The following is a 57,119-nucleotide window of genomic DNA, read 5'->3' as shown; positions in this document are numbered from 1 at the left end:
CCGTCGGTGACGAGTTCGTCGTTCGCCCCGGGGAGAAGATCGCCACCGACGGTGTCGTCACCGACGGCTCTTCCGCGGTGGACGCGTCGATGCTCACCGGCGAATCCGTGCCCGTCGAGGTCGGACCCGACGACCAGGTCGTGGGCGCCACCGTCAACGTCGGCGGCCGGATCACCGTGCGCGCCAACCGCATCGGGTCCGACACCCAGCTCGCGCAGATGGCGAAACTCGTCGAAGACGCGCAGACCGGTAAGGCGCAGGCGCAACGGTTGGCCGACAAGATCTCTGGAATCTTCGTCCCGATCGTCATCGCCCTGTCCGTCGCCACGCTGGGTTTCTGGATCGGCACCGGCGGCGGCCTCGCGGCCGCGTTCACCGCCGCCGTCGCCGTACTGATCATCGCCTGCCCCTGCGCCCTCGGCCTGGCCACCCCGACCGCGCTGATGGTCGGCACCGGCCGCGGCGCCCAGCTCGGCATCCTGATCAAGGGGCCCGAGGTCCTCGAATCGACCCGCCGCGTCGACACCGTGGTGCTCGACAAGACCGGCACCGTCACCACCGGCAAGATGACCCTGCTCGATGTGATCACCGCCGACGGCGAAGACACCATGCAGGTGCTGCGCCTGGCCGGCGCCCTCGAGGATTCCTCCGAGCACCCCATCGCCGCGGCCATCGCCAAGGGCGCCCGCGACAAGGTCGGCGCCCTGCCGAAGGTGGAGCAGTTCACCAACATCGAAGGCCTCGGAGTGCAGGGCATGATCGACGAGCACGCGGTGGTCGTCGGCCGGGCCCGGCTCCTCGCGGACTGGGCACAGCACCTACCCGCCGATCTCGAAGCGGCCATGACCGCAGCCGAATCCGAGGGCAAGACCGCCGTCGCAGTCGGCTGGGACGGTAAGGCCCGCGCCGTGCTCGTCGTCGCCGACGCCGTCAAGGCCACCTCCGCCGAGGCGATCGGACAGCTGCGCAGGCTGGGCATGACGCCGATCATGCTCACCGGCGACAACACCGCCGCCGCCCGCGCGATCGCCGACCAGGTCGGTATCGACGAGGTGATCGCCGAAGTGCTGCCCGCCGACAAGGTGGACGTCGTCAAACGGCTGCAGGATCAGGGCAAGGTCGTCGCGATGGTCGGCGACGGTGTCAACGACGCAGCCGCCCTGGCGCAGGCCGACCTCGGTCTGGCGATGGGCACCGGCACCGACGTCGCGATCGAGGCCAGTGACCTGACGCTGGTGCGCGGGGACCTCCGCGCCGCCGCCGACGCGATCCGGTTGGCCCGCAAGACGTTGGGCACCATCAAGGGCAACCTGTTCTGGGCCTTCGCCTACAACGTCGCCGCCCTCCCCCTGGCCGCGGCCGGGCTGCTCAACCCGATGCTCGCCGGTGCGGCGATGGCGTTCTCGTCGGTGTTCGTGGTCAGCAACAGCCTGCGGCTGCGCCGATTCCGGTCCCTCACCGGATAACCGCAGGAAACACCGCCAGGAGGGGTCAAACGCGCCCAGGTCGGCACCGGGTGGGGCATGCAGCGCCCGCCCCACCCACACCTTTCATCGATGTGCAGTTCCGAAAGGACAAGATCATGGCAACGGTGGCAACGACGTTGGTGCGCCTCGCCCGGCACCCCGGGACCCGGGCGGCGGCCCGGTGCGCGGTGATGTGCGCCGCATCGGCGATCGGCCGCCGTGTCGAGGGCCCACACCCCGCCCCGGATACCCCGGGCGGGCATAATCGGGGGTGCTCGGCATGACACTCGGATTCCAGGAGGACACCATGGCCACCACTCCCGCGGCCACCCACGCACCTGCCGAGACCGACGGCCATGACCATGCCGCGCACGGCTACATCACCGAAAAAGACGCCTACCTCAAGCGCCTCAAGCGCATCGAAGGCCAGGCCCGCGGACTGCAGCGGATGGTCGAGGAAGACAAGTACTGCATCGACATCCTCACCCAGGTCTCCGCGATGACCAAGGCCCTGCAGGCCGTGGCCATGGGACTGCTCGAAGACCACATCAGTCACTGCGTCGTCGACGCCGCCGTCGCCGGCGGTCCCGAAGCGGAGGCGAAGATCAAAGAGGCCACCGACGCGATCGCCCGGCTCGTCCGCTCCTGAGGCACCGCCACCGGCACCGTCCGAGGGTCAGTCGTCGTCGTCCATCCCGGCGTTCTCGTCGGAGATCTCGACGAGGCGGCGCAGGCAATGCATCCGCAACGGTTCCGGAAACCCGTCCGCGAGACGGTAATAGACGGTGCGGCCCGCCTTGCGGCGGGTGACCATTCCGGCGGTGCGCAGGATCCGCAGGGCGTACCCGACGGCGTCCTCGCCGAGGTCGAGGGTCAGGGCGATGTCCCCGACACATAGTTCCTCGGCGAGGTCGAGGGCGTAGATCACCCGGGTCCGGGTGGGGTCGGCGAGCAGGCTCAGGATGCTGCTCAACCGGGCGGCGTCGTCGCGGCTGAGCAACCGCTCACGGGCATGCGCCACCCGCTCCGGGTCGACCGGGTGCCCCTCGGTGGTGGACGGGTGACTCATGCACCCATTCTGACCCACGAGACACCCGCCCCGCGGCCCGACCGACTGTTTACCCGTACGGGTTTACGGGTATAGGGTGACGTGGCCGACGTTGTGTCAGCGGCGTCCGCCGCCGACATGCCCCTTCACGAAAAGGGAGTCATCGTGAGCACAGCCGAGAGAATGCTCGAGAGCTATCCGAAGGATCTGCGGCATATCGACAAGGCGAAACTTCTGTCCTGTATCGAGGCGTGTGTCGCCTGCGCGCAGACGTGCACGGCCTGCGCGGATGCGTGTCTGAGTGAGCCGTCGGTGGCCGACCTGACCGCCTGCATTCGCACCAACCTCGACTGCGCCGACATCTGCGAGGCCACCGGGCGGGTGCTCTCCCGTCACACCGGCTTCGATCCCGATCTCACGGCGGCGGTCCTCGAAACGTGTGTCACCGCGTGCAAGTCGTGCGGAGATCGGTGCGCCGAGCACGCCTCGCTGCACGAGCACTGCTCGGTCTGCGCCGATGCGTGCCGGCGGTGTGAGAGCGCCGGCCGCGAGTTGTTCGCCGCACTCGACTGACCCCGTCTGCGTCACCGCATCCGCCGAAAAGACGAAAAGAAGAGAGAAGGTTGTTGTCGATGAACAAGTCCCTCGCCGCCTGCGCCGCATCGGCGGCGCTGCTGCTGGCCCTGACCGCGTGCGGTGATTCCGGCACCGAGGAGAGCACCGCGACCACCACCTCGGCCGCCAGCATCACCTCGGTGAGCGCGGAGAACGGTGCCGCCGAGCACAACGACGCCGATATTGCCTTCGCGGAGGGGATGGTTCCCCACCACAGCCAGGCGATCGAGATGAGTGACATGCTGCTCGCCAAGCAGGGGATCGACCCCCGGGTGGTCGACCTCGCGCAGCAGATCAAGGCCGCTCAGGGCCCGGAAATCGAGCAACTCAACGCCTGGCTGACCGCGTGGGGCGAAGGCACCGCGGCGACCACCACGACCGGCATGAACATGACCGAGTCCATGCCCATGGGCACCGGAATGCAGATGCCCGAGGCACCGGTGGTGATCCCGCCGGCGGGCACCAGTGAAATGGACATGCCCGGCATGGAGGGCGGCGAGGGCATGGAGGGGATGATGTCGGCCGAAGACATGGCTGCCCTGCGCGACGCCCAGGGCGTCGATGCCGCCAAACTCTTTCTCACCCAGATGATCGAGCACCACAAGGGTGCGATCACCATGGCCGAGACCGAGGTGGAGGACGGCCAGAACGCGCAGGCGAAGGCGATGGCGCAGAACATCATCACCACCCAGCAGCAGGAAATCATCACCATGGAACAGATCCTGTCGACCCTCTGAACCGATATGCGGCTGCCCCCACGACCCGTTCCCGTCCCGCGGTCGTGGGGCGGAAAGGACTTTTCGTGAGCACCACCAACACCTACGCGGTCACCGGGATGACCTGCGAGCACTGCGTCAAAGCGGTGCGTGAGGAAATCGAACAACTCGACGGGGTGAGCGCCGTCGACATCGACCTCACGGTCGGCGGCGAGTCCCGGGTCGCCGTCACCGCCGACACGCCGCTGCCGCTCGATCAGATCCGCGGCGCCGTCGAGGAAGCCGGTTACCACCTCGCCACCCCGGCGAGCTGACCCCCAGACCACGAAGGGTTGACGATGGCGCATCCGAGCGGGCATTCCGAGACCGGCGTCCACGCCGGTGATCACCGGCATCACGCTGAGCAGGCGGCCGAACACCACGGTGCCGGGCATGATCACGGCGGACACGATCACGGTAGTGGCCGGGACAAACACAAAGGCCACGGCGCCCACGGTGAGGTGTTCCGCCGCAAGTTCTGGGTGAGCCTGGCCTTGTCGATCCCGGTGGTGATCTTCAGCCACATGGTCGCCGACCTCCTCGGCTACTCCATGCCCGAGTTTCCCGGCGTGATGTGGATTGCCCCGGTCCTGGGCACGGTGATCTTCTTCTACGGCGGCATGCCCTTCCTCACCGGCGCCTGGAGCGAGCTGCAATCCCGTCAGCCCGGGATGATGCTGCTGATCGGCATGGCCATCTCGGTGGCCTTCATCGCCTCCTGGGTCACCACCCTCGAGCTCGGCGGGTTCAATCTCGACTTCTGGTGGGAGCTGGCCCTTCTCATCGTGATCATGCTGCTCGGGCACTGGCTCGAGATGCGCGCCCTCGGATCGGCCTCCGGGGCACTCGAGGCCCTCGCCGCGCTGCTGCCGGACACCGCCGACAAGATCACCGACGACGGGGTCACCGAGGTCCCGATCTCCGAACTGAGCACCGGTGATCTGGTCCTGGTCCGGGCCGGGGCCCGGATTCCGGCGGACGGCACCGTCACCGACGGCGTCGCCGAGGTCGACGAATCGATGATCACCGGCGAATCCAAGCCCGTCCCCCGGGCGGTGGGCGACACCGTGGTCGCCGGCACCGTGGCCACCGACAGCGCCCTGCGGGTGCAGGTGTCCGCAGTCGGCGAGGACACCGCCCTGGCCGGCATCCAGCGGATGGTGGCCGACGCGCAGGAATCCTCCTCCCGCGCCCAGGCTCTCGCCGACCGAGCCGCCGCCTTCCTGTTCTACTTCGCCACCCTCGCCGGCATCATCACCTTCGCGGTCTGGACGCTGATCGGCAACCTCGACGAGGCGGTGGTCCGCACCGTCACGGTCCTGGTCATCGCGTGCCCGCACGCCCTCGGCCTGGCCATCCCGTTGGTGATCGCCATCTCCACCGAACGCGCCGCCAAGGCAGGAGTTTTGGTCAAGGACCGGCTCTCCCTCGAACGGATGCGGACCGTCGATGTGGTCCTGTTCGACAAGACCGGCACCCTCACCCAGGGCAAGCATGCCGTCACCGGCCTCGCCGCGAGTGCGGCCCTCACCGAACAGGATCTCCTCGCCCTCGCCGCCGCCGTCGAAGCCGACAGCGAACACCCGGTCGCCAGGGCCATCGTCGCCGCCGCTGCGGCCACGGTCCCCGCTTCAGCGGGCAGCTCTGCCACCGACTTCCGGTCCCTGCCGGGCCGCGGCGTGCGCGCCACCATCGACGGCACCGACGTGTCGGTCGGTGGGCCGGCCATGCTCGCCGACCTGGGTGTCACCGTCCCGCCCGAGGTCGCCGCGGCAACCCAGCCGTGGGTGGGCCGCGGCGCGTCGGTGCTGCACGTGGTCCGCGGCGGCGAGGTGGTCGGCGCCCTGGCACTCGAGGACAAGGTGCGGGACGAGTCCCGCCAGGCAATCGACGCCCTGCACCAGCGGGGAATCAAGGTCGCCATGATCACCGGGGACGCCCGACAGGTCGCCGACGCCGTCGCCGCCGATCTGGGTATCGACGAGGTGTTCGCGGACGTGCTCCCGGAGAACAAGGACGCGAAGGTCGCCGAATTGCAGGCCCGCGGCCACAAAGTGGCGATGGTCGGCGACGGTGTCAACGACGCTCCCGCCTTGTCGCGGGCCGAGGTCGGTGTCGCGATCGGCGCGGGCACCGACGTCGCGATCGAATCGGCCGGGGTGGTCCTTGCCGCCGACGACCCCCGCGCGGTGCTCTCCATCATCGACCTCTCGCGGGCCAGTTACCGCAAGATGTGGCAGAACCTGGTGTGGGCCACCGGTTACAACATCATCGCCGTCCCGCTGGCCGCCGGGGTTCTGGCCTTCGCCGGCGTCGCCATCTCCCCGGCAGTGGCGGCGGTGCTGATGTCGGTCTCCACCATCGTCGTCGCGCTCAACGCGCAGCTTCTGCGGCGACTCGACCTCGACCCGGCCCGGCTCGTGCAGCACTGAGCTCTGAAGTGAAGCGCCCTGCTGCAGACCGGTTCACCCCGGCAGGTCGGGCCGGGCTCGGTCAGCGCGCCCGGCGCACCCCGTCCAAGGTGACCTGCACCAGCCGGTGGACCGCTTCCCGGGTGGGAAACCCGGTGGCGGCGGTCAGGGCGTGCAGGCAATACCGCGCCAGTTCGCCGGCGGCGATGTCGTCTCTGAGTTCGCCGGCGCGGGCACCCTCGGCGATCAGGTCCGTGACGAAGTCGGCGAGTTGGTGCTGCGCCCGGCCGACGTACTCACCGCGTTGCAGCGCGGCGGTGTCCACCGTGTGCTCGTGCTCGTGGAGGATCAGGGCGTAGGCCGCGAGCACTGCCCCCAGCCGGTCGGCGGCGCCGCCGACGGTGCGGTCCCGTACCTCGGCGAGCTGCTCGAGGTGACGGAGTATTTGACGTTCGTGCCAAGCGAGGACGATCGCTTGTACGTCGGGGAAGTATTTGTACAGCGTGGCCCGCCCGATACCGGTGTCCTCGGCGATCCGCGACATCGTCACCGCCGCGAGCCCATGGTGGGCGACGAGCGCCGCGGTGGCGTCCAGGACCGCCTCGCGGACGGCTTTGCGATGCTCCTCGATCGTCTCGTTCCACAGCTTCGGCACCCCGCAAGTGTACGCACCGACGCACACAGAACAGTGTGATTTAGACGTGACGTTGTGTATCGTAAAAATCATAGGGCGGCAATTCCTGCTGCTCGGATGGAGGACCCCTCGATGACCGACCCCGCTCCCGGCGCCGATTCCTCCCGACCCGACGGTGACGGTGGTGCCGGTCCTCGGCGTGAACCGACGTCGCGCTGGGTGAAAGTCGTCGGCATCGTCGTCGGAATCCTGCTCGTGCTGGCGATCCTGATGATGGTGTTCGGCGGCGGCAACCATGGCCCCGGTCGCCACCTGTCCGCCGGGACCACCGTCGGCTCTGCCGCGATCAGCGGGGACGTCGACGTCATGCAGGCCGGTGGCGGTTCTGTCGGTGATCGTCTCGGAGTGCGGACGGTCGCTGCGTGAGCATGTCGCCGGGGCTGCGTAAGCTCGCGCGGACCGTGCACATCTGCGCCTCGGTCGGCTGGCTCGGTGCGGTACTCACGTATCTGGCGTTGGCCATCGCCGCGCTGATGAATTTCGGAACGCCGACCGGGCGGGCCCTGTATCCCGCGATGGAACTTCTCGTCTGGACGGTGATCCTCCCGCTCAGTCTGGCATCGCTGGTCACCGGGCTCATCTCGTCGCTGGGCACCCCGTGGGGCCTGCTCCGGCACTATTGGGTGCTGTTCAAACTGGCGCTCAATGTCGGCGCCTCGGCCGTGTTGTGGCTGTACACGCAGACCATCGATTACTCCGCCGCCATCGCCGCGCAAACGACCCTGACCGATGCCGATGTACTCGTGCTGAGGAATCCGACCCACGTGGTCCACGCCGGTGGTGCGGTCCTGGTGTTGCTCGCCGCGACCGTGCTGGCGGTGTACAAGCCACGGGGAATCACCCCGTACGGGTATCGGAGCCGACGTGCGGCGGCGACCCGGTAGCTCACACCGACCTTGGGGCAGCCGGCTATAGAGCCGTCAGTCCAGGCCGATGATCGATGCCCCTCGTTTGGTGAGCCATGCGAGGGGGTCGGTCTTGTCCCCGTCGGGTGTTTCGACTTCGAAGTGCAGGTGCGGCCCGGTCGAATTGCCCCGGTTCCCGATGGTGGCGATCTTCTGGCCGGCTTTCACGCGCTGGCCGACCTCGACGAGGTTGTCGTTGTTGTGGCCGTAGGTGGTGATGGTGCCGTCGTCGTGCCGAATTCGCACCCACAGCCCGTACCCCTGGGCGGGTCCGGCGTTGATGACCTCCCCGTCGGCGACCGCGACGATCGGCGCGCCCAACGTGTTGGCGATATCGATGCCGCCGTGATCGCGCCCGTCCCCGAAGGGTGAGGTGATCGTGCCGGACGACGGTGCCACGAACGCGCGGCTCCCGGGCCGATTCCAGGTCTTCGGTTGCGGTGCCGGCGCCGGGTCTTCCTGCGCCGCGCCAGCTTCCTCGTCGTGCGGATCCGTCCCGTCACTGGGGTGAGTCTCATCAAGGGTTTCGGTGCCGTCAGGAGTTTCAGTTCCTTCGAGAGATTCGGTGCCGTCGAGAGATTCGGTGCCATCGAGCGTTTCGGTGCCATCGAGCGTTTCGGTGCCATCGAGAGACTCGGTGCCATCGAGCGTTTCGGTGCCATCGTGGACACCGGTCTCGTCGTGGCCCTCGGTCTCGGTCCCGATGCCCGCGCCGGTTTCGGGGGACACCTCCGCCGCCCCCTCGGCCAGTGCTTCCGTCGACGGCGTCATCGGCTCGACCGTGGTCTCTTGTGGTGCAGTGGTCGCGCCGGCCGGTGTGCTGGGCCCCTCCGGGGAGGTCTCGTACTGCGGTGCGGTGGAATCGGTTGCCGCGGGAGGCGCGCTGGCTGCTCCGGGCGCCTCGGGATCCTCCGCGGCCGTGGATTCATCGACCGCGGCGGCGGTCTCACCCGACGGTTCGGTGGAGGTTCCGGAGAGGTCCGGCGGCGCCGAGATCGGTGGCGACGCACCGGTGGGAGGGTCGTATTCGAGGGCAGCGAGCAATCTCGGGCCGATGCTCGCGTCGATGCTGTCGAGTTCATCGGTGCAGGCGCTCAGGGCACCGCCGATGCCGGGTTCGCCGTGCGCCGCCCACGCTCCCAGGCAACTCGTGAGCATCTGCTGGGTGGCCAGAGCGTCCTCGAGGGATCCGTTGGCCTGCGCGTTCTGCAGGCTGGTGGAGGCTATGTTCGCCACCTTCTGCCAGAGGCTGGGGTCGACGATGACCACGTCCGGGTCGGCGGTATCCGCGGTCATGGTCAGCGCATTGGCGACCGCGGCCGCGAACGACGACGGCGCGGACACGTGGGTGGCGGATGCGGTCGGCGCACCGGCGAGAAAGAGCGCGGCGGTGGCGGTCGATCCACCGACGACCAGCGCGGTAAGTCTCTTACGTGCGGCGAAAGCGCCTGTTGTGCCTCGCATCGCGGTCCCTTCTGAAATTCACGCTCCGACGATGAACGGGTCAACCGAACGAACGAGGCGGCGCGAGTAAGTCAAGACGACACGCCGTAACGTTAGTGCATTTCCTTCCCTTCAGTGCCGATAATGTTCTTCTTTCCCACGGCTTACATCAGACACATCAGTCAGATCGGTAGCACGACGTTGCTGACGAACTCGTCCCGGAGCCAGGCGATGAACAGATCCCACGCTCCGGTCAGCAGAGCGAGCCCGACCACGATGAGGGCGATCCCACCGACGATTTGGATGGTCCGCGAGTGCTGGCGCAACCAGGCCGCCCCGGCGATGGCCCTGGTCGAGCCGAAGGCGAGCAGGATGAAGGGCAATCCCAGGCCGGCGCAGTAGGCGATGATCAACACCACACCCCTCGCGGCCGTGGCGCCTTCGGTTCCGGCACTGACGGACAGGACGCCGGCGAGAGTCGGCCCGAGGCAGGGTGTCCAGCCCAGCGCGAAGACCGCCCCGAGCAGTGGTGCGCCGGCGAGGTGCCCTACCCGTCGGGGACGGGGCCAAACGGGGCCGGGTGTCCTTCTGTAGTGCCGGGATCAGTCCGATGAACGCCAACCCCATGACGATGGTGATGACGCCGCCGAGGCGTTGGAGCAGTTCCCGGTTCAGTTGCAGGACGCTGATCAGTCCGAAGACCGAGGCGGTGGCGAGGACGAAGACGACCGTGAAGCCGGTGACGAACAGAAGGGCGGCGCCGGTGACCCGGATCCTGGCCGCGGTTCTCACCCGGGTGTCGCCGGCCGGGTCGGTGGAGGTTTCGGCTCCGGCGATTCCGGCCAGGTAGGACAGGTATCCCGGAACGAGGGGAATGCAGCACGGCGAGGCGAAGGAGACCAGCCCGGCCAGGGCAGCAGCCCCGAGCGCCAGGAGCATGGGTCCGGTGGCGGCGGCGGTCTGAAAGCTGGTGCCGACTTCTTGAGCGAGCAGGTTCATGATTCGGCCGCTATTCGTTCGATCACCGGCTGCAGGTCCTCGGTGAGCAGGGCCCGCAGGTAGACGGCGGCGACCTTGTGATCGCGGTCCAGGATCAGGGTGGAGGGGATGACGCTGGTGGGGTAGCTTCCGCCGAGGGCGAGCAGGGTGCGCATAGGTGGGTCGTAGATGGAGGGATAGGACACGGCGTTGGCGGTAACGAAGTCCTGCGCCTTGTCGCGGTGCGGGTCGCGCACGTTGATGCCGAGGAACTGCACGCCGAGGTCCTTGGTCGCGGTGAACGCACGCTCGAGGTCGTCGGCCTCGCTGCGGCAGGGGGCGCACCATTGCCCCCACAGGTTGATCACCACGACCTTCCCGGCGTAATCGGCGAGCGAGACAGATTCGTCGGTCATCAACTCGGGGCCAGTCAGCGGGCCGATGGACCCGCGGACGTCGGGTGGGTCGTAGAAGATGTCCGTCTGGCCGCCGGGGGCGACGAAGTCGAAGGTGCCGCCCTGGGCGACGGCGTCCGCGCCGGTGGCGCATGCCGTCGCGGTGAGCAGGGCCGTGCAGGCTGCGGCGAGGACGGCTCTGCGGTGGACCGGCCGCCGCCGCGGCCTCGGGGTGCTCATGAGGACAACTCGCTGACGGCTCGGTGGATTTGGGTGGGATCGTCGAAGACCGCAGGCGTGGTGATGCGGTGAATCGAGCCGTCCGGGCGGAGCAGGAAACTCATCGGTAGTACCGGCGGTGCGGCGAGCGCGCCGCGCAGCGCGGCGGTGTCGGTGTCGCCGAAGGACGGGTAGTGCGCCCCCAGTTCGGTCAGCAGCGCGAGTGCGGCGGTGGCGCTGTCTTCGACATCGACGCCGACGACGCGGACCGCACCCGGGGTGTGGGCGTATGCCTCGAGGACGGGAATCTCCTCCCGGCACGGTCCACACCAGGAGGCCCACAGGTTGATCAGGGTCGGCTCCCCGTTCAGGACAGCACCGAGATCGACCTCGGCGGCCGAGCCGAGGCAACGGGCGCGGATACCGCCGAGCGGTCCGCTGGACGCCTCGGTGTCCGGCACCGCCTTGGCGGTCGGGCACGGCTGGAGCGCCGCCGTCGCGGCGAGCCGGTCCAGTTCGGCCTGATTACTTCCGCGGCCGGTCTCGGGAGAGGACAACCCGGTCGAGAGGTCCTGGTCCGCTTGTCGTGGCCAGAGGGCGACTATCAGCACGACGATCACGGCCAAGACCGGCACCAGCCAGCGAACACCGACCGGCATGGGACGGCTCATGTCGTGGTTCTCGAAAATCCGTAGGCTGCTACGAGGACATCATCCTCGAGCACATCTCGCACATCTGGCACATCTGCCCGTTCATCATCATCATCTGGCAGTCCCACCATGCTTGCAGGTTGCCCAACATCTCCAGCATCGCTTCCACTCCCATTCGTCGATCGATGACCGTTTCCGACACCAAAATACGTAGTACGTACGTAGATAGTAGATCAAGCGTGGTTTCGTCCGTTGCCGCAGGTGGGCGGACGCCGAGCCGACGCACCGGCACGGGGTCGGCGTCGTACTCTGGGACGACGAAGACGGCGGGAGACGGCAATGCGGGTGCGCGGGTTCGGGGAACTCGAAGCGGTGGTGATGGAACGGCTGTGGGATCGAGAGGAAGCGACCACGGTGCGTGAGGTGTTCGACGACATGAGCCGGGACCGGGAGATTGCGTACACCACGGTGATGTCGACGATGGACAACCTGCACCGCAAGGGCTGGCTCGAGCGCGAGCGCAGCGGCAAGGCGTTCCGGTACTGGCCCACCCTGACCCGGGAGGAGCACAGCGCCCGGTTGATGCGGGAGGCCTTCCACTCCGGCGGCAGGTCGGATGTGGTCTTGACCCACTTCTTCGAGCAGATGAGCGAGGAGGAGGCCGCCGGTCTTCGGGTGGCGTTGCAGCGGATGGCCGCCGACGAGGACGCCGCCCGATGATGAGCGCAGCGGCGTGTTTCCTGCTGTTCAGTGGGATCGTGGCCGTTGTCGGTCCCCCGGTGCTGCGGCGCCTGACCCATGGCGGCCTCGCCCCGCGACTGGGCGTGCTCGCCTGGACTGCGGCGATCGCCGCCGTGGTGCTCTCATGGGCGATGGCCGCACTGCTGGTTGTGTCCGATCTGCTCCGGTACCGGACTCTTCCCGGCGGCTCGATGATCGGGGCGTGCCTGGCCCGCCTGCAGGAGACGGTCGGTGGCGCCGACACCGTCTTCGAGATGGTGGGAGTCGCGGTCGCCGCGGCGGTAGTGTCGGCCACCGCGTGGATCGGTGGCCGACTCGTTGTGGGTCTGGTGCGTCTGCGGATGCACACCCACGGACACGCCCGCCGCGCCCGCCTGATCGGCCGCCGGGTGCCCGGCGTCGATGCGATGGTCATCGACAACGCCGAGCGCGTCGCCTACTGCGCCGCAGGACGCCCACACGCCGTGGTGATCACCACCGCCGCCCTCGCGGCCCTCGACGACCGGCAGGTCCAGGCCGTCCTCGCGCACGAACGGGCCCATCTGGCCGGACATCACGCGCAGATACTCGCCGTCCTGCGGGTACTGGCCGCCGCCCTGCCCGGCATCACCGTGTTCACCGCCGGCGCGATCGAGGTGGCTCGCCTGCTGGAGATGTGCGCCGACGACTCCGCCGCCCGCGGGCACGGCTCGCGGACCCTGCTCACCGGTCTGATCGCGTTGTCCGCTCCGGCGCAGGTCCCCGATGGTGCCCTCGGCGCCGGCAACATCGCCCTCCTGGACCGGGCCGGACGACTGGCCTCCCCACCGCCGCGGTCGGCGAAGATGCGGGTGCAGGTGTTGTCGGCGGCCGTGGCCGCCGCACTGAGCGCCGCCCCGATCGTTCTGGCCGTACTCGAGGTGACCGGAAACATGTGGTGCCTCCCGGCGGCTTGGTGACCAGCGGGGATCAACACCGCGCACCCACATCCCCGAGTTATCTGGACCAACGCCCAGGTCATGGCTGCTACAGTCGGGAAATTGTGACGGCTCTTGCGATACGCCCCCCGCGTATGCGGACGGTAGTTGCGGTCGCCGCTGTCCTATATCTGCTCGCGCACACGATCGCCCAGTGCGGCATCTTCCTCGCGCACGGTCACGAGGGCGAGGACGTCCACGTCTCCTCCTCGTCAGCCCTTCCGGCCGATGAACTCACGCCCGGGCACGCGCACGTCGACGACGGATCGACCCACGTGTCCCACGAGGCGCACACCGTCGTCGCGATGCCCCGGGCCGACAATCCGCTCCGCCCGCTGACCATCGCCGCGGTCGTCGCGATGGCACTGGCGGTGGTGCTGGTGGTGCTGTCGGCGCCGCGCACTCCGCGGGCCCCGCCGGACGTGCCCATCCCCATCCGGCCCGGCCGGACCGTCTTGAACGAACTCTGTATCAACAGGTGCTGATCAGCAGCCCGCAGGCCATCTGAGGACTTTCCCTCGTGGCCCAGCTCGCGCTGCCCATCACTCACCCACTGCTCTTGTCGCAGTCACATACAGGGATTTCTTTTCATCATGAACAGTGCTGTTCCTGCCACCCTCGTTCCACCCTCCTCCTCCGCCGCCCCGCTGCCGGCCGACGCTCACCGGTGCCCGCAACCGAGCACCATGGTCGGCAACACTCCCGTGCTGTGGATCGGTGAACCGTTCGCCGATTCCGGCCGCGGCTTCTGGGCGAAACTCGAAGGCAGCAATCCCGGCGGGATGAAAGACCGCCCCGCCCTACACATGGTCGAGAAGGCGAAGGCGCGCGGTGACCTCGCCCCCGGGGCAACGATCATCGAATCCACCAGCGGAACCCTCGGCCTGGGCCTGGCGTTGGCCGGGATCACCCATCACCATCCCGTCACCCTGGTCACCGACCCCGGTCTGGAACCGATCGTGCACCGGATGCTCGCCGCCTACGGCGCCCACGTCGAATTGGTCACCACCCCCCATCCCACCGGCGGCTGGCAGCAGGCCCGGCGCGAGAAGGTCGCCGAACTCCTCGCTGCCCATCCCGGGTCGTGGTGCCCGGATCAATACACCAACCCTGACAATGTCGAGGCGTACGAGTCGCTCGCGCACGAACTCATCGCCCAGCTCGGCCGCGTCGACACGCTGGTGTGCTCGGTGGGCACCGGCGGGCACTCCGCCGGTGTGGCCCGGGTGCTGCGCCAGTTCAACCCCGACCTGAAACTGGTCGGCGTCGACACCGTCGGATCGACCATCTTCGGGCAACCCGCCAGTACCCGGCTGATGCGCGGGCTCGGCTCGAGCATCTATCCCGACAACATCGACTATCCCGCGTTCGACGAGGTGCACTGGGTGGCCCCGCACGAGGCGGTGTGGTCGTGCCGCACCCTGGCCGCCACCCACCACGCCAGCGGCGGCTGGAGCGTCGGCGCCGTCGCGTTGACCGCCGGGTGGATCGCCCGCACCAGCCCACCGGACACCCGGGTCGCGGCGGTCTTCCCCGACGGTCCGCAACGCTACTTCGACACCATCTACAACGACGACTACTGCGCCGAGCACGGCCTGCTGAACGCGAACCCGCCGACCGAGCCGGCGACCATCGACCACCCGACCGACCAGATCGTGCAGTCCTGGACCCGGTGCGCCACCGTGGTCGATCCCACAGAGAGCGTTTCATGAACAACCTTCTGACCCAGTTCCGCAGCTTCGACCGGCCCGCCCAGGTGCTGATGGTCAACCAGTTCTCCATCAACGTGGGCTTTTACATGCTGATGCCGTATCTGGCCGGGTACCTGGCCGGACCCCTGGGTCTGGCGGCGTGGGCGGTCGGCCTGGTGCTGGGTATGCGGAACTTCTCCCAGCAGGGAATGTTCCTGCTCGGCGGCACCCTCGCCGACCGCCTCGGCTACAAACCGCTGATCGTCGCCGGCTGCCTGCTGCGGGTCGCCGGGTTCGTGCTGCTCGCGGCCGTGGAATCGCTGCCGGCGATCCTGCTCGCCTCGGTGGCCACCGGGTTCGCCGGGGCGCTGTTCAATCCGGCGGTGCGGGCGTATCTGGCCGCCGACGCGGGGCCACGGCGGGTCGAGGCGTTCGCGGTGTTCAACGTGTTCTATCAGGCCGGGATTCTGCTGGGCCCGTTGATCGGCCTCGCCCTGACCACCCTCGATTTCCGGGTCACCGCGCTGGCCGCGGCCGCGGTCTTCGCCGTGCTGACGATCGTGCAGATCTGGGCGCTGCCCGCGCACAAGGCCGCAACGCCCACGGCCAAGACGTCGGTCCTCGAGGACTGGCGGGTGGTGGTCGCCAACCGGCCCTTCGTGCTGTTCGCGCTGGCGATGATCGGGTCCTACGTGCTCTCGTTCCAGATCTATCTGGCGCTGCCCCTGCAGGCGGCGGTGGTGGTCGGCGACGGCCGGTCCGACACCGCCCTGGTGACCTCGCTGTTCGTGGTCTCGGGGGTGGTGGCGATCGCCGGGCAGCTGCGGATCACGTCCTGGTTCTCCCGCCGGTGGGGTTCGGGACGGTCCCTGGTGGTCGGCATGGCGATCATGGCGCTGGCGTTCCTGCCGCTGATCGCGCTACCGGGCCCGGCCACCCTCGGTGGGTGGGCCGCCGCCGGCGCCCTGGTACTGACCGCCGCCCTGTTGGCGGTCGGCACCGCCGCGGTGTTTCCGTTCGAGATGGACACCGTCGTCGCCCTCTCCGGCGGCCGGCTCGTGGCCACCCATTACGGCTTCTACAACACCGTCGTCGGCGTGGGGATCCTGCTCGGCAACCTGGGCACCGGTGCCGTCTTCGGGATCCTGCGCGATGCGGAACTGGGTGCGCTGATCTGGGTGGCGTTGACCGGTGTCGGGGCGGTGTGTGTGGTCGCCCTGTACCTGCTCGACCGCTCCGCCCGGCTCGACCCGCCACCGACCGAACCGGCTGTGACCGAGACCGACGAGGTACCGGCCGCGAGCTAGCAGCCGGGTTTACGACCTGGTCAGGCCCCCACGCCAACCCATCTACTATGCAACTACGTAGATTGGGTGGGGTGCTCGGCCGAGGTGTCCCGTGCCCTCCGCTGCGTCCGAACAGGAGTTGTGCATGATCGAACCGTTTCCCGGCGCCGCCCGCCTGTCGCGCCGGAACTTTCTGACGCTGGCCGGCCTGGGGGTAGCGGCGACGGCGGCCGCGTGCAGCAGGGGCGGCGGCGCCGCAGCGGTGTCCACCCCTGTCGGCCCCGACTCGGCGGCGGTGCGGGCGGCCGAGCAGGTCCGCCGAGCCAATATCGGGACCGGGAACACGGTCCGCGCCTCGCTGCAGGCCCGGCCGACCCGGATCGACCTGGGTGGTGTGCAGGTCGATACCTGGGCCTACGGCGACCGGATCCCCGGCCGGGAAATCCGGCTGCGACGCGGGGATCTGCTCCGCGCCGAGCTGAGCAACGACCTACCGGCCGAGTCGACCATCCACTGGCACGGCCTCGCGTTGCGCAACGACATGGACGGGGTGCCCGGGTTGACCCAGTCCGCCATCGCCCCGCACAGCCCGTTCACCTACGAGTTCCTCGCCCCGGACGCCGGCACCCACTGGCTTCACCCCCACGTCGGGATGCAGTTCGACCGGGGCCTCTACGCCCCGGTCATCGTGGAAGACCCCGCCGAAGGCGCCGATTACGACCTCGAGGCCGTTCTGGTGCTCGATGACTGGCTCGACGGGGTGGCCGGCGGCAGCCCGGACCAGCAACTCGACGCCCTGCGCCGGGGCGGGATGCCGATGAGCGGCATGGGCCACGGCGGCATGAGCGGGATGGGGATGGGGGCACCGGTCGATCCGGGGAACCCGCTCGGCGCCGACACCGGCGACGTGCAGTACCCCTACTACCTGATCAACGGCACCCTCGGCGCCGACCCGTTCACGGTGCGGGCCCGCCCCGGTCAGCGGGTGCGGCTGCGGATCATCAACGCCGGCGCGGACACCGCGTTCCGCCTCGCCGTCGGTGGCCATCAGCTGACCGTCACCCACAGCGACGGATATCCGGTGCAGCCGGTCACCGGGTCATCGCTGCTGATCGGTATGGGTGAGCGGTTCGATGCGATCGTCACCCTCGGTGACGGGGTTTTCCCCCTCGTCGCCTCCGCCGAGGGCAAGCAGGGGCAGGGGTTCGCGGTGATCCGCACCGGGGCCGGCGGGCGACTCGACCCGGGTGTGCGGCCTGCCGAGCTCGACGCACCCCCGATCACCGGCCTGGTGCTGCGCGCCCGCGAGGATGTTCGGCTCGACCGCCGGGCCCCGGACCGGGTGCACGAGCTGATGCTGGGGATGGACATGTCCGGGTATCGGTGGACGATCAACGGCGCCGCCTACGGCGAGCACACCCCGCTCGAGATCAGCCAAGGTCAGCGGGTGCGGCTGCGGTTCGTCAACCAGACCATGATGTTTCATCCCATGCACCTGCACGGGCACACCTTCCAGGTCGTCGACGGCCAGGGCGCCGGTCCCCGCAAGGACACCACCCTGGTGCTGCCGAACCAGAGCGTCGAGGTCGACCTCGATGCGGACAACCCCGGTCAGTGGCTGGTGCACTGCCACAACCTCTATCACGGTGAGGCCGGGATGATGACCACCCTGTCCTACACCGAATAACCCCCTGTCACACCGACATCCGAGATGCACTGTCGGTGCGCCCCTGATTTCCCCGTTCCTCTCCTCGCGTACAGAATGAGACCTGAAGATGCCTGCCCACCGGATCACCCGCACCCTGCTGCCCACCGCCGCCGCTGCCCTGCTCCTGCTCACCGGCTGCACCTCCGGGGCCGACGAGGCCACGAAACCCGACACCTCCGTGCCCACAGTCGATTTCAACCCCGAACTGTCCCATGTGCACGGGCTGCACGTGGGTAAGGACGGCACCGTGCTGGCCGGCACGCACACGGGTATCTTCGCCATCGACGCCTCCGGTTCCACCTCCCGAGTCGGCGCCTCCGATGACGACTTCATGGGGTTGACCGGCGTCCCGAACACCGACAACCTCTACGCCTCCGGTCACCCCGGGCCCGCCAGTTTCGCTGCCAACCCGCTGGGGCTGCGCAGCAGCACGGACCGGGGGGTGAGTTGGATGGACCGCTCCCTGGCCGGGGAGGTCGATTTCCACGTCCTGACCACGGACGGCCGGGTCCTGGTCGGCCACGACGGCACCGAGGGGCTGCTCGTCTCGACCGACGGCGGCACCACCTGGACCCCGGGCGCGACACTGGTCGCCGGCGCGCTGGCGATCAACGACAGCGGGGTGTGGGCGGTGACCCCGGCGGGTCTCGAACACAGCACCACCGCCGCCCGCACGTTCTCGCCCGTACCGAACGCCCCACGCCTGGTGATGCTCGCCGGCGCCGGGGATGCGCTGTGGGGGATCGACGAGGACGGATACGCCTGGCGCAGCCGCGAAGGACAGGACTGGGAAAAACGCTCTCAGGTCGGCACCGTCGATGCGTTGACCGCCGCCAACTACGACACCGCCTACGCCGCCACCTCGCAGGCGCTCTACACCCTGAACTGACCCGGCATGCCCACCGCCGCCCGACTTCTGCTTCGCGGCCTCGCCCTGGTGCTGGCCACGCTCGCGCTGACGGTCGCCGGGGCGGGGGTGGCCAGCGCCCATCCCACCCTGCTGTTCACCGACCCCGGGCCGGACACCGCGGTCGCCGCTCCCCCGCAGTCGATCACGTTGATGTTCAACGAGCCGGTCACTCCCGGGTCGCCGGCGATCGTCGTCACCGACAGCGGCGACCGAACGGTGCCGATGGGAGTCGCCGAGACCGCCCGGGACGGGCGTGTGCTGACCGCCCGCCCGGCCGAGGCGCTGGCACCGGGCACCTACACCGTGCGCTGGCAGGTGACCGGCGCCGACGGTGATCTGGTCGAGCAGGATTTCCGGTTCGCGGTCGGTCTCGCTCTGACCGGCGCCGCAAGCGCGGGCGACGGCGGGTCGACGTCCTGGCGTGATGCTGCGTTGCGGTGGTTGCTGTTCCTCGGGCTCGCCCTCGCGTTCGGTGGCCTGATCGCCGAACGCGTCACCATCACCGCCCGGCGAGAGGATCCGGCGCTGCCGGCGCTGCGGTCCCCGGTGCCGGCCGGCGCCCTCCTCGGGTTGGCCGGCGTCCTCGGACTCGGCGCGGCACTGGCCGCATCCGCGGGCACGGTGAGTGTGATGTGGCAGGAACGTGCGGGCCTGGTTTTGCTCACCGAGGCCGCCGGATTGGTGGTGGCCGCCGCGCTGGCCTCTACCGGGCGGCGGGGGTGGGCGGCGGTGCCGCTGGTCCTGGTGATCGCCGCGGAAGGGGTGCGCTCGCACGCCAATCTCGCCTCACCCGGGTGGGGTGGCGCGCTGACCGCGATTCATCTGGCGGCCGCCGCGATCTGGGTGGGCGCCCTGCTGCACACCGCCCGCGCGGTGCTGGCCTGGTGGAGTGAGCGGGCCGCGGTGCGGTGGGTGGTGGCGGGATACATCCGGGTGGCGGTGTGGTCCTTCCTGGTCGTCGTCGCTACCGGCACCGTCACCGCCCTGCAACTGATCCCGGTCTCCGCCCTGCTGTCCACCGCCTACGGTCAGGTGCTGGTGATCAAACTGGTGCTGGTCGCCGCCGCCTCCGCGGCCGCGCTGACCGCCCGGTGGTCGCTACGCGCCCCGGAGCGGCTCCCCGCCGTGCGGAATCGGATTCGTGCCGAAAGCGTGCTGTTGATCGCGGTCCTGGCGGCCAGCGCCGCCCTGGTCTCCACCACCCCGGCCGACAACTCCCAGCAACCCGGTCCCCCGCCGCCGGTAGGACCGGTCCTGCCTGAGCCTGCCCCCTTGGAGTGGACACCCCTGACAATGGTTCTAGTAGAGCCAGGAGGGATGTCGAAGTGGGACGCCAGTCTCTGTATACGGAGGAATTCCGGAAAGACGCGATTGCGCTGTACCGCGCGGCCGACGGCCAGCGCACATACGCGGCGGTCGCCGCGGACCTGGGCATCAGTGGCGAAACGCTACGGACGTGGGTCCGCAAGGACACCGCCCGCAATGGACGCCCGGAGGCCCGCAGCACCGCCGGTGGGGAAACCCAAGCGGACGAGCTCGCGCGGCTGCGGGCAGAGAACGCCCGGTTACGCGGTGCCGAGAAGGAATGGCAGCTCGAACGCGAGATCCTGCGCCGGGCAGCCGCGTATTTCGCGAAAGAGGTGAAGTGAAGACCCGCCGCTGGGACTTCATCTCCGACCATCGCGCCGAGTTCGGCGTGCAGCGGCTGTGCCGGGTGCTGGGAACCTCCCGCTCCGGTTACTACCGGCACCTGGCCACCGAGGATGCTCGCGCCGAGCACACGGCGGAGGAGGCTGCGACAGTCGCCGAGATCCGCGCCATCCATGGCGAGCACCGCAGCGCCTACGGTGCCCCGCGCGTTCACGCCGAACTCCGCTCCCGCGGACGCAAGATCAACCGCAAACGGGTGACCCGGCTGATGCGAATCCACCACGTGGTGGGCCGGCACCTGCGCCGCAGCAAGCGCACAACTATCGCCGACAAGTCGGCTCCGTCGGTGCCGGATCTGGTGATGCGGGACTTCACCGCTACGGCTGTAGATACCAAGTGGTGTGGGGACATCACTTACATTCCGGTGGGATCCTCGTGGTTGTTCTTGGCCACGGTGATCGACATCTGCTCACGCCGGGTGGTGGGCTGGTCCATCGCCGACCACATGCGCACCGATCTCGTCACGGACGCGATCGAGATGGCGGTGCGCACCCGCGGTGGTGACGTCGGTGGCGTCATCTTCCACAGTGACCGCGGAACGCAGTACACCGCAGCAGCTTTTGTCGATGTATGCCGCCGTCATGGGATCCGCCCGAGTCGAGGACGGGTCGGGTCAAGTTACGATAATGCTCTCGCCGAGTCGTTCTTCCAGGGACTCAAGAGGGAGTGGCTGCACGGACGGAGTTGGACGTCGAAATCGCAGGCACGGCTGGAGCTGTTCGAGTGGCTCTCGTACTTCAATCGGCGTCGCCGTCACTCCGCCCTCGGATACCTCACCCCGGTGGAGTTCGAACAACGACTGATCGTGTCGTCTACGCTGTCAGTCGCCGCATGAAATCCGGTGTCCACCTTCAAGGGGCAACCTCACCTGCCGCTGGGAACCCTCGCCGGGCAGGTCGGGGTGTCGGTCGCCGCCAGCGACGGGCAACTGGTGGTGCGGTTGTCCACTCCGCGGCGCGGCGACTACTACGCCCCCGAACCGGGCCAGGACTTCACCCTGACCGGGCGGATCGCCGCCGCGGGAGGCGACGACAGCGCCCTCGCCCTGCGGGGGTGCGGGCCGGGATGTTTCGTTGCGCCGGCCACCTGGCAGGGCGGGGACAACGTGCTCACCCTCGGCGTGGCCGCGGCGGGCTGGCGGGGCGACACGGTCAGTCTGCTCGTGCCCTGGCCGACCTCACCCGGCGGCGCCGACCTGGCCCGCGCCGTGGCCGCGACCCGCGCCGAGGGCGAGCTGACCGTGTACGAGTCGGTGACCAGCGACACCACCACCACTGCGCCCGAGCCGCAGCGACTCGACCTGCCCGCCGACTTCTTCCTGGCCCAGGAGCCGTACGCCGATGGCACCGCCCCGCTGGCCGTCCGGTTGCCGCACCAGGATGGGACCGTGCGGTTGGCGCTCGGCTATCCGGCCGCCGGGATGACTGTGCTGCTGACCCTCGATGGCGCCGGCCGGATCAGCGAGGAAACGCTCACCGACACCAAACATCTCGTCACCCGCAGATTCCTCTACCCGGAACCCGGCGGGCCATGAGCGGCGGGCGATCGCATCAGGTCGGGACACCACCCGGCCCGCAACCGGCCGGTGGCGCTGGCTCCGGCGGCACCGTGACCCGGTCGTGCCCTTCACCGCGTCGACCTCGACCCCGGGTCAGTAACATCATGGCTGTGAAAGCGCTGGGTACGACGCCGACGCCGCAGCACCTGCTGCGGCTGGCCGCTGTCGTCGCGGTGCTCTTCGGTGTCCTCCTCATGCATTCCTCCCCGCTGCTCGACCACTCGGGCATGCACCCCACCGCGTCGGGGCATCATTCCGGTGCGCCGGCACATGCGCACGACGGCGCCGCGGTGCCGGTGGCCCTCGGGGATATTCCCGTCGCACTGGCCGGGACCGGGTGTGAGGGCACCGACTGCAGCGACCACACGGGCCTGCATCTGTGCATGTCCGTGATGACGATCGCCGCGGCGCTGGTCCTCGCCCGCTGGTACGCCACCGCCACCACCGGGCAGACCGCGGTCCCCGGTCTGCGGGCCCTGCTGCGTCACCGCGCCGGCCGGGCGCCGCCGTGGACGACTCCCACCCTCGCGCAACTGTCGGTGTTGCGGGTGTGACAGGTGACCCACGTCAGGTGGGTCACCCATGCAGACGTCTCTCACGCACGCCTGCTTCACCTTTCACACACCGACTTTTCGAGGAGTCCTATTCATGTGGTCTTTGCGTTCCCCCCGTGCCCGTGTCGCCCTGTCCGCCGCCGCCGTGTCCGGAGTCCTGTTCCTCGCCGGCTGTAGCGACAACAGCGGCGGCGGCCACGACATGAGTCAAATGTCGAACAACGCCGCGAGTACCACGTCGAGCTCGTCCACCACCACGGGTGCGGTCGCCTTCAATGACGCCGACGTGATGTTCCTGCAGATGATGTATCCCCACCACGCGCAGGCCGTCGAGATGGCGAACATGGCCCTGGGCCGCACCACCAATCCGCAGGTACTCGACCTCGCCAAAAACATTGCCGCAGCCCAGGGACCGGAAATGGAGCAGATGACCGCCCTGCTCGCGCAGCGGGGCCTGACGGTTCCCTCCACCGACGCCAGCGGCGGCATGAGTGGGATGAACCACGGCGGCCCGAGCGGCGCGGCCGAGGGCGGCATGAGCGGGATGATGACACCGGAGCAGATGACCGATCTGGCCGGGAAGAGCGGCGCCGACTTCGACACCGCCTGGCTGAACATGATGATCGAACACCACACCGGGGCGATCGAGATGGCCCAGACCGAGCTGGCCGACGGCGAAAACGCCGAGGCCAAGAAGATGGCTACCGACATCATCGCCGCCCAGCAGGCGGAGATCACCACCATGCAGGCACTGCTGCAGAACTAGCCCGATGAGGGTGGGACCGCGGCCCTTCCCGGTCCCACCCTCCTCCCCTACGCACGCACAGCGTGCACCCCACCCTTTTTTTCGGCCCCCGCTTCGCCGCCGCCTCGCCGGTATGGAGGAACCCCATGAACACTCGCCCGCCACGTCGGACCCCGGTCCTGCTCGCCCTGGCGATCCTGATCGCAGTTCTGGCCGCCTGCGCCCCGTCCGGAACCGGATCATCCTCGCCGAGCGGCGACGCGAATCCGGCCGCCCCGCCAGCCCCCACGATCACCATCGATCCCGCCGATGGAGCCGACACCGTCAACCCCGCGGACCCGGTGTCGGTCGACACGACCGGTGGGACCCTCGAATCGGTCACGATGACCAACAACGAAGGCAGAGTCATCGAGGGCATCTTCACCCCCGACCGCATCGCCTGGAAACCCGGAATCCCCCTGGGATACGGCAAGACCTACACCATCACCGCCGCCGCACTCCACGACGACGGCACCCGCACCGAGCGGACCAGCACCTTCTCCACCGTGCGACCGGGCAACCTCACCAAACCGACCTTCGTGACCTCGGGCGGAAATCTCCTCACCGACGGCGGCACCTTCGGCATCGGAATCGTCATCGTCACCCACTTCGACGAGCCGATCACCGACCGCGCCGCCGCCGAGAAAACGCTGACCGTGGAAACCACCCCGCCGGTGCAGGGATCCTGGCACTGGGCCGACGATCAGAACGTGCACTGGCGGCCCCAGAACTACTACACCCCCGGCACCACGGTCACCGCCCGCGCCAACGTCTACGGCGTCGACCTCGGCGGCGGACTGTTCGGTCAGGAGGATGCCGCCACCTCGTTCACCATCGGCGACGCCCACATCTCCATCGCCGACGACATCACCAAACAGATCACCGTCACCAACAACGGGGAAGTCGTGCGCACCATGCCCACCTCGATGGGCATGGGCGGCAGCGAAACCATCAACGGGCAAACCCTGACGTTCTGGACCCAGCCCGGCATTTACACCGTCATCGACAAGGCCAACCCGGTCATCATGGATTCCTCGACCTATGGGCTACCGGTCAATTCGAGGCTCGGCTACAAGGAAACGATCAACTACGCCACCCGCATCAGCAACGACGGCATCTACCTCCACGAACTCGAGGACACCATCTGGGCGCAGGGCAACACCAACGTCTCCCACGGCTGCCTGAACCTCAGCCGAGCCCACGCCCAATGGTTCTACGACTTCTCCGTCCCCGGCGACATCGTCGAAGTCCGCAACACCGGTGGGGCACCGCTCGAGCTGTGGCAGAACGGCGACTGGAGTGTGCCCTGGGATCAATGGGTGGCCGGAAGCGCGCTGGCGTGACCCCACCGTCCTGGGTGCCGCGCACCTACACCGCCTACACCGCCGTAGTGGACGGCTCGGGCGGTGGGCCAGCCCAAGGCGACGGTGCCGGCCTGAGCCCCTCCGCCAGCGACACCTCCGCCAGAACCCCGCGCCGCGGGAACCGGTGGGTGCCAACGATCCTGCACGATCGCCGAGTCCTCGCCACCGTGGCGGTGCTGGCCGCGCTGGCAGTGGCCGCCGCCCTCGTACCCCGCCCCCCGATCTCCGTGGTGCGGGACTGGGCGGAGTCGATGGGCCCGGCGTTCGTGGTGGTGTTCTTCCTGACCCAGGCGGTGCTGACGATAGCCCCGGTGCCGCGCACGGTGTTCACTCTCAGCGCCGGGCTGTTGTTCGGCCCCGCCGCCGGGGTCGCCGTCACGATCGCCGCCACCACGGTCAGCGCCGTGCTGGCGCTACTGCTGGTGCGCACGCTCGGCCGCACCGCCGTACAGGCGCGGCTCACGCACCCCGCGGTCAAGGCCATCGATGCCCGGTTGGCCCGGCGGGGATGGCTCGCGGTCGGATCCCTGCGGCTCATCGCCCCGGCACCGTTCGCCCTGGTCAACTACTGCTCCGGGCTCTCCGCAGTGCGCCTGCTGCCCTACACCGCCGCCACCGTGGTCGGGATTCTGCCGGGCACGGTCGCGGTGGTGTTACTCGGGGACGCATTGACCGGACAAACGAATCCGGCACTGATGGCGGTGACCGCGGTCTGCGTGACGGCCGGGGTAGCGGGATTGCTGGTCGACACCCGCCTGCCCGTGTCACGCACCGCGGACTCCCAGTAGACGATCACGCCGCCGATACTCCGCGCGGTCGATCGCACCGCTGGCGGAGCGGTCAGGTTCTCCACGTCCCCACATGAACTGGGGTAACACCGAAAGCCGCCGACCTGCGGTGCGTCAGATTGCCTGAGTCGCACTGTTCGACTTCGACTCATTGAATCTGATTCGCGCGGAATCCGTATGCGTGCCGTCCGACCGATTGCACTCGGTCGGCAGGTCCGACGCAGAGGACGTCGCCCGCGACCAGGGTGACCTCGCATCAGATTCGCTGAGCCAGGCATCAGATAGACCGTCGGGCGCATCACATTTGCTGAGTATGAGTCGCCGCCGAAATGTCAGTGGTGGTTCGTCACGGCGATGTCAGTGGTCCAGTTCGCGAGTGGAGGGGGCCGGGAGGGCAGTGATGCAGGCTATTCACCACCCTGGCAGGTCCGGGAGTTCGCGCAGCTCAGCATCGAACGACTGACATCTAGCGACGAAACCTACTGACCTCGAGTGACGAAATCGCAGGTCGCGCTGTCCTTTGCCGTTCGATCTGAGGCAGAACAGGGCCCCTGACCATCGGTGCCTCAACAATGTGGCAAAGCGGCGCCGTGGCGCGTCTGCCACATTGTTGAGGCAAGTGGGCGTCGAGCATTGCGGGGAGTTGTCGGCGAGAACGTGCAGGTAGCGATTGCCTGCCTCAACTTTGTGGCAGAAACCTTGCACTTGCCTCGGGTGCTGTGGCAGTGCCTCAGATCCGATGGCACAGGACACGCGCTACTGACACTCCGATGACGAATCGCACTACAAGGCGGCCCGTACCGGCGTGCACACCGCTACTGCTCCGTGTCACTCATGATTTGTGAGCACTGGGCTGCGCTAATTTCAGTTATCGCAGCGTCGGGCCCGAAACCGCACGTCACCGCGTTTTTGCTCTGCAACGTGTCGGTACGCCGGTACACCGTGCGCCGGTGACGATCGAACCGGTGAACGAGGCCCTGCACGGCCTGTAACAGCATGCGCGGGGCCCGTGCTGCCCGGCGAGGTTGCCGACCCGGATCGCCGGCACCATCGGGCGCCGCGACGTGATCGTCTTCGTCTTCACGGACGACGAGTGGATTCACCCGCCGGCTGTGGTGAACTCCGATCGGATGCGGACCCCGCGCGGTCGGGCGGAGCGGTGTTGTTCTTCCTGCGCACCCGCACCGTGCCTCTCACTGACGCCGAGAAGGCGCTCGGCGACCTCGGGCACCCCGGCTCGCGGCTGCGGACGTCCGTTCCCCCAGCCTCAGGACCGCGCTCCTCGCACTATGGGGCCTCTGAGCGGACACGCCCACGAAATGAGTTGCGTACCACCACCGAGCCGCTCGGCCCCTCGAACTACTCGGGGTCTGCACGGAACCCAACGTTCGCGTCCGCGAGACTCGTACTCGACAATGCCTGGCGGGTAGCTGATCCTTTGGCCCTCATCGCCGAACGCAGTCTTCCGTCGGTGCTGTCGACCGGTTCCACCACTGCCCACTCGCCACGAGACGTGACTGCCGTGGACGATAGACACGGACCACACGACGGGGGCGGCACATTGCGCACGCGAATCATAGCGACGCTAGCTAGCCTCGCCGCGCTAGCTATACTCTCCGTGCAATCTTGGGCGCGGTCGCGGAGTTCTCGGCGCACAGTTGCTGACGATGCCATTTCCGCGCCCATCCGCTCGGGGGAACACGAATGGACAACCTGCTCACGCTCGGGCACTTCCGTCAGTGAAATGGCGTCGTGCTCTCTCCCGCCAACAGGGCCGATATGGGTTCGGGTTCGTCAACCGGTCAGCAACTCAACGCGTGTCGACACGCGCACTGATACGCCCGGCGCACGGCCTGATCCCCTGCGCGGCCGCGATGGCATCTGCCGACACCGTACTCGGCTGATGGCGCGATCAACCGCAGCCACCCCCGTCGTCAAGCCTGGCGACGGCAGCAAGGACGAAGGGGTGACCGGCGACCGCGAAGGCCGTACGGGCTGTCTGCACTCCGCATGCCGTCCGGGCTCTTGAACTGGTGACCGGAGTGTGCCGCGCCGACAGTGCTGACGGACGAGGACGCATCGGCGAGCACCGTCGAGGTGAAGCGCGACAGGGTCCGGCCGTCGCGGGGAGTCCGGGGCAACGGGGCCGGCGCCGACACCCGGCGCAGCCGCAGCAACGGTTTCGCACTGGATCTCGCCACCGGATCTACGTGCCCACTTCGGGTCGAGTGTTGGGATGTGCCCCCGCCACCGTTCTCGTGTGAGCTGAATGAGTCATCCGCATGGCATGCAACGCGGCGTCCGCCCGGCTGCACTGCGCAGGTGCTCGACGACGGTGCAATGGTGTTGCGTCTGCTACCCGGTTCACACGACCGATTGTGCGTTGCATCCGGACGCGCGCCGCGTTGCGTTGCACATCTCGTGGCCGTCGGTGTTGCGTTTGCCGCACCCAGCGGTGCATTGCCACTCTTCTGGTTGGTCTGCAACGTCTGCCGGCGTTGCGGTCGGAGTCGCTCGATGGGTGTTGCGAAGATTCGGGGGATTTTTGGGGGTGAGATTCCGGTCTTCCCACTCAAGCCGCGGAGGATACGAACTGGCCGTCGCCGCCTGCGGGGGGTGCGAAGTTCAGGGTGCCCCCGACCAATGTGTACTGCGGATCGAGCGTTGCCGCATTGCGTCCGTCCGCTATCTCCTCGAGCTCCGGCAACGGGGGCGTCCTGAACCCGGCGTCGACCGCGCGTTGCGCGACCTTGTCGGACCGGCGCATTGCGGTGCTTGCTGCTTTGGCCCGCGTGAGCGTGGCGATCTCCGCGTAGCTGTGCTGTTCGAGGATTCGCAGTCGAGCCGTTTCTTCCACTACGGGCTCGAAGTCGGCGCGCGTGTCGATGAAGTCGAGGTGGTTCTCGATGGTCTGGGCCTCGTCCTGCAACACGAAGGGTTCTTGCGAGTCCTCTGGCGCATCGCTGACCTTTAGCGCATCGGGCGTTGCGTCCGTCCAGCGCGTTGCGTGCAACGTGCTCCTCGGTGTGGGCTGCATCGTTGGTGAGGTCATTCGGGTTCGGTTCGGTGGTTGCGCGGCATCCGCAACGTCAGCGCGATCCTCGGGTTCGACCGCTGCGGCCTCATGGCTGCCGTGGAGTGCTGAGGACGGGTCTGGCGTTGCAGCGTCGGCGAATTGCGCAACGGATTTAGTGATGCGCGGCGCAACGTTGTGGTTCTGTGCAACGGCGTGGGACCGATGCAACACCGGGGCCGCTACAACACTGAGGTGCTGCACAACGCCCGGAGCAACAAGGCCCCCATGCAGGGTGGGGAAACAACGCGTGCAACAACGTCCTCCGTCACTGCAACCAGGCGGATTCGGGCGCCTCCTCGCGCAACGGTCATTGCAACGATGTGCGGGCTGTTGAAGCTCTGCGCTCTGCTCGGTTGTCAGTTGTGGGGATTCGTGGGGTTGTCCGGTAATGCTGCGCCACCAACGCGGCTGTGCAATGAGCTTGTTGGGCTGTGCAACGAGCTCGTTGGATCGAGGATCACATTTGAGAGGCCGGTTACGGCCGGCTGTGTTGTTGCGGAGACTTGGATCAGGCGATGACGGCAGTTGTGCGAGGTGCATGTGGAGGGAAACGGAGGTGTTCGACGATCCAGTCCCGGGTGACGTGCCTCGCAACGGTCACCGCGATCACTGTCTTTTGACTCGGAAGTGGCCGGGATGTTGCGTCATCCTCGCGCGGGCCAAACCTCCCCGCGGATGACCAGGGGCTTCCACCGGAGTTGCCACCCGTTCTTCACCTGACAACTGCGTTGCTGGTCGGAGCGAGGGGTCGCCAATGTTGACGTCGCTCGCTCCGAGGGTGCAACGGCCACTCTTTATGCGGGGAGCAGCTCACGGGCAGGCTGGTAGTCGGCCTCGGTGTCGAACGGCTGCGGAAGGGGCGGCACGGAGAAGCCCTCGTCTTCTGCGGCGGCGACGAACGACTTCCAGCGCCTGCACACCGTGGATCGGTCCACGTTGATCTGTTGCGCAACCTGAACCTGCTTGAGGTGAGGTTCGCGAACGAGCATTGCTGCAACGTCCTTCACCGGATCGGGCAGGGTGCATTCCTCGAGGAACTGGGTGAGCCCTTCGTGGGTTTGTGGCCACCCGTTGCGGGTCCGCGGCACAACTGGCTCGACCTGTTTCGTGGGCGGCTCAACGATGTTGACGGTTTCGGATCGTGTCGCGCCGAGTTCAGAGGTTGCTTCACTGTGTTGCGGAGCACGCGGGCCTTCGGGTGCAACCGCAGAGGTTTCCGGTGCGACGGGTGCTGCGCGCTCGATCTCCGGGACACTATTCGCAGCAGGCGCCTGCAATGCGTGTGCGCGCTCTTCCCGGATGGCGCGCAACATGAGGGTGAACATGTGCAACAGTGCCAGCCACAGCAGCGGGAAGATCATCGCGATACCGGCGGCGATCGGAGCTGGTTGGGGGATGAAGCCCAGGTCCTCCCCCGCTGCAACGCGGGCCGCGTTGCGGACTGCCAGTTGGTAGGCGTGGTATCCGTTGCCGGCCACGCTCAGGAACACAGTGACGTAGGCGAGCGTCTGGCAATATCTGCGGGCCGACCGGTGCTGCCCTGTAATACCCAGCTCAACGAGTCCGATCGTTGCGGCGGCCTGCGCAACGTCGATCGCAACAGGTGCCATCCATGCGCGGCTGGGCCGTATGCCGATCTCGATCGCGAGTTGTCGTAGTGCATCGAACGACAACGTGAACATCAGCGCTGCGATCACCAGCGTCATCGCTGCAACACCCAGCAAGGCGAGCTTGCTCGCCCGCAACGGTGTTGCATCCTCAGTTGTATCGTTGGCCATAGCTGGGAACTCCTGATTCCTGGTGAGGGGTCCGCCACTCGGAGGTGCAACTCCTGGCGGGCCCCGCTGCGTGTTGCGGTCGACCGTTCCCGCGTAGGCGGCTGCGCTGTCTGGGTCGAAGGTCCCGTCGGTGCGCGCCGACGGGACCTTCTTCAGCGTTCGCGGATTCTCGCGTGGATGCGCGGCGTATTTGAAGCAGGTGGGCGTAGTCAAGCTATCAACGCAAATAGCACCGCTAGCTTGATTAGCTCGCGGTGCTAGCAGCCATTCTTGGTGAGATACTCAACCAGCGCCGCGTCGGTGACCGACGAGATGGTGATGCTTCGATCGCCGGTCTCGTAGCGCAGCTTGTCCACACCGCGCGTCAGTCGGGCCTTAGTCGAGGGCCGTAGCCGTACGTTGTGTTGTTCGCTGAGCTTCTCGACAGTCGGTGCCGCCTCGGGTAAAGGAGACCTGACCGGTGCGACGGGTGCGTCGGCGACGGGTCTGATGGTTGATTCGGTCGGGAGTTGTGTTGGCTGCTCGTCGGCGGCCGGTGCGGGGGTTTTGACGACCCGAGGGCGCTCCGGCAGATCTGCGGCTGGGTGTGCCGGCCTGCGGATAGCGGGTTCACGTTGGACGCTCATACGGTCGCTCCTGCGGTCTTGATGGGTAGTTCTTTGAGAAGGTCGGTGTAGGCGAGCTGCAGTGACAGCGACTTCCCGCCCGTGAATTTGTGGATTGGGGTGCGGGCGCTGTGCGCGTCCTGCCGCGTGGCGTATTCCGGGATGGTGGTGCGCGCGACGAGGTCGCCGTAGACCTCGCGCAGCTCGCTCTCCCGGAATCGGTGCTCGCCTGTCCCCCGCTGTCGGCTGAGGACGATCTTGTCGATCTTCAGGTTCGGGTTGGGGCGCCTTTGGACGTTCTCGACGGTTTCGAAGAGTTTGGTGACGCCTTGAACGCTGTCGATGGTGGGTTCTGTGACTGCGATGACCCCATCGACTGCACAGAAGACGGCGAAGAGGAGTTTGCCGAGTGATGGTGGGCAGTCGAAGAGGACGGCGTCATAGGCGGAGAGGTCGAGGCCCTCGAAGGCGATGTCGAGGCGGAAGATGAGGTCGTTCGCCCCATCGGATTCGATGTTGGCGAGTGCCTGGTCGGCCGGGATGAGGTCGACACCGTCCCATGGGGTGGCAACGACAGCGTCGATCGCCGTGCCCGACGCGGTTCGACTCATCAGGTCGTAGGTTGTCAGCATGTCGTCGGTGATGGTGACGCCTACGCCGTTGGTGGCGTTGCCCTGCGGGTCGACGTCGACAATGAGGACGTGCCCGCCGGCGTTGCTTATTGCACTCGCGAGTCCGAGGGTTGTGGCGGTCTTGCCCACTCCCCCTTTCTGATTGCAGATCGCGCATTTGCGTGTCATGACGTGGTTTCCGTTCCGTCGAGGCCAGGAGACTTTCAGATGCGCGACCGCGCTCATCGTGTGGCGGTCGATGCCTTCGCCATCGAGATCCATCAGGTCACCAATGAAAAGTTCGCCCGGTTCGTCCGCGACACCGGATACATCACGGTCGCGGAGCGCCCCCTCGACCCCGCCGATTTCCCGGGGGCTCCCATGGAGAACCTGCAGCCCGGATCGATGGTCTTCACACCCACTCGGGGCCCGGTCGATCTTCGTCACCTCAGCCAATGGTGGACGTGGACCATTGGCGCGTCCTGGCAACTCCCCACCGGACCGGGTTCGACGATCACAGGCCGCGAACAGCATCCCGTCGTCCACGTCGCCCACGAGGACGCGGCAGCGTACGCACAGTGGGCAGGACGGTCCTCCCCACCGAGGCCCAATGGGAGGCCGCGGCGCGCGGCGGGCTGGATCAAGCGGAATTCACGTGGGGTGACACCCCCGAAACCGAGACGCCGCTTCTAGCAGGTATGACGACACATCCCCGGTGATCGGGGCAAGGACGTCCCGCAGGTAGGGATCCTCGATCCAGCCGCTGGTGCCGTTGTAGATCTGCACAGGCCGCTGTCCGGGCGTGCTCGAGGAACCGGTCGCGGCGCGCCGGCGCGCGCGGCGAGTGGCGTCGGCGAGAGCAGTTCCGGCACCACGGCACGCGGGTCCTTATGGGTGATCCCAGCCTGCAGTGCGGTCAGGCCAAACCAATACGGGTTGATGGGTGTCGTCGGCGTACCGGTCGCATTCATCAACGTCACCATGCACGCCCGGTGTCGAGATGTCGTTGGTGCAGAGAGACTCGTTGGCTATCGACAAGTGCGTCGCGGCCAATGCAACCCCGAGTAAGACTTCTAGGTCGGTGCCCAACGTGAAAGCCGTCGCCGCCGTCTTCCTGGTGGGGGCAGCTGTAAACCGATAGGCCGCGCCGCTTTTCGTGGTGTGTGCGGGCTGCGCGTGCATCCTTCCGGCTGAAGTAGGTGCGTTTGTTGCAGTGCGGGCAGGTCACCCAGCGCGCGGTGGGGCGGTGTGCACGAGGCGCCAATTTTTGATGCTCCTATTCGACTTCGGACGCTGTCGGGATGGTCAGACGGCGCGATTGATTTGCAGGTTCAGCCAGTCCGAGACCCACTGGATGGCATTGCGGCCGGCGTTGTCGACGACCAGGGTTTGGTAGCTCTGGTGGGCACCGGAGGCGAAGAAGCTGGCTGCGTTCAGGCCCTCGCCGACGACCGCGGCGAGATCCTCGGCGCCCTGCGACTGCGCCATCGTCGACACCGATCCGGCGAGTCCTTGCAGGTCAAGGGTATGAGCTTGCGTGGTGATGTCGTTTCCCACCGGGTTGGCTTGCTTCCCGAGTAGCGCGGGGTCGGTCTTGCTGGCTTTGCCGGTGAGCATGTTCGCGGCCACCGAGGCGAGCTCGAGACCGAGGGGAATCAACGCCGCAGTCTGCGCCGCGGCACCAAGCGGGTCGGGTAGCACTCCGGGCGGGGGGAAGAGTTTCTCCGCGGCGGCCCAGGCGATTTCCTGGGCTTGGCCAGCGATGTTGGCCAGCTTGATCACGTCGACGTTGCCGAGAATGCTGGTGACCAGCGCTGCGATCTGGGTGTACCCGGTCGGGTCTGGGATGATCGAGAGTATTTGGGAGACCCACTTCAAATCGGCAGCAGCGGCCATCTTCACCAACGGCGCGAAGTGCACGTTCAGCTCTCGGGCGGCGTCCCGGGCGCCGCGGACATCGCCGGCGGCGATTTTCTGTGGGAGCACGATCAGGTTGTGCAGTATTTTCGGGATGTCGAGGGTGGTGATGCCGGTGACCACGTTGAGGGCCTGCTCGACGACGACTGTCGGTTTGAGGACCGATAACACGCTCGATGCGGTTGCCAGGGCATCTGCGGGTGTGGTTGCCACGGGGGCGATCTGGGTACCGAGTGCCGCGGCGGTGGTGGAGAGCTGCGAGATCTGCGGGTCGGTGGCGGGCAGTGTGGTGGTGCCACTATTCGAGAGCTTGGCCGCGGTGTTCGCGATTGTGGCCACCGAGTCCAGCGCACCGGTCAGGTCCGCGTGGCCGGCTGTGGTGAGGACCTGCGCGGCCGCGTTTTCCGGCGTGCCGGCCGGGGCTGCGGCAAGGCCCGTGGTGGCGGCACTGTTGGCGGCCCCGGACTGGAGCAGTTCGGCCAGGGGACTGAGGGTCTTCGACAGCGAGGTCGCGGTGTCGGCGACCTCCGCGACATCGACGGAGCCGCCGGAATCTATGCCGCGTAGTTGCTTTCCGAGCGCGTCCAGATTCGAGCCGAGACCGGGCAGGTCGGCGTCGGTGAAGTCGGAGGTCAGCGCGTTGGCGACTGCCGCGTTACCTTCTCCGGCATCGGTGGCGCCTGTGGTCTTCGACAGGATCGATCCGAGCGATCCGAGGAACGGGTTGGCGCCCTTTTGGATCGAGCAGTACAGGTCTTTCGGGTCACAGATCGAGGCCACCCGCCCGGACAGCTTGCCCATGCCCTGTTCCCGGGGACCGGCGATCCCCTGCCCGGAGGTCTTCGGTCCAACGGTCGCGGCGCCCTTCGTACCGGCACCGGGATCGGCGAGCAGGGCCACACCGAGGACCCGGTCCGCGTCGACGGGTCCTCGATCGTTTCCGATGGCCGACGCGAGATCTCCTGCGGCATCGGAACCTTGGGAGTAGCCGGTGATGGTGATCTTCGCGTCCGGGCATTTGTCGGTGTAGTTCTTCAGCACGGCGGTGGCCTTGCTGACCGCGTCGGCTTTGCTGTCGGCGTAGGTGTGGCCGTTGTCGAACGCGCGCGCCATGTACGGCAGCGTGTATATCTGCGCTCGGGCACCGTTCTTCGCCTTGATCGCCTCGGCGATGGGTGCCAGCATGCCCACCGGCCGGTTTGGGTCGGCGTGCTCGTTGGTTTCCCATGTGCCGGGGATGAACAGGTTGAACGTGGACGAGCAACTGGCCGGGTCGGCATGCGCGATCGCGGGCCCTGAGATGAGCGCGGTCCCGCATAAGACTGCGGTGGTGGTGATCACCGCGACCCCGCCTCTGGCGAACCGTGCCATCTTCCGGACTCCTATCGCGCTGCAACCGAGGGTTTTCCGGCTGTCAGTGTCAGGTAGTGGTCCTTCTACCAGCGACGACCCCCGCACGCGGTCGGGCGTGTCGGCAGTGGCGTGATCAGGACTGCAATCGTATGGCCCCGGCGTGCACGGTAGGACGGTGCTCGAGCCAGGAGTGCGGAAACTATGCGCGTCTTCTTGTCATCACCGGAGTCGGCACACAAAGTGTCGCGAGCGACCGTGGACATCAGGGCTAAACGGGGCGCAACCAGAGAAGCCTGCGGTTCAACCCCCGCTGAACTACACAATGTGTTCGGGTGTGTTCACCTCAGTACGCGCGCAGCGAAGGCCAGCGATTCCGGCATGGCGGCGGTCAAGCTGGCGGCATGATCCACACCGGAAAGCTGCTGGTACTCGGTATCGACGCCGTTCGAACGCATTTCACTCAGTTGCGCCCAGGTCAGTGGGATCGGCACCTTGGTGTCGGTAAGACTGTGCACGACTCGGATCGGACGGTCGAACCCGCTGGTCGGTGCCTGCTGCATGTGTTGGAGCACTGCGCGCAGGTCGGGGCTGTCCAGTGGGGCGGTGAAAAGCTCCGCGATGGTGACCGGGTTTGTGTGCAGATACTCGTCAAACTCGCTGTTGCAGCTCACCTTCGCCTTCTCTATGAGCTCGACGCCGGTTGGGGTCAGACTGCGGCGGATGTCGAGTTGCGGTCGCTGGTCGTCGAGGCCGGCGAGGGTGTAGAGAACGTAGTGGGCGATCCCCGCGTTCGGCACCGGTGGAAAGTTGGGTCCAGCTAGTGGAAGGAGCTGGTCGAGGTGGGTGGGGGCGCCGACCGCGATTGCACCACGGAAGTCGAGTTCGGGGCTTCGAGCGGTGGCCTGGTGGGCGGCGAAGTAGCTGGCGTGGCCGCCCTGGGACAGGCCTGAAACGATCCAGCGGTCGCTGAGTCGGTCGCCGTAGATGTGGTGGGCCGCGCGGACGATATCGACGGCGTTGGCGCCCGCTGCGGGGCCGTCGGTGTACGCATTGACTCCGTCGGTGCCGATCCCGGCGTAGTCGGTGGCCGCGACCGCGTAGCCGGCAGCCAGCCATTGCTCGATGGACGCGCGTTCGACCTCGGTCGACCCGGTGACCGAGGGGGCGCAGGCATCGTCGATGCCAACGTTGCCGTGGGCGTAGGACACGACCGGCCACCCCCCGGCCGGCGGTGGGCCCTGCGGCAAGAAGACCGATCCGGTGGACTCGCCCGGGTCGGTGGCGGTGCGCAATGTGGAGTAGCGAATTCGGGTGCTGGTGTCGGCAGCGCCGGCAGGAAGCACCACGGTGGTGAGGGGTTGCTCGGAGAGCACAGTCCCCGCCGCGAGTAGGTCGACAGGTTCGGCTTGGGCTGATGCCGCGGAGGAGAGCGTCCCGCTCATCCATAGCGCGGCGACTAATCCGGCTCTCTGCCAGGCGTTTGCATTCCTCCTAGAGCTCCTGACCATTGCCATCGACGGTCCCCTCCCCTTGTCTCTTGCGGTGTCGGTCTTTGGCGGACCCGGACCATTGCCGTCCCCTGTGGTCGAGGGGATCTCGACCACCTGATGGACGAACGATTCCGATCGTGTTCCGGGGCAATGGACCCATTGACTGCGCGCAGGATGCTACCTGTCCGACCCGGCGCTCTCGTCAACCGATCCGGGTCATGCCGGGTGCTCTCGCCCACTGCACCGGACACAGGGTGCCTCCACCGTTCGCGTCCGCGAATAGCGGGTAGCCCCGACTGTTGGAGCAGCTGGTGGCGTGTCTGCATCAACTGCATGTGGCCGGGACTCTCGGAGCTGGCCGCTGTTGCGCTGCACGAAGGCGCCTGTGGTGATGCCGACTGCAATAGCGATCGCAACGATAAGGGCCGCCATGAGGCGCGGAGCTGGACTTGCGCGGCTCGGATACTGAGGTCGTTCATGCTCGGGGTCTCCTTTCACGGGGTCCCGGCTAGACGATGGAGCATGTTGCCGCCGGTGGTATTTCCTGTGGTGTTGCCGATGTGCGTTGGGGCACTTCATAAGGGTGTTGCGCGGTGTTGCAGCAGCGGCCGGGGCACCACTTCCCGCGCCGCAACGCTTGCGATCCCATGGCCTGGCTAGCAAGCCGCTCTCTCCGCAACGGCTCTGTTCCGCGGTCAGGTGCGGTGAAACGATGACGTACTGGCGCACTATTGCGCCGTCGCTCTGCCCGCTCGAACCATCGTGCGGGCAACGCTAGTGTTGCGGCGCTGGTGTTGCGGTCATCCCGATAGTTCGAGCACTCTGCACGCAATAAGTCTTCGTTTCCGGGTCGGCGGCGCAGTCCGCACCGCACCTCCCAGCTGGACACTCAGGTGAAGACATCGACATACCAGCGCCCGTCGATCTCTTGGGTGGTGACGGTCTGGGTGCCGCGGGAGAGAGGTTGGTCCGGCCGCATCAGGGAGAGATCGACCAGGTAGACCCCGTGTGAGAGTTCGATGGTGCGGATACAGTAGCTGGTACCGAGCGGGACCGTGTCGATGACGCGCTGCAACTCGGGGCCTGGTAGCACCGACGTGTTCGGTGTTGCGAGGGCTCGGGCGGCTTCGCCGCTGCGTTGGCTGTAGTAGGCGAAATTGAATGCTGCGATCGCGCCGGCGCCGCTCTTCTGGTCACCGCGGTCGGCCCGGCAGTCCCCGTCCGACGCGGAAGCCTGGTCGGCCTGTTCGGGTTCGGGCAGGTTGAGAATGGGCAGCCCGTTCTCGTCCACTGCAACGGTGGGGCTAAGGGTGTGCGCGTTTTCGTTGTCTTCGTTGCGCAGGTGGCTGAGTGCCACCGCACCGGCAACGGCGACGGCGGCCGCCGCAATGCCGGCCACCGCTTTCTTTCCCGGGCGGCGGGCGCTCGTGGACTGAAGACGCGGCCGTGTGGGCGGCGGTGTGGCCGGGCGGTCGAGCGCCTTGGTGCGGACACCCGGCGGGTGGTGGGCGGTGGGTGTGTTGCCGAGGAGGTCGAGTACGGCAGGATGCCGTGCAGGGTTGCGGCCGATGGTCGGCTTCGTCATGGTTGTGCACCCACCTTCCGGGTCAGTTGGCGGTCGCAATGCCGCCACTAATGGCTCCCGATAGCAGGTTTGCGGCCAGGCCGGGTGTGGCGTCGTTGAAGAACGAGTTCATGGTGGTGTCGACCTGCTCGATGATCTGTTGTCCGCCGGGCTGTGCAGCGACGAAGTCGCGGGCCTGGTGGTCGATCGCGGGCGCGGACTCGACGGTGTCCTGCACGGCGGAGGCGGCTGCCTGTCCGATCGGTCCGGAGTTCTCCCAGTCGGTGAGGACCGTCTCGGTCTGTGCGGTCACGGCTTCGGAGTCGATGTCCGGGACGTCGATCTCCTTCGGTTCGCCCTTGTCGCCGGCAGCGATCGGGGTCACCGCGGCCACTCCGATTCCGCCGCCGACCAGGGCGCCGGCTGCGGCGGCGGGGATGCCCGCTGCCGCGGCACCGATTCCCGCCCCGGCGGCGGTGCCGACGATCCCGGCGGGCACCCACCCGAGTCCGGGAAGGAAGACGGTGCCCGCGGTCATTCCGGCGAGGCCGCCGATCGTGCCACCGACCAGAGCGCCTGCGGTGGCCGCCGCACTGCCTGCGGTGACTGCGCCGAGCGCTGCTCCGGCTGCTCCGGCACCGACCTGCGCGGCGGCGATCCGGTCGGCCCGCGAGGTTTCCACACCGATCGACCGCCAACCCGTCGAGACCCCTGCCTGCACAACGGCCATCGTGTTGTTCGTGCGGTCCCGGTCCATGTCGGACACCCAGTTCGGCTGCTTGATGTGCAGCTCACCCAGACGAAGGGTGTCCCGGGGCGCGATGAACGGCTTCGTCGGCTCCACCGGCGTCGGAAGATGCAACTGCTCCAACTGCACCGGTGCGACGTAGTAGTCCGTTGGCTCGACGTACGCATTGGTCTCGTAGTCATAGTTCGGGAGCGGCTGGTATTCGATGTTCTGGTACTCGGCGGGCGGCTCGACCCAGTACACCGGTTCCGTCGGAGTCTCGGGCACGTAGGTGGGCTCGGGTGCTGGTGTGGGGGCAGTGGCGCTGGGGGTGTCGCCGCCGGTGACGCCTTCCTGGTTGCGATCTCCAGTGACGCCGCCTTGGATCGGGGCGGCGATTGCGGACGGGGACAGGGCGATTCCGGAAGCCAGGGCTGCGGTGAGGACTGCTAGCGCGGTGGCGGACTGGGTGGCGCTGTGATGGCGGTGTCGACCTCGGGCGTGGTGGGCGGTGCGGTTGCCGCCGGTGACGTTGCTCATTGTGTGCCTTTCGTGAAGTGGCCAGGTGCGAATCGAGGGTGAGTGGGTGATGGCTGAAATCAGGGGCCGGTGATCGTCTTGACGACCTCTTCGGCCAGTCGGGTCAGCGCGGCCCGGGTGTGGGGTTGGAGCCGGGACAGCGCCAGGCGTTCCCCGGAAGCGAACAGCGGCTCGAATGGCATGCGCGCCACAAGTGGCACTCCCAGTTCGCGGAGGGCCTCGACAGTGTCGTGTTCGACCATCGGGGCGTCTCCGGGGCCGGTAGTGATGACGACGATCGTGCGTTGCAGGACACCGTTGCCCGTCGACGCCAGCTCCGTGATCATTTCTTCCGCGGCATCTGCGGCGTCCCAGCGCAACGGAACCGGCATCACGACGGCGTCGGCTGCCGTGACTGCCCACTGCCAGCTCCCGGCGAGGGGGTTGTTGCCGGTATCGGCGACGAGGATGTCGCGGTGCTGGGCCACGATCGCGGCCAGATGCGCCGCGTCATTGCGGCCCAGAACCGACGTGGCACCGCCGCGGCGTCCCGCGATGATGTCTTCACCCGACGGTTGACGGGTCAGGTGCTGCGAAAGTTCCGAGGGCCGGATGGGGGCGCGCGGGTCGGGATGGGCGGCCAGCAATGCGGGGATGTCGTTGTCGTGCGGCGGACGGACGGCGACCCGCTTTGCGAGACTGCCTCCGACCTCGCCGAGATCTGCGCACACCACGGTGCCGGCGCCGCGGAGGTTGGCCAAGGTCTGAGTGAGAGCCACGGCGATCGGCGTCTTGCCGACCCCTCCTTTCGGGTTGGCGACGGTCATCACGGAGAAATCCGGCAGTGTCCGGGTGATCACCGACTCGGCGGCCCGCAGCCGCATCTCCGGTGACTGCGGTTGGGGCGCGAGGCGTAACCCGAGCAGGGCGTTGAGCCGGCCTCGCACTCCCAGACGCGCGGGTTCGCCCGCTCCGGGGGCGATTTCGGGGGCCGTGAGCCCCGACATCGGGTGCGGCGGCCGGACGGGTATGCGAGCGTGTCCGTCCTCCTCCTCGGCGCCCACAGCTGCCGATTCGGGTGTCGGATCGCTCGCTGGCGACCGCACGGGATCGGAAGGCTCAATGCCCTCCGCCTGGATCCGTACCACGGGAGTGCCGCCGCCCGGGCGGCCCTGAGGCCGTTCCCGGTTGGGTGTCACGGGTCCCTGGCCCGGGGTCTGTTCTGGGGCCGGGCGGATGGTCTGGTCGGGGTCGACCTCGAGCCGCATCGGCGCGGTGTCGATGCCGCCGCTGACCGCGACGGTGATCGTTTGGCCGCTGCTTCGTGCTTCGGCGTGGGCCTGGGCGAACACGGCGGTCATCAGGTCTTGCTCGGTGTCGCCTCGCAGGTCGAGCGTCGCGGCCTGCGACGGCACATGCGCCGTGGCGTGGCGTCCTCCGTCGTCGATGGCGACGGTCATCTGCGGGGCCGACATCACAGACTCCCGGTGCCGGAGGTGGTGCCGTCGAGCTGGGCGAGCATCTCGGTGATCAGCTCATCGAGGCTGGTGAGCTGCTCGAGTGCCTCGGTCTTGACCTCGCCGTTGGGAAGTGCGCCCACCAGGTCCCGTCGATGACCGATCGCGGTGAGGAGCTCGTCGAGTCGGCTGCGGGAGACGGTCTTGCTTTCCGAGTCCAGGGCCGAGAGCCACCCGGGTGTGGAGGCTCGCAACGCTTCGCGGAACGCTCGAACGACGGGGTCGGAGTTGCCTTTGTTGATGAACGGGCGGTGCATGGCCTCGATGTCCTCGGGCTCGAGGATGACTGCTCGTTCGATCTGCCGGACTGCCATCGTGGGACCTTTCTTGTTGCGCTGGTAACGGTGGTGGGTGATGCGAAAGTCAGGTGGCGGTGGGGAGTTCCGGTGCGACGAGCACGACCGTGTCGAGGCCGCTGTACTCGACGAACAGCACCTCAGGGCGGCGGCCGGCGCTCTCGACGGCAATGCCGACGATGACCTTGCCTTCGTCGGTGACGGTGCCGTCGTTGGTGCGGTCGACTTCCCGGGCGATTTCGACCGAGGCGACCAGTCCGGACAGGTCCGGGTCGTCGTCGAGTCCGACGACGATGTGCATGCCCTCTTCGATGGAGCGGGCCGGGATCGCATCCGCGATGGTGTCGGCCGCACTCGGTGCGCTGATGCTGCTCGAGATCGCGATGGGGTCGCGCACGTCGTTGGCCATTGCGGCGATCAGAGCTTGTTCTTCGGCGACGAACTCGGGCAACTCGGCGGAGAAGCAGAACACCGGGGTGTCCACCTCTGGGCGGAGACTGTCGACGGCACAGCGTTCTTCGTTGGACATATCGGCGCGCACTGCGGGGTGAGCGTCCACGCTGGGGGTGAACCACACTTGGGCGAGTGCCGGGTCACCGGAGGGATCGGTGACGGTGGCGCGGCCGGCGATGGCGGCATCGATGTCGCGTCCGACGGTGGTGTCTCCCCACATCATGTAGGCGCCGTCGCTGCTGAGGCGGGCCAGCGAGGCGCGGGTCTTGAAGTTATCGCGCACACCACCGGAATCGCGTCCGAACAGGTGCGCATCGGGACGCTGAACACCCACGGCGAGGCGGATACCTGTCGAGCGGGCCAGCGCGACCAGTTCACCGATCCGCCCCAGTGGATTGCAGAACTTCAGAACGTCCTTCTCCACGTCGGTTCCGCTCTTGGCCATCTGAGTCCACGAGGCGGACAGGATGAAGAACTCGTCGAGCACGGCCACCAGCAGTGGCATATTCGCGGGCGCAATGCGTTGGATCTGCATGTACTTGGTGCGTGCGTGCATCTCGCACCACAGTGCGTAGATCAGTTTCGCCGCGCGCAGCGGTTCGAACACGATTGCCGGTACACCGGGGTAGCCGAGGAACTGATGCAGCTCGATGCGTTTGGGGTCGACACCGATGACCGGGATACCGCGGAGAACCAGTTCGGTGATGACCGTGGTCAGCAGGACTGTTTTGCCGCCGCCGGTCGGTCCGACGACCAGCATGTGTGGTGCCGACGAGCGGTGTGAGACGTTCCAGAACGCGTCGACTACGTCGGAACCGATCTCGCACGAGGCGTACGGGACGTGCAGGCGCTGCCCCGGCTTGTTCGGAACCCGACTCGGCCAGTCGATCTGTTGACGTCCGATGCCGTGCTCGTCGAGCCTCGGCCCAGGTAGCTCGATGGCCGGTGTCGGCAGCGAGTGCAGGATCATCTTCTCGAGTGGTTTGCGGAGCGAGAGGGTGATGATGGGCTGCTCCAGGTTCCAATCGACTCGCCACAGCTGCCCTGACTCGTGCGTACCGAGGGCGGCGAGCAGAGCCTCGGAAAGCTTGTCGCGGTTGGCTTCCATGCCAGTGGCCAGCGTGTGCTTGTAGTGGATGCGGTACGAGGCTTCGGTTCCGTCGTTGGCATAGGCGCCGACTGAGACCGTCACGTCCCGCAGGGCCTTGCCGTCGGAGAACAGTTCGGCGAGCATGCGGTGCCGTGGGCTGCGGGTGTCCGGGAGCACCGGTCGGCGGGTGATCGTGATGGTGCTCTTGTCGGCCCGGAAGTCGGTGACGTACTTCCAGTCGGTGACTGTGGGTCCGAGGAATCGGTTCATCGATCCGCCTTCGACGTCGAGGGGGAATTACTGTCGGGTGCAAGTTCTCCCGCCGGGACACGGTCGATCTGTGCCACCGCCATGCGGGGCAGGAATCGCAGGGGTCGAATGGGTGCGAGGGCCGGCAGCGCAGCGCGCACGCGGTGCCACAGCGGTGACCCGACGATCAACGCATTGACCGCCGCATTGAGACGCTCCTGCCGGGTCGCATCGACGACCGATCCCTGTGGCAGACGGATCACCGCCCACGCGGTGCTATGCCACCCGGTACGCACGCTGAGCCTGATCCGTGCGGGGTTGTGACCGGTGGTCTGCCGTACCACCGCGGACAGGATTCGCCGCTGCCGGTGCCGCAGGAACCGAATCAGGTCCCCGGCACCGACGAGAGCGACCGCGACGACGAGTTGGGGCCGAAAGTCGATGAGCCACTGCGACCAGAGCGGCGCGCGCGGCCACAGCTCGGCTACCTGAGCGGAGACCAGCAGGGTCGGCATCCACCACACGACGACAGCGAGGACCAGGACGACGGCCACCCACGGGGTGAAACGCGCACCCTCCTCCCCCGACTGTTCGGAACGCCTTCGTCCGCCGGAGCCAGACGAGGTACCGGACGAGCCGAACACATCCCGGAAAAACTCGCCCACAGGGTCATTCGACGGCATCGCAGAAACCCTTCTCGGTCGGACATCGGCGTCGTGCTGATGCGCACAAGTGAATCCGCTTGCAAAAGGTTTCACCAAGGACCCCCGCACGCACTCGGGCGTGTCGCCCCGCTCGCATCTCCCGCGGATGTGTCCTCGACCGCGGTGACACCAACCCGGACGAGGAGTTCAAAAGACCTCTGCCAAGTGGTGTTTGGCCCACTCTCGCCAATACCGGGCTGTGGCGCTATTTGCAACTTCGCCTCCCCCCGTAGGGGGGAGGCGTCTCCCGAAGGGAGTGGGGCGCAGGCATCCCGATGCCGTAATCGGTCGACGCTTACCCCACATGGGGTGAATCACGTTCCTCACCAGAGTTGTCCCCGAGAGGGTGCCCGGATGGTGGAGCCCGAGTCCTCGCAGCGACCGTTCCCACCCTCAGCGGACCCGCAGCGACACGCCCGAGTGCGTGCGGGGGTCTTCGTGCACCGAAGCCACCCTGTGCCATTGTTCGTTCCGTCACCATTCGGTGTTGTCGTGAATCTTCTGGGAGAGAACATGCTTCACGAGACTTTCGAGGCTGCGTCACAGCTGACGTACCTGGCGCAGGACGGGATCGACACCACCGGGGTGGGCGGATTCCTCCGCGAGCAGGTGGTCCCGCCTATCCTCGGCGTGGGAGCGATTGTGCTTCTCGCGAAGGCCATTCGCTCGTCCTGGTCTGCCGTCATCACGATCGTCGGCCTTTCTCTGATCGCGTTGGGGTGGTTCGGGTTGTCGGCGAACCCCGACGCGGCGATGAACGTGGGCACCGGGATCATCCGCCTGATAGTCCCCGGTGCGTGACCGGTAGCGGAATAACCGCACGGACTCAACACTTTCGAGAGGAACCCAAACCCATGTCCGTCATGACGATCATCTTCGGCGTGATCATCGCTGCCGCCATCGTGTTCGCAATCGGTCGCGCCATCAACGAGCGCCGGTGAGGGGACAGCGGTGATTGAAACCGATGACGACCTGTACCGGGTGGATCAGCACTGGCTAGGTCCTCCGGGGCGGGCGTTCCCGAGGCCGATCAGATGGCAGGCGATGGGTATCGGTGTGCTGTTACTGCTGCTGTCGTACATCCTCGTCATGGGGGTGCTGTCGGTGCCGTGGAGCGGCTGGAGCGTCACCGTTGTGCTGGGGTTGACCTATCTCGGGACGAAACGGATCGTCGACGGGCTCGGCCACGAACGCACCATCCGGTCACTGGCCCGGTCCGCGATCAACGACCTCACCTCCCCACGCCCTGCGGTCAAGCTCGACAAGAAATTTCGGAACGCGCCGCCGAGGGTGTCGATCCCCGACCAGATCGCGCGGGTTCGCCTCGTCCCCGCTGCCGCTGATCACACGACTTCCTACGACTACGAGCAGGTAGGTCATGAGCTATCCCGGTAACCGGTTCGCCCCGGCCGACCTCGTCCCACCGCCCGGGGCGCTGCCCCCGGTGCTGCCCGAGTCATGGTTACGCGCGGCGCGCCAAGCCGGGCTGCAGACCGCCGACCCGCACACCACCGCTGCACCACAAGCGAGCTTGGGTGATGCACTGCCCACCGACCTTTCCCCGGTCGCCAGCTCCGACGAGGACGTGGCCGCACAACCTGCCCGCCGCAGGGTCAGCAAACAGCGCGGAAAGAAGTCCCGACCGGGTCCCCAGGGGCACTCGACCAGTGCCGCCGCCGATCGCTGGAGCAAGGCGCGGCTGCGGAAGCAGTCCAAGTGGCGGCTGCGGGCGGTGCTCGGCAACGTCACGATCACCGACGCCACCGCCACGTTGTGGTTCGTGCAATCGCCCGGCACATGGAGCATGCGGGCAATTGCCGATCAGTCGCGGTTCATCCGGGACGAAGCGTTGGTGCTGGCCGAACTGCGCAGCAAAGGAGTGGCCGGCATCCACCGGCGCACCGTGCGCGAACCCTGGCCGGTCAAAGAATGGGGACGCGCCCACGCACGACTCGCCGAGAACCGACTCCCCGACGTCCCAGGCGCTCTCGCGTGGGACGAGTACCTCATCGGTCAGCAAGTGGCGCTGCTTGATTCCGCCCCCACCCGCAAGCGCCGATACTGGGGCATCGAATTGCCCCGCCGATCGATGACCGCCCAGGCAATCGTCGCGGTGGCCGACATGTGCACCGCGGTGAAGGGATTGGGACCGCGGCTATCGAAGTGGTCGGAGCAGGTCCTGCGCGCCGAACAGGACGCCGCGGCCGAACACATTGCCGAGATCGAACGCGTAATGCTCTCCCCCGGTGTCGAAGCCCTGCCGGCCGACAGCGGACAGATCGACTATCTGCTGCGCCGCTCCGCCGCAGTGGGAATGCCGTTGACCGAACCGGCCGCCGCACGCGCACCGTCAGGTTGGGATCTGCCCGATCTGTTGTCGCTGAGCAACCTGACGGACATGCACTACACGCCCGGCGCCGGACACACTGTCGTCGAAGGCACGATCGCCGGCCGCACCTATAGGTCCTACGTGACCGTACTGACGGTGGGGAGGATGGCACCACTGGCCATCCCGGAACAGAAGATGCCGTGGCAGCTGCTCGGCGACCAGCTCGGGTTGCCCTTGGAGTGGTCCGAGCGGATCACCCTGCACACCCCAGAAGAGACACTCGGCGAGATACAGAAGCAGCGCAACGCGATCGAGGCGCAGTACCGGCACTACACCGTCGAGCACGACGAAACCCCACCCGATGAGTTAGCAGCACAGCACGGGTTGTCCCGGCGCCTGCGGACGGAGATGTCGAACGGTGGGGCACTGGCCACCCGAGGATCGGGGTGGTGGCGGATCGCGGTGTCCGGTTCCTCCCCCCAACAGGTGCGGGACCGTGTCTCGAAGCTGCAGCAACAGTACGCACCAGATATCGAACTCGAAGTCGAGAACGGCCAGTACCACTTGCTCAAAGAGTTCATGCCCGGTGAGAAGCTCGCCAACACCGCCCACAAGCGCAGGATGAGCGTTCTGGCCATGTCGGCGGGGATGGGCGCGGCGGCCGACCGGATCGGTGACGAGGAGGGCATCATCCTCGGCGAAACCGCGTCGATCTCGGTGCGCCCGGTTGCCTGGAATCTCTTCGCCGCTCACGACTTCTTCGACAAGGGCGGCCTGACCCCCCTGGTCGGCGTCCAGGGAGCCGGCAAAACCCATCTGGCTGGGATGATCACTTACCAGGCGCTGCGCCTGGGCGCGCACGGAGTGATCCTCGACCCGTCCGGTCCGCTGCGCGCCCTCGCCGAGCTTCCTGAACTCAGGCCGTTCACCCGCGTTTACGAGCTGACCGGCCGCGGTGCGAAGCCCGGCGTCCTCAACGTCTACCGGGTCGTGTCCGAACCGGACCCGGCCGACGAGATCTATCGCCCCGGCCATGCCGAGTACGCACACGAATCCGACCCGGCAGCCGCCGCGGCAGCGGCCTACGAGGACGATCGCGGTGCCGCCCATGCCGAGCGAGTCCAGCTCGCGTCCTGGGTGCTGATTTCGATGCTCGACGCCGATGACCGCAGCGACCGGGATGCCAAGAGTGTGGTCCGGATGGCAGCAGCGATGGTGGGGGGTCAGCCGACCAACCATCTGGGCAAGGTCCTCGACGCGATCGATCACATCGCTGCCGGTGTGGTCTACACCAACGGCCACGGGGTCGCCCACGGCACGATTAGCGGCGAGACCGCTGGCTCGAAGAACACCCCCGTCATCGGTGAAGGACTGCGCACCGCCGCGGGCCGGATCGGGCCGATGCTGCGCACGATGTCGCAGCTGCGCGATGCGCGGGTGCTGTTCCCGTCGGCCACCGCCGGTGACGATGCCGCCGCCGAACTGTTCGACTCGGTCCTCGACGAGCGCCTGACGATCCTGACCATGCCGGGCCTGCAGATCGACGACAAGGCCGAGGGAAGTGCGGCCACCGACAGTCAACGCCTGGCCGGGCCGTTGATCCACCTCGCGGCGTGGTTGGCGACCCGGCTGGTCTACGACAAGCCGCGCTCACTACCGAAACTGCTGTTCCTGGACGAGAACAAGTACCTCAAGCAGTCCGGGGCCGGCCGCACTCTCTACGTCCGGCTCGGTCGCGATACCCGCAAGTTCCGCACCCGCGCACTGGTATGCAGCCAGCTTGCCGGCGATTTCCTCGGATTGGCGGACGGCGCGGACGACCAGGACCAGTCACAGCTGACCGACGAGATCATCATCGGCCGACTTGGCTCGTCCGAACGGGCGATCTCCGACGCACTCAAACTCCTCGGCCTCGACGAAGGCGAGGGGTACGAGACGATCCTGGCGAACCAGCTCGGCGGAGGCCGCAACGACACCTACGACCCGCGCGCGAACAAGGCTCGTAAACAGCGCGCCGCGAAGACCGGCGCCGACGAGGCCCGCACCTACGTCGTCCGCCTCGGCGGCGACATCGAGTTGGTGCGCGCGAACTGGACGAACTTCACTCACATCGCCCACGTCGCGCAAGCACTGAACTCCCGGGCCACCGCCGCCTGACCCCCTCCTTGGGAAGGACCTTCTCGATGCCCGTCACCGCCCGCACCACCAGATCACCCGCACACCTGCGGCAGCGGATCATCCAACTGTGCGCGGTCATGATGCTGGTCGGGCTCAGCGCCCTGTGCGGGCAGGCCACCGCCCACGCCGCGGGCTTCAACTGCAAGGACGTGCCGGCACCGCAGTCCCCGAACTCGGCGGCGCCAGCGTTCTTCGACTCCGGATCGGTGGACAAGCCCACAGAATCACAGCTGTCGGGCACCGGGTACGGCGGCCACGGCTGGGCAGGTCTGACGTGGCACATCTACGACCTCGGTTGCGGTGAAGACATCACCGGGGTATCGCTGGTGCGCAACAAGACCGACATCGGAAATACCTTCCTCACGATCGGGCAATCGTTCGCTGCCGCGGCGTTCTGGCTCGACGAGCAGGCCAACACCCCCACCGAGGGCCGCGAGACCGGGCGACAGGGAGCGATCGCGCAGTTCGACGAGATCGTGCTCGCGGTCTCCGACTCATTGCGGCCGACCGTCTACGGGCCGTGGCTCGGGCTGGGGGTGGCCGCGGCCGGGCTGATCATCCTCTACCGCGGTCTGCGATCAGATGCCCCGGCGGTGTTTCGGCAGCTTGCGATTGGTGCCGGCGCGCTGGCGATCGGTGGGTTGATGGTCGGTGCACCAGCGAAGGCGATCCAGATCTCCGACGAGACGTTCAGCGCGCTGATCACGAAGACTCAGGGCGAAATTTTTAACTCTGCGGGCATGACCGATGACCCGCGGTTGGTGATCACCGACCGAATCATCATCCCGGACGTGCAGCGAGGATACTTCGGGTCAAACGCATCTGGCCGGACGCTCGACGATCTGTGGCCGAAGCTGCGGGAGTCGATCGCCTACACCTACGACGAGCAGGAACGGATTAAGGCCGACAACGCGGCACAGAAGGAGATCGACGAGGCCAAGGCCGAGAAGTTCCGGCGGGAGGTCGTCGAACCGTTGGAGAGCAAGGGGCTCTCGTTCTACACCTTCCAAGGCAAAGACAGCAGCCGTGTCTCGACCGGGTTCCTGTCAATGGTCAAGACCTCGATGCCCTCCTTCTTGTGGATCGGTTCCTCGGTGCTGAAACTCGCGGCGCTGCTAGCGATCCGGCTGGCGATCATCACCGCCCCCGTCTGGGTTCCGCTCGCCATCGTCTCCGGATCGATCCTGATCCGTGTCGGACGCATCCTCGGCGGGATATACCTGTGGGCGGTAGCCGCTGCGGTGCTGATGTCGGTCTACCTGCTGATCTTGATCAAGCTGTACCGCAATGATGCGGTCGACGGAACCTGGCGGCTGTGGTTTTTGGTCATCCTCACCATCGTCTTCTGGATGTTGTTGCGCCCGATTAAACGGCTCTCACAGACCATTACCCAGTCGCATCGCGGCATGATCGGCGGCGCGATGGACCGACACAGGCACGGCTCCTGGAAGCAGAAACTGCTCACCGCCAGCTCGATGGTCACCAACCCCGCCATGGGACTGGCCGAGAAGAGCCTCGAACTCGCCCGCGCCGGCACCAACCGCGGCGCCGACGGGACCGGTCGGCAGTGGTCCGACATGATCGGCGGCAACAAGCCCCCGATCGTCCGGCAAGAAGGACGTGCACTGTCGGCCGCACGCACCGACGACTACCGCGACCGCGCCCGCCAAGCACAGCTGGCCGCCCTACGCAGCGGCGACCGTCGAGCGATGGTAGATCTGCGCAAATCGTCCCAAGACAGGCCCGACCCCGGCACCCGGCTCCCCGGTATCGACCTCACCGCCGACCCAGCCGGCGGCAACGAAAACACCAGGCTCGCAGACCTGCGCAAACACACCCCCGCAACGGGTTTCACCGACGGATTCGAGGCCCTCCACACCGAAGACAGCGAAATCTTCGTTACCCATCAGGACACGACCCGGTGGGACGGCGGACCCGACGCGATCATCGCACCGACCACCATCTACCGGCCGAGTGAGGAAACGGAAGCGACTGAAAAGGATAAGCGTCCGTGGGTGTCGATCACCCAGAGAGCACCGGCCTCGGCCACGGCGGTGGAGGGGCCCGCGCGCAACGACCTGCCCCGCGCTCGATTGCGTGAGAACACCGCGGCGGAGCAGTCGACGGGAGTGCTCGACCGGCCGAATCGGGAACTGGGAGTGTACTAGTGAAAACCGCCAACCCGATCACCACCGCGATTCGCAGCTGGGTCCTGCGCAGTCCCGGCCGGCTCGCCAGCGGGATCGCGATTATGGTCGCGATCCTCTACCTAGCCCGCCTGATGGTCACCACAGTCACCGGGACAGCTGGCGACACGGCCGAGCCACTCGCGAACGCGGCGAACACCCACACCACGTCGGCGGCCACCAAGACCGCCGCAACCAAGGAGATCACCGAGGCTGAAGTCGCGTCGATGCCGGCCAGCTCGATCGGTCGTAGTCCCGCAACAGCGGCGATGTATTACGCACACGAGTTCGTCGACACCACCGCATCACCAACTCAGTGGGCGATCGCGCTCAGCCGTGTCACCCGCCCCGAGCGCGTCAATGACACCCTCGCCGCGGCCCGGCCCACCGCTCAGGTGTCGATTCTCGGGCCGACACGCACCCTGTCAGGCACCGGCACCACCGGAACGACCGTGGAGATCGACACCAGTGCCGGGACCCTGACCGTCGCGGTCACCGACACCGACGGCGGCTGGCAAGTCGACACGCCCCTCCCGACGCTCGACCTCGACGACGTGGACCCGGTTCCCACCACCCCGCGCACCACAACGCCCACCACCACGCCGTCACCCGCCACCTCACTGAGCCCGGAGCGCACCCCCGAGCCCCTATTGCCCTCGGAGCCTGCTCCGCCCGCACAGCGGGCCACCATCCCCGCCCCCGTGCCGGTCCCCGGCCCCATCCCAATCCCCGAACTCGACACACCTCTGCCAGGCCCGATCGCATGACCGCTCGGCGTCTGACCGCGGCTGCGCTCGCCGCGTCATTCACCATCGGGATGGCTAGTGCCTGCACCGGCGGGGCGATCATCGATCTGCCCAAACCTTGCCGGCCCGCCCACTCCCATTCCGGGGGCACGCGCGCAGACAGCACACCCGACGATCCGCCGACGGCCGCGCTGATCCCGTCCGGGCCGATCCAGCAACCCATCGCACCGGGGACCACCACGTTCACCTCCGGTTTCGGACCCCGATGGGGGGCGATGCACAACGGTGTCGACTTCGCCGGCCCGGTCGGTACCCCGATCTACGCCGCCCTCGACGGCCTCGTCGTCGCCGCCGGTTCGAGCGGTGAAGGTCCCGGTGTCGGTTTCGAGAACTGGGTCATCATCGACTCCGTGGTCGACGGCCGGCCGGTCTCCACGGTCTACGGGCACATGTACGCCAACGGTATCCACGTCAAACCCGGGCAGAGCGTTACGGCCGGTGACCACATCGCCGACATCGGTAACGCCGGCGGGTCGACCGGGCCGCACCTGCACTTCGAATACTGGGGAGGCGGCCGCCTGCAGGGCGGCACCGCGATCGACCCTATGACCAAGCTCGGCGGCGCCCCTGCACCATCCGAACGCGACACGAGCACACCGGGATCGACCATCTCTCTCGTGGCCGCATCCACTCCTCTCGACTGCGGCAAGGGCTTCGGCACCGCGGGCGGCGGCGACCTCAAACCCGGCAGTGTCCCACCAGCATTCGAAGAATGGTTCCGCAAGGGCGGATCGCTGTGCCCCCAGATCAACCCGGCACTGCTCGCTGCGGACACCAAAGCCGAGAGCGGGTTCCGCGCTGTCACCAGCCCCGCAGGCGCAAAAGGCTACACCCAGTTCATGGATGGCACCTGGGCCGTGTACGGCCGCGACGACGACGGCAACGGCAGAGTGTCTCAAGCGGACGTCGGCGATGCGGTGATGGCTCAGGGCCGCTACTTCTGTGAGATCGCGCGATCGATCGACAGCTGGATCGCCGACGGCTCCGTGAAGGGCGATCCACTCTCGCTCTACATCGCCAGCTACAACGCCGGCGAAGGTGCCATCAAGCGAGCCGGTGGGATGCCCTCCGGTGGCGACTATTCCAGCGAAACCCGCCCATACGTGCAGAAAGTCCTCGCCTACATTCCCCAGTTCGAGCAACCTGGCGGCCGCGGCGAGTTCGTCCCCTCCCCCACCGCCGGCGGCAGCAATGTCATCGAGGCCGCCAGCCAGTACTTCGGCACCCCGTATGTGTGGGGCGGCGGCGGCGCGGGTGGTCCCTCCGATGGCGGGTTCGACTGCTCTGGCCTGACCCAGTACGCCTATGCCCGGGCCACCGGGGGCAAGACCATCCTTCCCCGTACCTCCGAGGAACAATGGAAGGTGGGCACTGAAATCCCGATCTCCCAGGCCAAGCCCGGAGACCTCGTTTTCGGATCCTGGGCGGCCGGCGGTCCGGGCCACGTCGGTATCTACGCCGGGAACGGGCAGATGGTTCACGCACCCACCACCGGTGACGTCGTCAAACAAGCACCCGTAATGGCCGACATGCGCGCCCGCCGTATGTGACCCAGGAGGAGAGGAACCATGCGCAAAACCTCGATCGTGCTCATAGTGATTATCGCCGCAGTTGCGGTACTTCTCTACTCCTGCCAGGACAACGGCAACCCCTCAGGTAACGCGACACCGCAAAGCACCACGACCGCACCGGCACCTGCGCCTGCACCGGAAACGGGCACCAGCGCATTTCAGCGACCGGAACCGACATCGCCGGAGGAAGTCGCCCGCCGGGCGATGACCGTCACATTCACCTGGGCCCCTGCCACCGACGAGAGCCCCACCAGCGGATTCCGTCGCGCGACACAATGGTTCACACCGGCCCTGGCTGCACGCCTTACCTCCGATGTCCCGTACGAGCACGGACCCAGCCTGCAATGGCAGCAATGGATCAACGACAACGTCCGAGTCATCGCCGACGTCGCCATCGGTTGCTCCGGCTGCCCACCCGACACCGACACCACCGCTCACCGGGTGGCCACAATAACCCAAACCGCGGTCATCGGCGACACTCCCCACCCCGTCGAGCCCGAGATTACAGTTTGGCTCACCCTTACCGAAGCAGACGGCCGATGGTTGATCGATAACCTCACCTACTGAACGCAACCGAACGAGCGAGGGGGAACCTTGAAGTACCGCGTCACTACAGCTTTGACGACCATGGTGCTCGCCACCGCGGTCATCGCGGGGTGCGGCAGCAACTCCAACGACGACACCGCATCACCACCGGAACCCACGATCGACGCCACTACCCCGGTCGTCGATCCCTTCGTCGACGACACCGCCGACGGACAGCAGAAGGAAACCGTCACCCGCATCATCGCTCTCGGCAACAAGCGGAAGGCGCCTGACAACGCAATCATCGCGGCTCTCGTCGCCTCACGAGCTGAAGGATTTTGGCGGGTCCACCACTCCGGCTCCGGAGGACGGAACCTCTTCGGATGGAGCCAGAAGTGGGACAACCGACCTGCCCTCGACGCCGGAGCCGTCACGGACGCAATCCAGACCTTCTATGCAGGTGCGGAAAGCCAGGGGGACGCCGCAAACGGCAACCCGGTCGACTACGCCGTGGCGATCCAGCTGTCCGACCACTTCGGCGGCCGTACGTACTTCGAAGACCGCGAAGCCTACGACGACAACATGTCCTATCTCGGCACCGAAGAGAAGGTCCGCAGCGCGTACGCCGAGGCACTGCCCTACGCACGTGCGGCTTTCTACGAGTTGAACTAGCTGCGAGATCAGCGGCGCTCGAGGTTGATCGGGCCCATCAGCACGATCGCGACCACAGCGCAGGGCGGGCACATAGCGAAATCCTCGCAGGACCGCGGGACTGGCGTCCTTCGCTTGTGGAGACAGCCGTTGATCGTTTCGTCACCCGAGTGGACTGTTGTGTCCAGCGTGATTACAACATCGACTTACTCGATCGGTGGCGCATCGCAATGCCTTGAGGGGCCGAACCGAGTCTGGCGGCGGACCTGCCAGCCGTCCTGGATTTCGAGAGCTCACGTATTGGCGCTGCTCACCCGATCGCGCACGCCGACAGGCTCTTCAGTGACCGTAACCTCTTCCAATTGTTTTTGTTTAGCTGGCGTTCGTTGGGATGACATAGCACCGAGGTAGACACCGCCGGCGACTAACAAAAACCCAGCTGCCGCACCGATCCCGGGACCATAGACAGTGCCCCATTGAATTAGCCGCTTGTACGCGACGGCTCGTTCCACCTGTTCATCGACGGTTTGCTCGTCGAGCATCGTTGTGACATCAATGATGGTGACTGGGTTCGGATCGTCGATGTCGGATCCAAAGTGCTGGTTGTAATGCTGTCGTACCTGGACGATTGCACCGGAAACCGGTTCGACCCAGAGATCCCGAGTGACGCCGTAGAAGCGCTTCAGGGACACCGAGTCCGTTCCGGTTCTCCCCCAGTTCACCGCCGGAAGTGTGATAGCACCCCCGATCGAGGTCGGCTCGATCCTTTGGTGAAACTGGAAGACCGGGAGGCCCTTAATCTCGGTCTCTTTCACAAAGTCGATGGCGCGACTTGAGCGCAGGGTCGTATCAAAGTAGGGGTAGGAGAGCTTCTTTGTGTCGAAGGGGAACTTAAACTGGAGTCCTTCGTGAGCAACTGGCTCCGCCGGCTTATCGAGCGAAGACTGGATGGATCCAGAGGGCTCCGAAACAGCGTAACCGGTTCGCCTATCGACGGTAGTTCGGTCGACGCTTGCATTGATCACTGAGCGTGGTCCGTTCCGGTCATCCCGCGTCATCTGCACGGCAGACTGCAGAGTCACGGTATTTGAATCGGACGGATCTTGGACAGTGACCCGTTGGTTGACAGTGATCGGTACCGTGGGATCGATCTCCAGCTTGCCCTTCGTCAGAGCGGCCGCATCGAGCAGTTGCGCAGTACCGGTGGAGACCGTGTCCGCCTCAACGTCCAGGGGAATCTTAACGAGCTGACTTGCGGCGTATGTCGGAGCGAGCGCGCTCATCGTTAGCAGCAAGGTACCTGCCATGATGGCCGCACAAGCGGTGCCGTGACGAGACAGACGGAGGCTGATCGGCATTCGGGCGATCCTAGTCGAGACTGCGTGGAACTTCTCATGGGCGCCGCCCGCCCCCCGACTGGGCGTACCCGCGCCGGACGACTACCGTTGTCTGTCGGCATCGCGGGGGATGCTGACGGCAGGAGGTTCCGGGAGTGGCACATAGAGCGGCAGTTACACGTGCCGTCGATCACCTGTTCCGCATTGCGGTGGGCGACGAAGCACGATCATTGACCGGCATGGCGAATGCTCTCGCACGCGATCGCGGACGGCCACTGTTGATTCAGGAGGGCCCCGACCTGCCGTCCCGAGTGTTCGGCCAATGGGTACGCAACCCCGACCATGACGAAATAAAATATGCGTTGTGGGTGCATGCTCGGGAACGAACCATCGCCCACGAACTCGGCCACATGGCACTGGGACATGTCGGCAGGCCTGCCATCGAACTGGCGACCGACTACCTTCCGCCTGAATCTCACGACCTAGCGAAACTGATGCTCCAGCGCGACTGCACGGATACACGGTCCACCGAGGAGGCCGACGCTGAAGCGTTCGCGAGCCTGCTGCTGCGACGCTTGAAAGGTAGCAGTCGGACTAGCCACAACCCTGCGGTTCGGTCACGGCTTGACGAGGCCCTCGGTTGATTACCGCGCTGGCTGCCGCACTGTTGGGCGTGGCGGCGGCAACCCGGCTGCATCGGTGGTGGTTCAGTCGTTCATGGACTCTCGCTGGTGCCGCGCTCATCCTGGCATGCATGTCACTTCACATGATGCTCAACATCCAGCCCATTGAGGAATTCGTTCGATCTTCCTTGGGCGCGGGCATGCCTGGTGCCCTCAAAATGCTGTTGGTTTATGGAATCTGCATCGGTACTGCCACCGTGTTCACGGATGTGACGAGTAAGGCCGGCCAGCGCACCAAGTTGATCCGGCTTCACGTCGCACTCTCGTTGTTCACAGCCGCCGTTTCCTTCGTGTTCTTCTTCAAAACGCCATGGCCGGCGAACGTGGACAATCGCACGTTCGACAACGAGTATGCGTTCCTACCTGGATATGCCGAAGGCTTGATTCTCGCGATGGCATACCCGTTTCTACTATGCCTGATGGTGACGGTGGTAACGATCGTCCAGGCAGACCGACATACCGTCACCGGCCGTGGATTGCTCTTGATCTGTCCGGGGGCCGCAATCCTGACTGCATACGCCGCCCTTCGAATCGGATACCTGGTCGCCGCGCGCTACGGACTGATGGAGCCGACACCCACACCGTTCGCCATCTCCCGTACGCTCGCCCTGACCGGCGTGCTACTCATCGCCGCAGGAGTACTTACTGCCCTGGCGATGAACTGGATTGGAGCCCGGGCTGCGCTCAAGCAGTTCTCCGACCTTCGAGCCGAGCTGCTGACGCGGTGGCCGAACGCCGAACGAGAATCGAATCGCGGCAGTAGCGCCGCCGAGCAAGTCGACGACCGAGCAGCTGAGCTACTTGATGCTCTTAGCCTGGAAGTCGATCACAGTGGGATGCCGCCGGGCGAACCTCTTCCCCAGCCGTTGGCCGTCGACGCAATCACCGAATGGCTCGTCACCGGTCGACTTCCCGACCGATTGGGATACAACAGCTTTTTCTTAGATCCCGGAACCACTGACACCATGTGGGCGTGCATGTTGGGCAACGCTTATCGAATCGCCCACGCAGACAAACGAGAGATGGCCTTGGAGCAATGACGGAGATCGATTTTCGGGACCGCCGTACTGTAACCGATATGGCCGCACGCGTACTGACTGAAGTCGGTGCCCCTTGGGTCATCAATATCGTGACGTCGATGGTGATCGGTATTTCCGTGGGCACGGCGGGCTGGGGCGCGTTCGTTGCGCTGTGTACGGGAGTCGTCCCGATGGCCGTCATTCTGTTCGGGATGCGGAGGTCGCGGATAGGCGACCACCATGTCACCCAGATCAA

51 protein-coding genes and 4 pseudogenes (2 of these 55 only partly in view) are annotated in these 57,119 nt (G+C 66.9%); 35 read left to right on the top strand and 20 right to left on the bottom strand.

Going from position 1 to position 57,119, the window contains the following annotated elements; translation table 11 throughout:
* The 3 genes from HYG77_RS34730 to HYG77_RS34720 form a co-directional block, all read left to right on the top strand.
* Positions 1-1,466, top strand: partial view of a heavy metal translocating P-type ATPase gene (locus tag HYG77_RS34730; RefSeq protein ID WP_208964097.1) — the 3' portion only. Its footprint begins 793 nt before the window's first position; 1,466 of the gene's 2,259 nt are visible here — the last part of the coding sequence; its start codon lies off the left edge, out of view; it ends in the stop codon at positions 1,464-1,466.
* A 116-nt stretch (positions 1,467-1,582) separates the two neighbouring features.
* Positions 1,583-1,750: a hypothetical protein gene (locus HYG77_RS34725; protein WP_208964096.1), complete on the top strand. Its 168-nt coding sequence runs from the start codon at positions 1,583-1,585 to the stop codon at positions 1,748-1,750.
* Between the two features lie 23 nt (positions 1,751-1,773).
* Positions 1,774-2,115, top strand: a complete 342-nt coding sequence (locus tag HYG77_RS34720; RefSeq protein WP_208964283.1) for a metal-sensitive transcriptional regulator — start codon at positions 1,774-1,776, stop codon at positions 2,113-2,115.
* 27 nt (positions 2,116-2,142) lie between these two features.
* Here HYG77_RS34720 and HYG77_RS34715 read toward each other — a convergent pair whose 3' ends face one another.
* On the bottom strand, positions 2,143-2,535 hold the full coding sequence (locus HYG77_RS34715) for a metalloregulator ArsR/SmtB family transcription factor (protein WP_208964095.1): 393 nt from the start codon (positions 2,533-2,535) through the stop codon (positions 2,143-2,145).
* Positions 2,536-2,679: 144 nt separating this feature from the next.
* Here HYG77_RS34715 and HYG77_RS34710 point away from each other — a divergent pair, with 144 nt between their 5' ends.
* The 4 genes from HYG77_RS34710 (at position 2,680) to HYG77_RS34695 (ending at position 6,316) form a co-directional block, all read left to right on the top strand.
* On the top strand, positions 2,680-3,087 hold the full coding sequence (locus tag HYG77_RS34710; protein ID WP_208964094.1) for a four-helix bundle copper-binding protein: 408 nt from the start codon (positions 2,680-2,682) through the stop codon (positions 3,085-3,087).
* A gap of 59 nt (positions 3,088-3,146) precedes the next feature.
* Positions 3,147-3,866 carry a DUF305 domain-containing protein gene (locus tag HYG77_RS34705; protein ID WP_208964093.1) on the top strand — a complete coding sequence of 240 codons (720 nt, stop codon included), beginning with the start codon at positions 3,147-3,149 and terminating at the stop codon, positions 3,864-3,866.
* Positions 3,867-3,931: 65 nt separating this feature from the next.
* A complete protein-coding gene (locus HYG77_RS34700; RefSeq protein WP_208964092.1) occupies positions 3,932-4,159 on the top strand; it encodes a heavy metal-associated domain-containing protein in 228 nt (75 codons plus the stop codon).
* 24 nt (positions 4,160-4,183) lie between these two features.
* Entirely contained in the window at positions 4,184-6,316 is a 2,133-nt protein-coding gene (locus HYG77_RS34695) for a copper-translocating P-type ATPase (protein ID WP_208964091.1), read from the top strand.
* A 61-nt stretch (positions 6,317-6,377) separates the two neighbouring features.
* On the opposite strand, the gene HYG77_RS34690 is transcribed toward HYG77_RS34695, so the two are convergent.
* A complete protein-coding gene (locus tag HYG77_RS34690) occupies positions 6,378-6,950 on the bottom strand; it encodes a TetR/AcrR family transcriptional regulator (RefSeq protein ID WP_208964090.1) in 573 nt (190 codons plus the stop codon).
* 111 nt (positions 6,951-7,061) lie between these two features.
* Between HYG77_RS34690 and HYG77_RS34685 the strand changes: the two genes are divergently transcribed.
* Complete coding sequence (locus tag HYG77_RS34685; RefSeq protein WP_208964304.1) at positions 7,062-7,355, top strand: hypothetical protein; 294 nt, start codon at positions 7,062-7,064, stop codon at positions 7,353-7,355.
* Between the two features lie 2 nt (positions 7,356-7,357).
* Positions 7,358-7,873: a DUF2269 domain-containing protein gene (locus HYG77_RS34680; RefSeq protein WP_208964282.1), complete on the top strand. Its 516-nt coding sequence runs from the start codon at positions 7,358-7,360 to the stop codon at positions 7,871-7,873.
* Between the two features lie 36 nt (positions 7,874-7,909).
* Here the strand turns inward: HYG77_RS34680 and HYG77_RS41065 are convergent.
* The 4 genes and pseudogenes from HYG77_RS41065 to HYG77_RS34660 form a co-directional block, all read right to left on the bottom strand.
* Positions 7,910-8,311 (bottom strand): annotated as a pseudogene (locus HYG77_RS41065) (M23 family metallopeptidase); the annotation flags it as partial.
* A gap of 1,208 nt (positions 8,312-9,519) precedes the next feature.
* Positions 9,520-10,336, bottom strand: a pseudogene (locus HYG77_RS34670) (cytochrome c biogenesis protein CcdA).
* The gene (locus tag HYG77_RS34665) at positions 10,333-10,950 is read right to left on the bottom strand and encodes a TlpA disulfide reductase family protein (RefSeq protein ID WP_208964089.1); all 618 of its coding nucleotides are present in this window, start codon (positions 10,948-10,950) and stop codon (positions 10,333-10,335) included. The pseudogene HYG77_RS34670 and the gene HYG77_RS34665 overlap by 4 nt, the downstream one beginning before the upstream one ends.
* On the bottom strand, positions 10,947-11,600 hold the full coding sequence (locus HYG77_RS34660) for a TlpA disulfide reductase family protein (protein ID WP_244461502.1): 654 nt from the start codon (positions 11,598-11,600) through the stop codon (positions 10,947-10,949). The genes HYG77_RS34665 and HYG77_RS34660 overlap by 4 nt, the downstream gene beginning before the upstream one ends.
* 318 nt (positions 11,601-11,918) lie before the next feature.
* On the opposite strand from HYG77_RS34660, the gene HYG77_RS34655 reads away from it, so the two are divergent.
* From HYG77_RS34655 to HYG77_RS34585, 14 genes and pseudogenes are all read left to right on the top strand, one after another.
* A complete protein-coding gene (locus tag HYG77_RS34655) occupies positions 11,919-12,299 on the top strand; it encodes a BlaI/MecI/CopY family transcriptional regulator (RefSeq protein WP_208964088.1) in 381 nt (126 codons plus the stop codon).
* Positions 12,296-13,258 carry a M56 family metallopeptidase gene (locus tag HYG77_RS34650; protein ID WP_244461501.1) on the top strand — a complete coding sequence of 321 codons (963 nt, stop codon included), beginning with the start codon at positions 12,296-12,298 and terminating at the stop codon, positions 13,256-13,258. Before HYG77_RS34655 ends, HYG77_RS34650 begins: the two co-directional genes overlap by 4 nt.
* Positions 13,259-13,371: 113 nt before the next feature.
* Entirely contained in the window at positions 13,372-13,761 is a 390-nt protein-coding gene (locus HYG77_RS34645) for a hypothetical protein (RefSeq protein WP_208964087.1), read from the top strand.
* A 108-nt stretch (positions 13,762-13,869) separates the two neighbouring features.
* Positions 13,870-14,988, top strand: coding sequence for a PLP-dependent cysteine synthase family protein (locus tag HYG77_RS34640; RefSeq protein ID WP_208964086.1), 1,119 nt, complete (start codon positions 13,870-13,872; stop codon positions 14,986-14,988).
* On the top strand, positions 14,985-16,274 hold the full coding sequence (locus HYG77_RS34635) for an MFS transporter (RefSeq protein WP_208964085.1): 1,290 nt from the start codon (positions 14,985-14,987) through the stop codon (positions 16,272-16,274). The genes HYG77_RS34640 and HYG77_RS34635 overlap by 4 nt, the downstream gene beginning before the upstream one ends.
* 124 nt (positions 16,275-16,398) lie before the next feature.
* Complete coding sequence (locus tag HYG77_RS34630; RefSeq protein ID WP_208964084.1) at positions 16,399-17,940, top strand: multicopper oxidase family protein; 1,542 nt, start codon at positions 16,399-16,401, stop codon at positions 17,938-17,940.
* Between the two features lie 88 nt (positions 17,941-18,028).
* Entirely contained in the window at positions 18,029-18,850 is an 822-nt protein-coding gene (locus tag HYG77_RS34625; RefSeq protein ID WP_208964083.1) for a F510_1955 family glycosylhydrolase, read from the top strand.
* Between the two features lie 6 nt (positions 18,851-18,856).
* A pseudogene (locus HYG77_RS40195) lies at positions 18,857-20,050 on the top strand (copper resistance protein CopC); the annotation flags it as partial.
* A gap of 146 nt (positions 20,051-20,196) precedes the next feature.
* A protein-coding gene (locus HYG77_RS34610) for an IS3 family transposase (protein ID WP_208964082.1) occupies positions 20,197-21,416 on the top strand; the annotation gives its coding sequence in 2 pieces (ribosomal slippage) (positions 20,197-20,452 and positions 20,452-21,416; 1,221 coding nt in all).
* 6 nt (positions 21,417-21,422) lie between these two features.
* Positions 21,423-22,115: a hypothetical protein gene (locus HYG77_RS40190; RefSeq protein WP_244461500.1), complete on the top strand. Its 693-nt coding sequence runs from the start codon at positions 21,423-21,425 to the stop codon at positions 22,113-22,115.
* A gap of 128 nt (positions 22,116-22,243) precedes the next feature.
* Positions 22,244-22,693 (top strand): DUF6153 family protein, encoded by a 450-nt coding sequence (locus HYG77_RS34600; protein WP_208964081.1) that lies wholly within the window; start codon positions 22,244-22,246, stop codon positions 22,691-22,693.
* Between the two features lie 94 nt (positions 22,694-22,787).
* A complete protein-coding gene (locus HYG77_RS34595) occupies positions 22,788-23,459 on the top strand; it encodes a DUF305 domain-containing protein (protein ID WP_208964080.1) in 672 nt (223 codons plus the stop codon).
* A gap of 125 nt (positions 23,460-23,584) precedes the next feature.
* The gene (locus HYG77_RS34590) at positions 23,585-24,820 is read left to right on the top strand and encodes an Ig-like domain-containing protein (RefSeq protein WP_208964079.1); all 1,236 of its coding nucleotides are present in this window, start codon (positions 23,585-23,587) and stop codon (positions 24,818-24,820) included.
* Positions 24,821-24,969: 149 nt separating this feature from the next.
* Entirely contained in the window at positions 24,970-25,629 is a 660-nt protein-coding gene (locus tag HYG77_RS34585; RefSeq protein ID WP_208964278.1) for a TVP38/TMEM64 family protein, read from the top strand.
* A gap of 2,572 nt (positions 25,630-28,201) precedes the next feature.
* On the opposite strand, the gene HYG77_RS41060 is transcribed toward HYG77_RS34585, so the two are convergent.
* From HYG77_RS41060 to HYG77_RS34565, 4 genes are all read right to left on the bottom strand, one after another.
* The gene (locus tag HYG77_RS41060; RefSeq protein ID WP_348273602.1) at positions 28,202-28,561 is read right to left on the bottom strand and encodes a hypothetical protein; all 360 of its coding nucleotides are present in this window, start codon (positions 28,559-28,561) and stop codon (positions 28,202-28,204) included.
* A gap of 938 nt (positions 28,562-29,499) precedes the next feature.
* Positions 29,500-30,483, bottom strand: a complete 984-nt coding sequence (locus HYG77_RS34575; protein WP_244461499.1) for a DUF2637 domain-containing protein — start codon at positions 30,481-30,483, stop codon at positions 29,500-29,502.
* A gap of 257 nt (positions 30,484-30,740) precedes the next feature.
* Positions 30,741-31,109 carry a hypothetical protein gene (locus HYG77_RS34570; RefSeq protein ID WP_208964078.1) on the bottom strand — a complete coding sequence of 123 codons (369 nt, stop codon included), beginning with the start codon at positions 31,107-31,109 and terminating at the stop codon, positions 30,741-30,743.
* Complete coding sequence (locus tag HYG77_RS34565) at positions 31,106-31,888, bottom strand: AAA family ATPase (protein WP_208964077.1); 783 nt, start codon at positions 31,886-31,888, stop codon at positions 31,106-31,108. The genes HYG77_RS34570 and HYG77_RS34565 overlap by 4 nt, the downstream gene beginning before the upstream one ends.
* A gap of 39 nt (positions 31,889-31,927) precedes the next feature.
* Here HYG77_RS34565 and HYG77_RS34560 point away from each other — a divergent pair, with 39 nt between their 5' ends.
* Positions 31,928-32,392 (top strand): SUMF1/EgtB/PvdO family nonheme iron enzyme, encoded by a 465-nt coding sequence (locus HYG77_RS34560; protein WP_348273601.1) that lies wholly within the window; start codon positions 31,928-31,930, stop codon positions 32,390-32,392.
* On the opposite strand, the pseudogene HYG77_RS40185 reads toward HYG77_RS34560, so the two are convergent.
* The 9 genes and pseudogenes from HYG77_RS40185 to HYG77_RS34520 form a co-directional block, all read right to left on the bottom strand.
* Positions 32,387-32,637: pseudogene (locus HYG77_RS40185) on the bottom strand (glycohydrolase); the annotation flags it as partial. The gene HYG77_RS34560 and the pseudogene HYG77_RS40185 sit on opposite strands and share 6 nt — an antisense overlap.
* Before the next feature lie 367 nt (positions 32,638-33,004).
* Positions 33,005-34,987 (bottom strand): cutinase family protein, encoded by a 1,983-nt coding sequence (locus tag HYG77_RS34555; protein WP_208964076.1) that lies wholly within the window; start codon positions 34,985-34,987, stop codon positions 33,005-33,007.
* A 320-nt stretch (positions 34,988-35,307) separates the two neighbouring features.
* Positions 35,308-36,411, bottom strand: coding sequence for a lipase family protein (locus HYG77_RS34550; protein WP_244461498.1), 1,104 nt, complete (start codon positions 36,409-36,411; stop codon positions 35,308-35,310).
* A gap of 937 nt (positions 36,412-37,348) precedes the next feature.
* The gene (locus HYG77_RS34545) at positions 37,349-38,044 is read right to left on the bottom strand and encodes a hypothetical protein (RefSeq protein WP_208964075.1); all 696 of its coding nucleotides are present in this window, start codon (positions 38,042-38,044) and stop codon (positions 37,349-37,351) included.
* Between the two features lie 22 nt (positions 38,045-38,066).
* Complete coding sequence (locus HYG77_RS34540; protein ID WP_208964074.1) at positions 38,067-39,290, bottom strand: insoluble domain protein; 1,224 nt, start codon at positions 39,288-39,290, stop codon at positions 38,067-38,069.
* Positions 39,291-39,349: 59 nt separating this feature from the next.
* Positions 39,350-40,744, bottom strand: coding sequence for a ParA family protein (locus HYG77_RS34535; RefSeq protein WP_208964073.1), 1,395 nt, complete (start codon positions 40,742-40,744; stop codon positions 39,350-39,352).
* A complete protein-coding gene (locus HYG77_RS34530) occupies positions 40,744-41,100 on the bottom strand; it encodes a hypothetical protein (protein WP_109335881.1) in 357 nt (118 codons plus the stop codon). The genes HYG77_RS34535 and HYG77_RS34530 overlap by 1 nt, the downstream gene beginning before the upstream one ends.
* Positions 41,101-41,149: 49 nt before the next feature.
* Positions 41,150-42,895, bottom strand: coding sequence for an FtsK/SpoIIIE domain-containing protein (locus HYG77_RS34525; protein WP_208964072.1), 1,746 nt, complete (start codon positions 42,893-42,895; stop codon positions 41,150-41,152).
* Positions 42,892-43,557, bottom strand: a complete 666-nt coding sequence (locus tag HYG77_RS34520; protein ID WP_208964071.1) for a hypothetical protein — start codon at positions 43,555-43,557, stop codon at positions 42,892-42,894. The genes HYG77_RS34525 and HYG77_RS34520 overlap by 4 nt, the downstream gene beginning before the upstream one ends.
* Before the next feature lie 534 nt (positions 43,558-44,091).
* Between HYG77_RS34520 and HYG77_RS34515 the strand changes: the two genes are divergently transcribed.
* From HYG77_RS34515 to HYG77_RS34480, 8 genes are all read left to right on the top strand, one after another.
* The gene (locus HYG77_RS34515) at positions 44,092-44,379 is read left to right on the top strand and encodes a hypothetical protein (protein WP_159928818.1); all 288 of its coding nucleotides are present in this window, start codon (positions 44,092-44,094) and stop codon (positions 44,377-44,379) included.
* A 150-nt stretch (positions 44,380-44,529) separates the two neighbouring features.
* Positions 44,530-44,973, top strand: a complete 444-nt coding sequence (locus HYG77_RS34510) for a hypothetical protein (RefSeq protein ID WP_208964070.1) — start codon at positions 44,530-44,532, stop codon at positions 44,971-44,973.
* Positions 44,957-48,064 (top strand): ATP-binding protein, encoded by a 3,108-nt coding sequence (locus HYG77_RS34505; protein ID WP_208964069.1) that lies wholly within the window; start codon positions 44,957-44,959, stop codon positions 48,062-48,064. The genes HYG77_RS34510 and HYG77_RS34505 overlap by 17 nt, the downstream gene beginning before the upstream one ends.
* A gap of 26 nt (positions 48,065-48,090) precedes the next feature.
* Complete coding sequence (locus HYG77_RS34500) at positions 48,091-50,253, top strand: hypothetical protein (RefSeq protein WP_208964068.1); 2,163 nt, start codon at positions 48,091-48,093, stop codon at positions 50,251-50,253.
* The gene (locus tag HYG77_RS34495; RefSeq protein ID WP_208964067.1) at positions 50,253-51,038 is read left to right on the top strand and encodes a hypothetical protein; all 786 of its coding nucleotides are present in this window, start codon (positions 50,253-50,255) and stop codon (positions 51,036-51,038) included. The genes HYG77_RS34500 and HYG77_RS34495 overlap by 1 nt, the downstream gene beginning before the upstream one ends.
* Positions 51,035-52,627, top strand: coding sequence for an NlpC/P60 family protein (locus HYG77_RS34490; protein ID WP_208964066.1), 1,593 nt, complete (start codon positions 51,035-51,037; stop codon positions 52,625-52,627). The genes HYG77_RS34495 and HYG77_RS34490 overlap by 4 nt, the downstream gene beginning before the upstream one ends.
* A gap of 18 nt (positions 52,628-52,645) precedes the next feature.
* Positions 52,646-53,215 (top strand): hypothetical protein, encoded by a 570-nt coding sequence (locus HYG77_RS34485; protein ID WP_208964065.1) that lies wholly within the window; start codon positions 52,646-52,648, stop codon positions 53,213-53,215.
* A 27-nt stretch (positions 53,216-53,242) separates the two neighbouring features.
* Positions 53,243-53,845: a hypothetical protein gene (locus HYG77_RS34480; RefSeq protein ID WP_208964064.1), complete on the top strand. Its 603-nt coding sequence runs from the start codon at positions 53,243-53,245 to the stop codon at positions 53,843-53,845.
* A 272-nt stretch (positions 53,846-54,117) separates the two neighbouring features.
* On the opposite strand, the gene HYG77_RS34475 is transcribed toward HYG77_RS34480, so the two are convergent.
* Complete coding sequence (locus HYG77_RS34475; RefSeq protein ID WP_208964063.1) at positions 54,118-55,182, bottom strand: DUF3068 domain-containing protein; 1,065 nt, start codon at positions 55,180-55,182, stop codon at positions 54,118-54,120.
* Between the two features lie 134 nt (positions 55,183-55,316).
* Between HYG77_RS34475 and HYG77_RS34470 the strand changes: the two genes are divergently transcribed.
* The 3 genes in view from HYG77_RS34470 to HYG77_RS34460 are tightly spaced (at most 38 nt apart) and all read left to right on the top strand, a layout consistent with a single transcriptional unit that may run on beyond the window.
* Positions 55,317-55,805: a hypothetical protein gene (locus HYG77_RS34470; protein WP_208964062.1), complete on the top strand. Its 489-nt coding sequence runs from the start codon at positions 55,317-55,319 to the stop codon at positions 55,803-55,805.
* Complete coding sequence (locus HYG77_RS34465; protein WP_208964061.1) at positions 55,802-56,884, top strand: hypothetical protein; 1,083 nt, start codon at positions 55,802-55,804, stop codon at positions 56,882-56,884. Before HYG77_RS34470 ends, HYG77_RS34465 begins: the two co-directional genes overlap by 4 nt.
* Positions 56,885-56,922: 38 nt before the next feature.
* A protein-coding gene (locus HYG77_RS34460) for a hypothetical protein (RefSeq protein WP_208964060.1) crosses the window boundary here: on the top strand, positions 56,923-57,119 show its 5' portion. It continues 364 nt past the right edge of the window; 197 of the gene's 561 nt are visible here — the first part of the coding sequence; its start codon is at positions 56,923-56,925; its stop codon lies off the right edge, out of view.

This window comes from Rhodococcus sp. ZPP, assembly GCF_017656075.1.
In the GTDB taxonomy this organism is placed as follows: Bacteria; Actinomycetota; Actinomycetes; order Mycobacteriales; family Mycobacteriaceae; genus Rhodococcus_F; species Rhodococcus_F oxybenzonivorans.
This window is presented reverse-complemented; position numbering and strand designations above follow the sequence as displayed.

What these genes read in the sequence shown, in the direction of transcription:
- HYG77_RS34545 (WP_208964075.1), bottom strand. Translation starts at nt 38,044, where the DNA reads ATGACGAAGCCGACCATCGGCCGCAACCCTGCACGGCATCCTGCCGTA.
- HYG77_RS34630 (WP_208964084.1), top strand. Translation starts at nt 16,399, where the DNA reads ATGATCGAACCGTTTCCCGGCGCCGCCCGCCTGTCGCGCCGGAACTTT.
- HYG77_RS34715 (WP_208964095.1), bottom strand. Translation starts at nt 2,535, where the DNA reads ATGAGTCACCCGTCCACCACCGAGGGGCACCCGGTCGACCCGGAGCGG.
- HYG77_RS34600 (WP_208964081.1), top strand. Translation starts at nt 22,244, where the DNA reads ATGGCTGTGAAAGCGCTGGGTACGACGCCGACGCCGCAGCACCTGCTG.
- HYG77_RS34575 (WP_244461499.1), bottom strand. Translation starts at nt 30,483, where the DNA reads ATGGCCAACGATACAACTGAGGATGCAACACCGTTGCGGGCGAGCAAG.
- HYG77_RS34650 (WP_244461501.1), top strand. Translation starts at nt 12,296, where the DNA reads ATGATGAGCGCAGCGGCGTGTTTCCTGCTGTTCAGTGGGATCGTGGCC.
- HYG77_RS34520 (WP_208964071.1), bottom strand. Translation starts at nt 43,557, where the DNA reads ATGCCGTCGAATGACCCTGTGGGCGAGTTTTTCCGGGATGTGTTCGGC.
- HYG77_RS34475 (WP_208964063.1), bottom strand. Translation starts at nt 55,182, where the DNA reads ATGCCGATCAGCCTCCGTCTGTCTCGTCACGGCACCGCTTGTGCGGCC.
- HYG77_RS34530 (WP_109335881.1), bottom strand. Translation starts at nt 41,100, where the DNA reads ATGGCAGTCCGGCAGATCGAACGAGCAGTCATCCTCGAGCCCGAGGAC.
- HYG77_RS34500 (WP_208964068.1), top strand. Translation starts at nt 48,091, where the DNA reads ATGCCCGTCACCGCCCGCACCACCAGATCACCCGCACACCTGCGGCAG.
- HYG77_RS34720 (WP_208964283.1), top strand. Translation starts at nt 1,774, where the DNA reads ATGGCCACCACTCCCGCGGCCACCCACGCACCTGCCGAGACCGACGGC.
- HYG77_RS34595 (WP_208964080.1), top strand. Translation starts at nt 22,788, where the DNA reads ATGTGGTCTTTGCGTTCCCCCCGTGCCCGTGTCGCCCTGTCCGCCGCC.
- HYG77_RS34560 (WP_348273601.1), top strand. Translation starts at nt 31,928, where the DNA reads ATGCGCGACCGCGCTCATCGTGTGGCGGTCGATGCCTTCGCCATCGAG.
- HYG77_RS34680 (WP_208964282.1), top strand. Translation starts at nt 7,358, where the DNA reads ATGTCGCCGGGGCTGCGTAAGCTCGCGCGGACCGTGCACATCTGCGCC.
- HYG77_RS34565 (WP_208964077.1), bottom strand. Translation starts at nt 31,888, where the DNA reads ATGACACGCAAATGCGCGATCTGCAATCAGAAAGGGGGAGTGGGCAAG.
- HYG77_RS34570 (WP_208964078.1), bottom strand. Translation starts at nt 31,109, where the DNA reads ATGAGCGTCCAACGTGAACCCGCTATCCGCAGGCCGGCACACCCAGCC.
- HYG77_RS34705 (WP_208964093.1), top strand. Translation starts at nt 3,147, where the DNA reads ATGAACAAGTCCCTCGCCGCCTGCGCCGCATCGGCGGCGCTGCTGCTG.
- HYG77_RS34555 (WP_208964076.1), bottom strand. Translation starts at nt 34,987, where the DNA reads ATGGCACGGTTCGCCAGAGGCGGGGTCGCGGTGATCACCACCACCGCA.
- HYG77_RS34550 (WP_244461498.1), bottom strand. Translation starts at nt 36,411, where the DNA reads ATGAGCGGGACGCTCTCCTCCGCGGCATCAGCCCAAGCCGAACCTGTC.
- HYG77_RS34655 (WP_208964088.1), top strand. Translation starts at nt 11,919, where the DNA reads ATGCGGGTGCGCGGGTTCGGGGAACTCGAAGCGGTGGTGATGGAACGG.
- HYG77_RS34515 (WP_159928818.1), top strand. Translation starts at nt 44,092, where the DNA reads ATGCTTCACGAGACTTTCGAGGCTGCGTCACAGCTGACGTACCTGGCG.
- HYG77_RS34660 (WP_244461502.1), bottom strand. Translation starts at nt 11,600, where the DNA reads ATGAGCCGTCCCATGCCGGTCGGTGTTCGCTGGCTGGTGCCGGTCTTG.
- HYG77_RS34505 (WP_208964069.1), top strand. Translation starts at nt 44,957, where the DNA reads ATGAGCTATCCCGGTAACCGGTTCGCCCCGGCCGACCTCGTCCCACCG.
- HYG77_RS34645 (WP_208964087.1), top strand. Translation starts at nt 13,372, where the DNA reads ATGCGGACGGTAGTTGCGGTCGCCGCTGTCCTATATCTGCTCGCGCAC.
- HYG77_RS34725 (WP_208964096.1), top strand. Translation starts at nt 1,583, where the DNA reads ATGGCAACGGTGGCAACGACGTTGGTGCGCCTCGCCCGGCACCCCGGG.
- HYG77_RS34685 (WP_208964304.1), top strand. Translation starts at nt 7,062, where the DNA reads ATGACCGACCCCGCTCCCGGCGCCGATTCCTCCCGACCCGACGGTGAC.
- HYG77_RS34640 (WP_208964086.1), top strand. Translation starts at nt 13,870, where the DNA reads ATGAACAGTGCTGTTCCTGCCACCCTCGTTCCACCCTCCTCCTCCGCC.
- HYG77_RS34695 (WP_208964091.1), top strand. Translation starts at nt 4,184, where the DNA reads ATGGCGCATCCGAGCGGGCATTCCGAGACCGGCGTCCACGCCGGTGAT.
- HYG77_RS34490 (WP_208964066.1), top strand. Translation starts at nt 51,035, where the DNA reads ATGACCGCTCGGCGTCTGACCGCGGCTGCGCTCGCCGCGTCATTCACC.
- HYG77_RS34540 (WP_208964074.1), bottom strand. Translation starts at nt 39,290, where the DNA reads ATGAGCAACGTCACCGGCGGCAACCGCACCGCCCACCACGCCCGAGGT.
- HYG77_RS34485 (WP_208964065.1), top strand. Translation starts at nt 52,646, where the DNA reads ATGCGCAAAACCTCGATCGTGCTCATAGTGATTATCGCCGCAGTTGCG.
- HYG77_RS34625 (WP_208964083.1), top strand. Translation starts at nt 18,029, where the DNA reads ATGCCTGCCCACCGGATCACCCGCACCCTGCTGCCCACCGCCGCCGCT.
- HYG77_RS34635 (WP_208964085.1), top strand. Translation starts at nt 14,985, where the DNA reads ATGAACAACCTTCTGACCCAGTTCCGCAGCTTCGACCGGCCCGCCCAG.
- HYG77_RS34535 (WP_208964073.1), bottom strand. Translation starts at nt 40,744, where the DNA reads ATGTCGGCCCCGCAGATGACCGTCGCCATCGACGACGGAGGACGCCAC.
- HYG77_RS34525 (WP_208964072.1), bottom strand. Translation starts at nt 42,895, where the DNA reads ATGAACCGATTCCTCGGACCCACAGTCACCGACTGGAAGTACGTCACC.
- HYG77_RS34590 (WP_208964079.1), top strand. Translation starts at nt 23,585, where the DNA reads ATGAACACTCGCCCGCCACGTCGGACCCCGGTCCTGCTCGCCCTGGCG.
- HYG77_RS34665 (WP_208964089.1), bottom strand. Translation starts at nt 10,950, where the DNA reads ATGAGCACCCCGAGGCCGCGGCGGCGGCCGGTCCACCGCAGAGCCGTC.